The sequence below is a fragment of the Aeromonas sp. MaB10011B genome (assembly GCF_017939325.1).
Lineage (GTDB): Bacteria > Pseudomonadota > Gammaproteobacteria > Enterobacterales > Aeromonadaceae > Aeromonas > Aeromonas caviae.
Window position 1 is genome coordinate 170809 of the sequence record NZ_JAGKRK010000008.1, and the last position, 55339, is coordinate 226147.

The window sequence follows — 55339 nt, forward strand, 5'->3', positions numbered from 1 at the left end:
GCCATGCCCTTCTTCTCCATGGTGGCCAGTTCAGCTTCGGCTACCTTGGTGTTCTTGCACTCTTCGATGAAGGCGGCCAGCTCCGGATTGTCCTGGGCTGCCTGCAGCGCCAGCGGGTGACCGGCGGCGATGCCCACATAGGTCACACCCATGAAGGTGTCCGGACGGGTGGTGTAGACCTCGAGGTGCTCGGCCTGACCGTCGATATTGAAGCTGATGTTGACCCCTTCGGAGCGGCCAATCCAGTTGCGCTGCATGGTCTTGACCATCTCCGGCCAGCCTTCCAGATTGTCGATGTCGTTCAACAGCTCTTCGGCGTAGTCGGTGATCTTGATGAACCACTGGGGGATCTCTTTTTGTTCCACCGGGGTGTCACAGCGCCAGCAGCAGTTGTCCACTACCTGCTCGTTGGCCAGCACCGTCATGTCGTTCGGGCACCAGTTGACGGAGGAGGTCTTCTTGTAGACCAGACCCTTCTCGTAGAGCTTGGTGAAGAACCACTGCTCCCAGCGGTAGTAGTCCGGCTTGCAGGTGGCCAGCTCCCGATCCCAGTCATAACCCAGACCCAGCATCTTCAGCTGGTTCTTCATGTATTCGATGTTTTCGTAGGTCCAGGGGGCCGGCGCCGTGTTGTTCTTGATGGCGGCGTTTTCTGCCGGCAGGCCGAAGGCGTCCCAACCGATGGGTTGCAGCACGTTCTTGCCATTGAGCCGTTGATAACGGGAGATCACATCACCTATGGTGTAGTTGCGAACGTGCCCCATGTGTAGACGACCAGACGGATAGGGGAACATGGAGAGGCAGTAGAACTTTTCCTTGTCTACTTTCTCCACCGCCTTGAAGGTTTTCTTGGCATCCCAGTGCTTCTGCACTGCTGGTTCTATGGATTGGGGAACGTATTGCTCTTGCATTGGTGACATCCGGATCTGTGAAATGAATAGATAAAACGGCTGGGAAATCCCGATAGAATACCCATATCCTGCGGCGGCAACAACCGCCAGCATCCGCCCGGTCTCGGGCCAGGTCTGGTACCCGCGAGGATTTGCAGAGCCGCGAGAGTCGCAACGAAGTGAGAATGGCAACCGCCGCCCGTATCCGCCGAGCCCGAGGTCAGGGTCTGGCTCGATCGGGATTCAGCAGAGGAGTGATGGCCATGGACAAACGTCGACAAGGGTATGAAGCCTTTATCGCCCAGCTCAAGAAGCAGTGGGAAGAGACGGAAGCGTTTCAGGGAGAGCGCCTCAACCGGATGATCGCCAAGGTGCAGGCCTATCTGGAGGCGGCCGGGGATCTGACCCAGGACGAGCTGGCGCTGATCGCCGAGTATGTGAAGCGGGATCTGGGCAACTATGACGAGGGGCGCAAGGATGAGCAGGTGGAGGAGTCCGCCTTCATGCTGGCGCTCAAGGACACCGCCTGGTCCTGGCTGGCAGACGTGACCGACCGCACCCAGGTGGAGTGGCAGGAGTTGGCGGACGAGCTGGAACACAAGGGGGTCTACCGGGCGGGGGACTGGGTGGGACTCGGGGTGCTGGTGTGCGATCACTGCGAGTGGCGCCATACCGTGCTGCATCCAGAGCAGCTTGGCACCTGCCCGGAGTGCGGGGCCGATGAGTATCACCGTGAGCCGCTGTCTCCTTGAGCCACCAGACTGTGCCAAGCCATAAGCCAAACCATAAAAAGAGGCGCCCAAGGGCGCCTCTTTTGTTTATCGGGGTTGTGTGGTCTTAGCCCTTGCGCGCCCAGGGGTGGGCGCGGGGGCGCAGCCACAGGGCCAGCCCCAGCAGGGCGGCGGCCAGGCCATACATGGGCCAGCTGCCAAAACGCAGATAGGGGGTCTGGCCGTGGGCGGGGCGTACCTCGGCACGCAATACTCCAGCCTCGAACTGCGGGATCTGGGCGATGATGCTGCCGTCTATCTCGGTGACGATGGTGATGCCGGTGTTGGTGTCGCGCAGCAGTGGGCGGGCCAGCTCCAGGGCGCGCATGCGGGCGATCTCCATGTGCTGCCAGGGGCCGATGCTGGTGCCGAACCAGGCGTCGTTGGAGACGGTCAGCAGAAAGTCGGTATCCGGCTGCACATTGCGGCGCACCTCGTCCGGGAAGATGATCTCGTAACAGATGGCGGCGGCAAACTTGAGCCCCTTGGCGATCAGGTTCGGCTGCACCTCGTCACCCCGGCTGAAGGAGGACATGGGCAGGTTGAAGAAGGGGGCGATGGGACGCAGCAGATCTTCAAAGGGTACGAACTCGCCGATGGGCAGCAGATGGTACTTGTAGTAGCGGTTCTTGTGCTCGTAGTAGTAGGACTCCTTGCCTTCTGCATCCTGCACCCCCATGCCGAGCACGGTATTGAAGAAGCGCTGCTGTTTCAGATCGTAATGGATGATCCCCGCCAGCAGGCCGGTGTCGTTCACCTTCATCGCCTTGTCCAGGCTCTCCAGATAGGTACCCATCTCCTTCTCGATGGCAGGTATGGCGGACTCCGGCCAGACGATGATGTCGGCATCCTGGTTCTCGCGGCTGAGATCCTGATACTTGCGTACCGTCGGCACCAGGGCCTCCGGATCCCACTTGAGGGACTGCTCGATGTTGCCCTGCACCAGCGCGACCTTGACCGGCTCACCCCGGGTCACCCAGTTGAGCTGCATCAGCCCCTGGGCGGCGCCCACCAGGGCGACGGGGAGCAGCAGCCAGGCCGGCTTGCGGTGTTGCCATACCAGCCAGAGGGCGGAGGCGGTGAGCAGCAGGGCAAGGGTGATGCCCTGCACCCCGAGAAGGGGAGCGAAGCCCTTGAGGGGGCCGTCTATCTGGGTGTAGCCGAACCAGAGCCAGGGGTAGCCTGTCATCACCCAGCCCCGCAGCCAGTCGGCCATCAGCCAGAGCGCCGGGAAGGCGAGCAGCCAGCGGCTCCAGTGGCGGCCGGCAAAAAAGCGGGCGAAGAGCCAGCAGGCCAGGGTCGGGTAGAGGGAGAGATAGGCGCAGAGCCCGGCCAGCAGCACGAAGGCGGCCGGCAGCGGAATGCCGCCAAACTCCGTCATGCTGACGTGGATCCACCACTGCCCGGGCAGGAATAGACCCATGGCGTAGCCGAAGCCGCGCCAGGCTGCCTGTTTGGGGGTGGCCTTGTCTAGCAGGGCGTAAAGGCCGAGCAGGGAGGGGATCACCAGGGGCCAGTAGCCGAAAGGGGAGAAGGCCAGCACGGCGATGGCGCCGCTGGCAATGGCAAACAGGCTGGTCAGGAGTTTCGATTTCACGGGGGATCGGGGCTCGAATTGGACTGAATGGAAACACAATGGCCGACATCTTAACCGCAAACCGGGTCAACGGCGAGCCTCGCGGTCGGCGTGGGCCAAGTGGCGGTCGCGCGGCGGGAAGGAGGCAAAAAAAGCGCCCCTGACGAGAGGGGCGCGGGATGTGCGTGGTGCTGGGCGGGATCAGGACTCCGGCTGCGCCGCCGCATGATGCTCGGGGATCTTCACCTGCAACTGTTGCAGGCGACGGCGATCGGCGTGCATCACCTTGAACAGGTAGCCGTCGAGTTCGATCTCTTCACCCTTCTTGGGCAGGTGGCTGAAGGCGTGCATCACCAGACCGCCGACGGTGTCCACCTCTTCATCGCTGAACTGGGTGCCGAAGAAGTCGTTGAAGTCCTCGATCTCGGTCAGCGCGCTCACCGAGAAGACCCGCTTGCTGATGCGGCGGATCTCTTCCGGCTCGTCCTCAATGTCGTCGAACTCGTCGTCAATCTCGCCGACGATGAGCTCCAGAATGTCCTCGATGGTCACGAGACCAGAGACACCGCCAAATTCGTCCACCACGATGGCCATGTGGTAGCGCTCTTCCCGGAACTCCTTGAGCAGGCGATCGACCCGCTTGCTCTCCGGCACGATCACCGTGGGACGCAGGATCTTCTCCAGCTGGAGCGGTTCGCTGGCATGCTGGCCGCCAAAACCGAACGGCAGCAGATCCTTGGCGAGCAAGATGCCCTCCACGTGATCCTTGTCTTCGTTGATCACCGGGAAGCGGGAGTGGCCGGATTCGATGATGACCGGCAGGAACTCGTCCACCGGCTGGGACTTCTCGATGGTCACCATCTGGGAGCGGGGGATCATGATGTCACGCACGCGCAGCTCGGCAATTTCGAGCACGCCCTCGATCATGTCCTTGGTGTCCTGATCGATGAGGTCCCGCTCTTCGGCATCGGCGATGACCTCTACCAGATCGTTGCGGTCTTTTGGCTCGCCCTGGAAGAGTTGGCTGAGTTTGTCGAGCCAGGTTTTCTTCGGCGAGCCGGTACTAGGGTGATCGTCGGTCATTTTCTCTCTTGGTTACTCGTATGAACACACTTGAAATCGTTGTGGCTATATGAGGATGGGCATCGGCTGTTTCAAGACGATGACCATCCGGTTCGTTACTCTTCGTCGTTCAGATAAGGATCGGCGAAGCCCAGTTCCTGCATGATGTCGCGCTCGAGCTGCTCCATCTCCTCGGCTTCCTCGTCCTCGATATGGTCATAACCTAGCAGATGCAGACTGCCATGCACAACCATGTGAGCCCAGTGGGCCATCAGGGGCTTGCCCTGTTCGACGGCTTCGGCCTCGACCACCTGGCGGCAGATCACCAGATCCCCGAGCAGGGGCAGCTCGAGACCCGGTGGCGCTTCGAAGGGGAAGGAGAGCACGTTGGTGGGCTTGTCCTTGCCGCGATAGGTGTGGTTGAGCTCGCGGCTCTCCGCCTCGTCCACCAGGCGCACCGTCACCTCGGCCTCGGGCTGGAAGCCCAGAATGGTGCCGTCGAGCCAGCCTTGCAGCTGGGCCTCGGTCGGCAGGCCGTCCGGGCTGGCGCAGGCCAGTTGCAGATCCAGGGTCACGCTCATTGGGCACTCTCTTTGCTGGTGTTCTCGTTGCGGGGAGTGGCTGCGCTCTTCTCGGCCGCCTGCTGGGCATCGAATGCCTCGTAGGCCTGCACGATGCGGGCCACCACGGGATGGCGCACCACGTCCTTGGACTCGAAGAAGTTGAAGGAGAGGCCATCGACCCCCTGCAACACCTCCAGGGCGTGGCGCAGACCGGATTTGGTGCTGCGAGGCAAGTCCACCTGGGTGATGTCGCCGGTCACCACCGCCTTGGAGTTGAAGCCGATGCGGGTCAGGAACATCTTCATCTGTTCCGTGGTGGTGTTCTGGGCCTCGTCCAGGATGATGAAGGCGTCGTTGAGGGTGCGGCCGCGCATGTAGGCAAGCGGCGCCACCTCGATGACGTTGCGCTCCATCAGCTTCTCCACCCGCTCGAAGCCCAGCATCTCGAACAGGGCGTCGTAGAGGGGGCGCAGGTAGGGGTCCACCTTCTGGGAAAGATCGCCGGGCAGGAAGCCGAGCTTCTCACCGGCTTCCACCGCCGGGCGGGTCAGCAGGATGCGGCGGATCTCCTGGCGCTCCAGGGCATCCACGGCGGCGGCCACGGCGAGATAGGTCTTGCCGGTCCCGGCGGGCCCGATGCCGAAGCTGATGTCGTGGCGTACGATATTGGCGATGTACTGGGCCTGGTTCGGGCTGCGGGGCTTGATGAGACCGCGCTTGGTCTTGACCGTGACCTCCTTGCCATACGGCAGGGAAGGGGCGGGTTCGTCGTCCTGCTCCAGCACGCGGGACTCCTGCACCGCCAGGTGCACCATCTCGGGGGTGATGTCGCTCACCTTGCTCCCCTTGAGGGGCTGGGTTTCCACATAGAGGTGCTTGAGGATGACGGCAGCCGCCTCCACCTGGGCCTGCTTGCCGATCACTTGGAAGTGGTTGTCCCGGTAGCTTATCTCGATGCCGAGACGGCGCTCCAGCTGCTTGAGGTTGTCGTCAAAGGGTCCGCACAGGCTGGCGAGGCGCTGGTTGTCGGCGGGTTCCAGATGCAGATTCAGGGTGGAGATGTGTCGGCTCAAGGTGTCCTCTTATCGGTTGTTCCCCCGCCACTGGGCGGGGGAGAGAGTCATCAATGGGGTCTGAAGGCCGCAACGCCCAGATCATCGGGCACGTTGTCAGGACGACGGGCGAGGATCTCGCTCGGGGCCGTGGCGATGCGCAGGTTCATTTCGTCCTCGCCGCGGATGAAGCGGCCGCGCAGGGAGTAGGGGCGTACGTCGGTGATCTCCACGTCGGCGAAGCCGCCGATGAGGCGGTGCGGCCCCTCGAAGTTGACCACCCGGTTGTTCTCGGTGCGGCCACTGAGCTGCATGGGATCCATCTTGGAGGGCCCCTCCACCAGGATGCGCTGCACCGAGCCCAACATGGCGCGGCCGATGAGCATGGACTGGTGATTGATGCGGTTTTGCAGTCGGGTCAGGCGGGCCTTTTTCACTTCCATGTCAACGTCATCGGGCAGATCCGCGGCCGGGGTGCCGGGGCGCGGGCTGTAGATGAAGCTGAAGCTCATGTCGAAGTTGATCTCCTCGATGAGTTTCATGGTGGCCTCGAAGTCTTCGTCCGTCTCGTTCGGGAAGCCGACGATGAAGTCGGAGCTCATGGTGATGTCGGGACGCACGGCGCGCAGGCGGCGGATCTTGGACTTGTACTCCAGCACAGTGTGCGGGCGCTTCATCATGGTCAGGATGCGATCCGAGCCGCTCTGGATGGGCAAGTGCAGGAAGCTGACCACCTCGGGGGTATCACGATAGACCTCGATGATGTCGTCGGTGAACTCGACCGGGTGGCTGGTGGTGTAGCGAATGCGGTCGATGCCGTCGATGGCAGCCACCAGGCGCAGCAGTTCTGCGAAGGTGCAGACCTCCCCGTCGAAGGTCGGCCCCCGGTAGGCGTTGACGTTCTGGCCGAGCAGGTTCACTTCGCGCACCCCTTGCTGGGCGAGCTGGGCGATTTCATAGAGCACGTCATCCAGTGGCCGGCTCACCTCCTCGCCACGGGTGTAGGGCACCACGCAGAAGGAGCAGTACTTGGAGCAGCCTTCCATGATGGAAACGAAGGCGGTCGCCCCCTCGGCACGGGGTTCGGGCAGGTTGTCGAACTTCTCGATTTCGGGGAAGGCGATGTCCACCTGGGCACCGCGCCCCTCCTGCACCTGCTTGATCATGGTCGGCAGGCGGTGCAGGGTCTGGGGTCCGAAGACGATGTCCACATAGGGCGCCCGGCTGCGCAGGTTCTCCCCTTCCTGGGAGGCGACGCAGCCGCCCACCCCGATCACCAGCCCCGGTTTTTTCGCCTTGAGCTTCTTCCAGCGACCGAGCTGGTGGAACACCTTCTCCTGGGCCTTCTCGCGGATGGAACAGGTGTTGAGCAGCAGCACATCTGCCTCTTCCGGCTCCTCGGTAAGCGTGTAGCCATTGCTGGCATCCAGCAGGTCCGCCATCTTGGACGAGTCGTACTCGTTCATCTGGCAGCCCCAGGTCTTGATATGAAGTTTCTTGCTCATTGCTTCTCGTGACTGGTTTTGAAATCGGCAGGGTCAAAGGACCGACCATTTTACTCCGCAATCCCGGTGCTGACCAGTCTGGGGCCGCCCGTCGCCATCAGGGCCGGCTTGTCGTCGGCAATTGCGCATCCCTCTCACTGTTTCTGCCGCCTCCTTGCGTTATCATGCCCCATTCGGTTCGGCCCTTGCCCCTTATCGCGGGGACTCCTTGCAGGAATCAAGTTATGGAACAGTGTGATATTGCCATCGTCGGCGCCGGCATGGTGGGCGCCGCCACCGCCTGCCTGCTGGCGGCAGAGGGGCTCTCGGTGCGGGTCATCGAGACCCGGTTGCCCGAGCCCTATGCCCCCGAGCAGTCGCTGGATCTGCGGGTTTCCGCCATCAGTCAGGCCTCGGTGGCGCTGCTGACCCGGGCCGGTGCCTGGCAATATCTGCAGCAGATGCGGCTGTGCCCCTATCGCCGGCTGGAGACCTGGGAGCTGGACGGCTTCGCTACCCGCTTCGACGCGGTGGATCTCGGGCTGCCCCAGCTCGGCTACATCATCGAAAACCGGCTGATCCAGCTCGCCCTGCTGAAAAGGATGGAGGATTTCCCGACCATCCAGACCCATACCCCGGCAGCGGTGACGAGTCTGCGCCAGAGTGCGGATGACGCCGTGCTGACCCTGGATGACGGCACCGAGCTGCAGGCGCGCTGGGTGCTGGCCTGCGATGGTGCCGAATCCCACACCCGGCGATTGGCCGGCATCGGGGTGTCGCGTTTCGAGTACCGCCAGCACTGCATGCTGATCAACATCGACACCGATTTTGCCCAGGAAGACATCACCTGGCAGCAGTTCACCCCGAGCGGCCCGCGCGCCTTCCTGCCGCTGCCGGGCCGCCATGGCTCCCTGGTCTGGTATGACAGCCCGGCCCGCATCCGGGCGCTGGCCGCCATGAGCAACGAGGCCCTGGCCGTCGAGGTGCGCCGCCACTTCCCCAGCCGCCTTGGCGGTTTCACCGTGACGGCCAAGGGGAGCTTCCCCTTGGTGCGCCGCCACGCCAACGACTATCACGCCGGGCGAGTGGTGCTGCTCGGGGATGCGGCCCACACCATCAACCCGCTGGCGGGGCAGGGGGTCAACCTCGGTTTCAAGGACGTGGCCTGCTGGGCCGGGTTGCTCGGCAAGGCGGGGGCACAGTGGCATGAGCTGGCGCTGGCCGGGCGTTACGAGGGGCGACGCCGCCCTGACAACCTGCTGATGCAGTCGGGGATGGATCTCTTCTACGGGGTCTTCAGCAACGAGATAGGCCCCCTCAGGCTTGCCCGCAACCTGGCGCTGAATCTGGCGGACAAGGCGGGCCCCCTCAAGGAGATGGCGCTACGCTATGCGCTTGGGCTGGTATGAGGCAGTGCGTGGCACTGCCAGGTGCCAATCGGGTGGCATATCAATCCGTGTGATGGTGCCAGCCGGTTTTTTATATGGCCGCGAGGAGTGATCCAGGCGGTGCAGGGGCAAAACGGCCTCAGGCAAGGGGGGAGCACACCATGAACAAGGCATTGCTGGTGATCGATTTCATCAACGACATCGCCCACCCGGACGGGCGCATCGCCGCCTCGGCGGCCCAGGTGATCGAGCAGAACGCCATTGTGCACGCCAATCAGGCGCTGGCTCATGCCCGCGCTCACGGCTGGCTGGTGGTGCTCATCAAGGTGGGGTTTGACGAGGGCTATCTGCTGCAACCCAGGGGTTCCCCCATGTTTGGCCGTGCCCGGCAGTTCGGGGCCCTCTCCCTGGCGGACAGCGGCACCGACTTTCACCCGGATCTCGATGTACAACCCGGGGATCTGGTGCTGACCAAACCCAGGGTCAGCCCCTTCTACGGCACGGCGCTGGAGCCCGCGCTACGGGCCAATCGCATCGAGCATCTCTATGTGTGCGGCGTGAGCACCAGCTGGGCCATTCAGGGGGCGGTGCGAGATGGCCACGATCGGGACTACGCCATCACCATCCTGGAAGATGCCTGCGCGGCGGCGGATGCCGCAGAACACCAGGCTTCCCTGCGCATGCTCGGTCGCATTGCCGAGATCATCAAGGTCGCGGAGCTGCTCTGACCACTCGTATCTAATCCACTCATTTTTCATGCCAATGCTCTGTTGAAACCGAACCAATTTCGGGCAACATGAGTGGAACCGTACTGGCCACAAGGATGAGGACATGCGTTATCAGGGCAGGATCGCGAGCTGGAATTCACAACGCGGTTTCGGGTTCATCAAGCAGGAGCAGGGCGGTGCCGATCTTTTTGTTCACATCACCACCCTGCAATTCGATGGCAGGCCGCCGGAGGTGGGGGAAAAGGTTTCCTATCTGATCGGGAGCAGCAAGGATGGCAAGCCTTGTGCCGTACAAGTGTTCTTTCCCGACCGCCCGCTCTCGCTGGCTGGCGGACCTATGCCATCCATGCCGGATCGTGGGAGCAGGGAGGATTTGAGCCCTCGGGCACCACACGCCACCACATATAGAACCCGGGAGTATCATGCTCCTCGTCGCAAGGGGAGCTGGGGTGGCAAGTTAATCCCCCTATTGGTGCTGGCGGGGTTGTTCTCCCTCTATTCCCGCTTCTCGGCCGAGTTTGCCTCACTTCCATCCTTTCCCTCTTTTAGCCAGGAGGACAGTACTTCGAACAGTACGGTTCAGGTTCCGACTTTTGTTCGTCAGTGCGATGGCCGTCAGCATTGCTCCCAGATGACTTCCTGCGAGGAGGCGACCTGGTTTTTGCAAAATTGCCCCAATACCAAGATGGATGGGGAAGGAGACGGCATCCCCTGCGAGCGGCAGTGGTGTGGCCATTAGCCAGCCGTTATGTACTTCAGGATTCCGGTTTGGGCTGCGCTCCTCTCAGAGGCTGTGGCTCTGCGGATATGCCGCCCTGACCAGGGCCAGAAAGCGATCCCGGATGGGATCGGCAAATTCCGGGTTCCACACCAGGCTGATTTCCCATTCCGACCAGGGGCCGGAGAGAGGGTAGAGGGTCACCTCCTTGCCCGCGATGAACCCTACGCTGCGCGGCAGGATGGCGTTGCCGATACCGGCGGCCACCAGGGCCACCAGGGTCTGGATGTCTTCCGCCTCCTGGATGAGACCGGTCAGCCGGTTGGCGCCGAGAAAGCGGGCGATCTGCTGGCTGAGACCCGGGCAGCGATGGCCCACCATCTGCAGCAAGGGATCGCGGATCAGCGCCCGCTCCAGGTCGAAGTCCGGCCCTGCCACCTGGGTGGGGACGGCCAGCACCAGTCTGTCCGTCAGCAACCTGTGTTCCCTCAGCTGCGGCGCATCAGGCCGTCGCATGAAGCCCAGTTGCAGCCGACCCGCCAGCAAGTGTTCCTGCTGGATGGCGGAGGTGGTGTCCCGCAGGTGGACCAGCACGTCGGGGGCCTGCTGTTTGAAACGGGCCACCAGGGAGGGGGCCAGTGCGAAGCTGGAGAGCCCGAACCCGATGTTGAGGCGCCCGGCGGCACCGCTTGCCAGCGCCAGGGCATGCTGCTCGAATCCCTTGCCGTGATCCACCAGAGCCCTGGCTTGGGGCAGCAACTGGAGGCCGATGGCGGTCAGCTCGGCCCCGTGGCGGCCCCGGTTGAACAGGGTGCTGCCGAGGGCCTGCTCCAGCCCCTGGATCTGCTTGGTCAGGGCCGGTTGCGTCACAAAAAGCCGGCTGGCCGCTTCCCGGTAGTTGGCACTCTCGGCCAGCATGACGAAGGCCTGCAATTGTCTCAGGTCGAATCTCATTCCATTTGGTTATCCAATGTGGCGATTTATTGATTATAAATTATCTAATCTCCTTGTTCTAATGGTCTCGAAACGGGCCTGCTTGCCCGCTGTTCAGCCACAAGGAGTCATGTCATGTCGAGCGAACGCTATCTGTTTTTGATCAAGGGGAGCCTGGTGATGGCTCAGCCGCTGGCCGCACCGGAGACCGGGGAGCTGCTGACCAGCCTGTTGCAGCAGGGGTTCGTCGTCGCCCCCTTGCCGGTGTGGGCCAGCAATGCGGAGCAGGCGCTCGCCTGTTACGAGGCCGCTGCCCAGCGGCAGGTCTTTGCCGATGCGCTGGCGGGGAGAGCCCTGTGAGCGCGGTGCGCGTGAAGGCCGCGGCCCTGCTGCTGGACATGGACGGGACCCTGGTCCACTCCACCGGCGACGTGGAAGTCGTGTGGCGGCGCTGGTGTCAGCACCATGGGCTGGATCCCGCTCCCGTGCTCGCCATGTGTCACGGCGTGCGCTCACGGGAGGTGATAGGGGCCCTGGCTCCCCAGCTGGACATGGCAGTGGAGGTGGCCCTGCTCGACGATCTGGAGATGGCATACGCTGCGGCGCCGATGCCCCTGGACGGTGCCCGGCGACGGCTCGAACAGCTGCCGTCGACGCGCTGGGCGCTGGTGGCTTCCGCAAGCCGGAGAGTGGCAGAGCACCGGCTGCTGCACGCCGGATTGCCGCTGCCCCGACTCCTGGTGTGCGCCGGGGATGTGGTACGGGGCAAGCCGGATCCCGAGCCCTATTTGCTGGCTGCCAGCCGGTTGGGACTGGCTCCGGCCGATTGCCTGGTGTTCGAGGATGCACCAGCGGGCATCGCCAGCGCCCTGCAGGCGGGTTGCCAGGTGGTGCAGATGGGGGGAACAAGGCGGTATGACGACAGGCTCAAGGGCTGGCTGCGGGACTGGCGCGGGATCGAGATCGAGGTGGCACCAGACGGGCTCCATCTTCATCTGCCCGCCCCGCTGCCGGCAGAGGCCGGATGATGACGACAAGGGGCACGCCATTCAGGCGCCGCAAGATTGCCCGATGCTGGGGGAAGCCTGCTCGGCCGAATAGCGTTCCACCCGGTTGCGGCCATTGTGCTTGGCCAGATAGAGCGCCTGATCGGCGCGAGAGAGCAGCTCGTCCAGATTGAAGGGGCCCTCTTTCTGGGAGGCGATACCGATGCTGACTGTGATGCAGACGGCGGGCTCGGCTCCCTTTTCTTCCCCTGGCTGCGCGACGATTTTTCGCAGCCGCTCGGCAACTGCCATGGCCTGCTCCTCGCTGAGGCCGGGCCAGATGGCCACGAACTCCTCTCCCCCCAGGCGACAGAAGAGATCCCCCGGTCGAAGCTGGTCGCGCACACGGGCCGCGAAGCTGCTCAACTGGTTGTCACCCTCTTCGTGACCGTGACGATCATTGATGCGTTTAAATGATCGATGTCCAGCATGCAGATCGCCACAGGGTAGCGCTGCACCGTGAGGTACTGGAGCAGTTCGTTGGCGGCCGACCAGAAGCCGGCCCGGTTCAGCGCACCGGTCAGGTGATCGTGGTGGGCCAGGTGTCTCATCTCCCGCAGCAGGCTGTTGCGGGCCGCCATGATGCTGGCGGCGGTCAGGGGGGTGAGAGCGATCAACATGACCCCTATCCGGACGGAGAACATCCAGTACTGGGTCTGGACATCGTGATTGATGACGAGGTGGCCGTTTGAGAGGGCGATCAGGATCAGGGTGCTGTAACTCAGGGTCAGCAGGCTGGTGGCGAAGACGGAGTAGGTGACGGCGCACCAGAGCAGCGCCGGTACCGGGAAGGCGATGGATCCCGGCCCCTCGACGAGCAGGGTGAGCAGCAGGGAGGCCACCAGGCTCAGCAGCGGCATCAATCTGGCCCAGGAGAACTCGGTGCGGTAGAGGAGGGTGCGCCAGGGGGGCACGCTGTCATGGGGAGGCAGTGTCAGGAGCACCGGCAGTATGGTCATGTAGTTCACCAGCTCGCTGGCAAACCAGAAGCCCAGCCCGTAGAGCGGGGGGCCCAGAGACAGGATGGGATTGATGATGGCGCCGACCACGCCGGCGGCGAGGGAGGCGGCCAGGGTGTTTCGCAGCAGGAGCACGAGGGAGGTGGGGCGCCTGAGGAGCTTGTCGGCAGGCGCGAGCCGATGCATCAGCAGATACCCGACGCCGATGCCGGCCAGGTTGCCGCAGGTCAGCAGGATGGTTTTGAACAGGGGCTCGCCGGTGAAGAGGGCGGCGAGAAAAAAGCCCAGTATGCCGCCGGCCCAGCCCGCCGAGGTGGCCAGGCGTGGATAGCGCACCATGCAGCCGAGCAGGACCGCATTGGCAGGCCAGAAGGCCGCCAGCAGGTTGGGGGGGGCGGGTGAAGATGCCGATCAGCGAGAACAGCAGTACCAGGGCGGCGACACACAACAGAGCGGACAAGGGCGTCAATGTGCATGAGGTACGTTGGCGTGCGATGTCCCCCATGGGGACCTCCTGACAAGAGGGGGTTTGTTCAGAGTATGGCTGGCACGTGACAAGGGTGAACGAGGGGGAGAGAAGAAAACGCCCCCTGGTGGAGGGGGCGTGAAGGCTTACTTGAAGACCCGGAAACGCACGTCGTCGTCGATGAAGGTCTTGTCGCCGGCAGGTTGCTCTATGCTGCCAAAAGGCATCTGGGCACGAAGCAGCCAGCTGGCGGGCAGGTCCCACTCCTTGCGCACCGCATCGTCGATGAGCGGGTTGTAGTGTTGCAGGGAGGCGCCGATGCCCTCCTGGGCCAGGGTGGTCCAGACCGCGAACTGGGCGATCCCGGTGGCATGTTCGGACCAGATGGGGAAGTTGTCGGCATAGAGAGCGAATTTCTGCTGAAGATCCTCGATGACGGCGGTGTCTTCGAAGAAGAGCACGGTGCCAGCCCCGGCGCGGAAGCTGCCGTTGATCTTGGCTTCACTCTGAGGATAGGCCTCCGGCGGCACTATCTTCTTGAGCTCCGCCTTGACGATGTCCCACAGCTTGTGGTGCTGCTCGCCGAACAGGATGACGGCGCGGGAACTCTGGGAGTTGAACGAAGAGGGGCTGTGCTTGACGGCATCCTTGATGAGGGCGGTCAGCTGGGCCTCGGAGTGGGTCACCCGGTTGCCCAGGGCATAGATGGTACGACGTGCTTTGATCTGTTCGATAAACGGACTGCTCATAACATCTCCTTGGTTGATGAATCATCACCGCCAGCGTTGCCGACAAAGGTCATCTGGCTCCGATTTCTCGAGTCATCGACTATAGCACCTTGCGGGCAATAAACCGTCAACGACGAGTAATGACTGTTTCTACTTTTTATGGATATTCACATGACGGATGTGAATATGGCCGTGAGACACCTTGATATCTTTTTTATCATTAGCAGTGGATGTTAATGACTTCAATCAATATCTTTTTCAGATTTTTAATCTATAAAATTCATCCAATATGACATTTTATAGAGAGTGACATGACGGCGGCGCTGATCAAGGAACGCTATTACATACTGACTCCGCTGTCGTTTCTCCTGGGAGGGCTGGTGCTGATCGCCACCCTGTTGCTGGCGGCAGCCAGCTACCTGAGCAGCATCGACAAGACGGTGGCGGGTTACGGTCACATGCTGGCCGCCCTCGACGCCACCCTGTTTCAGGACATGGCGCAGGACAACCGCCGCCAGCTTGGTGTGCTGGAGGCGTCTCTGGACAAGCAGGTCATCGCTGCCGGGGCATCGGCCATCAATCCCATCTGGCCCATTGCCCATCAGTTCAAGTACGACGCCCACTTCCTCTATTTCTACAATGCGCGCACCCATCGGCTCGACGGCTATCCCGACTGGCAGCAACCGGAGGGCTACCGGGCACAGGCGCGGCCCTGGTTCCAGACCCTGTCCGGCGAGGGCGATGATCTCGTCTGGTTCGGTCCCTACCCGGCGTTCGATTTGGCCGGAGAGGTACTGACCCTCATCAAGCGGGTCAAGGATGATGAGGGGCAACTGCTTGGGCTGCTGATGGTGGACATGTCGTTCAGCGCCTTGCAGGGGGCGTTGCACCGGGCAGTGGGTGAGGATCCGGTGGCCCTCTACATCACCGAGCGCAAGGGGGGCAAGCTGGTGGTGGGGCACAATTTGTCGCTGTTGCCGCCCCGTCTCGAGCGGGAGACGCAGGCGGCCGGGCTGGACGGGTTCTGGGAAGGACGCCATCTGCAACACGCTCTGGAGGGGATGGAGTGGGATCTCAACGTCTATCTCCCCCCCTCCCATTTTCATGAAAACCTGCAAGACACCCTGCTGATGGTGGTGCTGCCCGCCCTGGCATTGCTCTGCATCTGGCTGTGCAGCCTGTGGTTTCTGGTGCGGATCTTTCGTCAGGAGCAGGCGCTGGTGCAGGGCTCGCTCAGCGGCCTCATCCGGGATGAGGCGCGAAAGGAGATCCAGCGGCGTCAGCGAACCTGGTTCGTGCACGGCAGCCTGGGAGAGATAGAACAGGTGCGAAACAGCCTGCTGCAAGGGCAGGATGCCCTGCTCCACGACCCTCTCACCGGCATCCTGAACCGGCGAGCCTTCGATCAGCAGCGGGCGGGGCTGGAGCAGGCGGGGAGGCCCTACTGGCTGGTGCTGTTCGATGTGGACAACTTCAAGCGCGTCAACGACAGCTGGGGACACGGTGTGGGGGATGCGGTGCTGTTTCGGGTGGCCACCATCATGGCGAGAACCCTGGGGGATGAGCAGGTCTACCGCATCGGGGGCGATGAATTTGCGGCCTTGCTGCCCTGGGAGCAGGCGGAGGTGGAATGCCGCCTGACCCACCTGCTCGGTCGGGTGAAGGCCCTGAAATGGCGGGAGTTCGCCGACGCCATCACCCTGAGCGCCGGCGGAGCGCGCTATCCGGATGATGCCCTGACGCTGCTCGAGCGGGCGGATGCCTGCCTGTACGAGAGCAAGCTCCAGGGGCGGGATTGCTGGCATCTGGCGGCGTCGTCGCCCGTTGACGGGGAGGTTGTGACAGTATCTGTCTGACGGTGATCGCTGCAAAAAAGGGCCTTTGGGCCTAGAAAAGGGTCATGACGGGGATGATTTCTCGTGTGACCTTTTTTTTTGATGTGGTTTCAGGTGGTTAGCCTGCTTTCTTGCGTCGTGTCGCGAACCGGAGACAGGGAGGGCTGGCCGTGAGGTGCCCCTTGCGGCAGTGGCGCAGGTCAGGGGGCTTTGTATAGTGCAGGGAAAAATAATCAATCATCAGGTTTGATAGGAGTACCCCATGAAAATGAAACCGTTTGGCATGAGCGCACTGGCGCTGCTGGGGGCGTTGCTGTTGGGCACAGGACAGGTGCAGGCATCCGAGACCCTCAATACCATTCTCGGCGGCGGAGCCGGCGGGGTGGCGGGCACCATGATCGGCAAGGAGCTGGGTGGCGACACCGGCGCCCTGGTGGGGGCCGCCCTGGGGGGCGCGGCCGGTGGTGCGGCCACGGCCAATAGGGGCAACAAGAACGAAGCTGCGCTCGGCGGCGCCGTTGGTGCCCTGGGCGGGGCTGCCATCGGCAAGAGCGTCGGTGGCAGCACGGGCCAGCTGATCGGCGCCGGTATCGGTGGTGCCGGTGGCTCCGCCATCGGAGCCAGGACCGGGGATGGTCACGAGAGCCGCGGCGATCGCTATTACGATGACAGGCGCTATCACAAGCACCACAAGAAACACAAAAAGCACCGCAAGCACAGATGGCATGACGACTGATGCCGCGGCAAGCTGACCGACAAAAAGGGGCCTTTGGCCCCTTTTTTTGATCCCGCTGCCGGCCCGTAAGGGGCGGCGAGCGGCCTCTTACACCAGCCGGTGCTGGCGCCTGCCAAGGGAGAAGGCGTTGATGTTGTCGATGAGCTGATCCGCGAGGCGCTGCATCGACTCTTCGCTGGCCCAGGCCACGTGGGGAGTCAGGATGAAATTGGGGTAACGCAGGGCCTGCATCAGGGGGTGATCCGGAGGCGGCGGCTCGACGCTCGCCACATCGAAACCGGCGCCCCCCAGACGGCCGTTGCCGAGGGCTTCTAGCAGCGCCTGCTCGTCCACCAGGCCGCCACGGCCCACGTTGATGAGCAGGGCGCCCGGTTTCATCAGGGCCAGCTCCCGCTCCCCGATGAGATGGCGGGTGTAGGGGGTGAGCGGGCAGTGCAGGCTGATCACATCCGAACTTTGCAGCAGGGCATCCAGGGGCAGCCTGTCGTCATCCCCCGGGGAGCCGACCTGGCTCTGGGCATAGTAAACCTCCATCCCGATGGCGCTGGCCCGCTGTCCCAGCGCCTGTCCCAGGGTTCCCTTGCCGATGATCCCGAGGCGCTTGCCATGCAGATCCGTGATGGGGTGGTCGAAGAAGCAGAACTGGCCGCTTTGCTGCCAGCGCCCCTCCAGCAGGGACTGGCGCCAGGCGAACAGGTTGCGCGACAGGGCGAGCATCAGGGCCATGGCGTGCTCGGGGACGGAAGGGCCCGAGTAGTTGCGGATATTGCACACGGCGACATTGGCGGCGCGGCACGCCTCCAGATCCAGGTTGTCGCTGCCGGTGGCGGCCAGGGCGATCAGGCGCAGTTCGGGCAGCTGGGCCAGTTCATCGGCCCCGATGCGCACCTTGTTGATGATGGCGATGCTGGCGCACTTGAGCCGCTCCACCACCTGATCCGGCGCCGTGGTCGGGTAGCTTTGCCAGTGATGGGGAAAATCGGGGCGGCGCAGATTGATGCCGGTGTCCAGGGTGTCGCTGTCGAGAAACACGATTTGCTGCATGAAGCCTCCTGCCATTGGTTCGGACATGATGCCAAACATGGAGGGCGGCTGACCAGCGCGGTGGCATCGGGCCAAGTCCGATGGGGAAGGCAAAGGCGGGGGCTGTGCCTCGGAGGGCCTCAGATCCAGCCCAGGTGCGTCAGCCAGCCCTGGATGCGGCCCGGCGTCTCCTCCAGATCCATCAGGGCATAGGGGCGGTAGTTGAGCTTGTGGCTGCGGCGGCTCTCGCTTCTGCGGGCTTCGGCCGCCAGCAGGGGCCAGCGTCCTCCCTCCTCCTGATAGAGATCCAGGGTAGGGATGCTGCCCTGGGCTATCTGCTTGGCGAGGGTCTGGTTGCTCAGCTGGTTGGGGAAGAAGCCGTCGAGCAGCACCAGGGCATCGGGGGCGGGCAACTGTTCGCTGGCGATGAGGTTGGCGGCCCAGGCGGCGCTGGTACCCTGGGCCAGCAGCAGCTTGAAGCCCCCCTCCTGCAGCTTGGCATCCCCCAGCTTGCTGATGCGGGAGGCAAACTGCTTGCGAAAATCGTCGATGACCTGCTGTTTCTTCTCGGCGGCGGGGTCGAGCTCGGTCTGCTGCGGCGAGGGGAGCAGCAGCAGGGTATCGAAACCGAGGCGCCCCAGCTCCCGGGTCAGTTGCCACAGCTGGCCGCTGCGCTGCCAGTCGGGCAGCAGGATGACCAGACCCACGTAGTTGTCGCTGTCGTGCTTGGCAAACAGTACCTGTTGTTTGTCCACCCTGGTGCTGTCGGGTATTCCCTGCCAGTCGCTGCTCTGCCAGTAGTCGGGGGGAACCAGGGGGGCTGGATCCGGGGCGGCGCCTGACGGTGCCTGCCCGGCGCCGTGGGCGGCAAAAGCAAGCAGGGTCAGCAGCAGATAGGGGCGAAATGTCATGGGGGATCCTCCAGCACTCCCTCATAGCGGCCTCGCCGGGGGTTTCTTTAGGGCAAGGGGGCGCATCGGCATCGGCGGTGGCGAAGAGGGTCTGACCGGCGGGCCGGACACGGGCCCGGGATTGTTCCAAATGGCAAAGCATTCCCGGTTTTGATTGTTCCATCCCGTGACCCATACATGGTTCAGTAAGGGCAGACAGACAGGGGGCCGGGGCATGTCGCCACTGGCCGCAGGCAGAGAATTCTCCCCCCTGTCTCGTCAGAACGAGAGATTCACCCTCACTTTCCATCGACAGGGAGCGTTATCGCCATGAGCACCTTGGTTCACTTGCCCATCCTCGACCTGAGGCAGCTGGATGCCTCGCCCGACGCCCGGGCCGATTTTCTGGCATCGTTGCGCGATGCCGCGAGAGAGACGGGATTTTTCTACCTGACCGGCCACGGCATCGATCCCGAGCTGCAGCAGGAGGTGCAGCAGCTGTCGCGGGCCTTCTTTGCGCTGCCTCTGGCGGCCAAGCAGCAGGTCGCCATGATCCACTCTCCCCATTTTCGTGGCTACAACCGACCGGGGGCGGAGCTGACCCGGGGTCAACCCGACTGGCGAGAGCAGTTTGATATCGGTGCCGATCGCCCTGCCTTGCCGCGCGCGGCGGGCGACCCGCCCTGGTGGCGGTTGCAGGGGCCGAATCAGTGGCCGGAGGCGCTGCCGACACTGCAACCCGTGCTGACGCGCTGGCGTGGGCAGATGACCCGGATGTCCCGTACCCTGCTCGGGGCTTTTGCCGAGGCGCTCGCACTGTCGCCAGATGCCTTCGATGCCCTGCACGGAGAGCGTCCCAACGAACATATCAAGCTGATCCGCTATCCCGGTGAGCGGGGCGCCACCCAGGGGGTCGGTCCCCACAAGGATTCGGGCTTCCTGAGCTTCCTGCTGCAGGATGACCAGCCCGGCCTGCAGGTGGAGGTGGTGCCGGATCACTGGATCGATGCGCTCCCGCTCCCCGGCACCTTCGTGGTCAACATCGGTGAGCTGCTGGAGCTCGCCAGCAACGGCTACCTGCGGGCGACCGTGCACCGGGTGGTGCCGTCGGCACCGGGGCAGGAGCGTCTCTCCATCGCCTTCTTCCTGGGGGCCCAGCTCGACGCCGTGGTGCCCGTCTATCCGCTGCCCGAGGCACTGGCCCGTGAAGCCAGGGGGCCTGCCACCGACCTGCACAATCCGCTGCTGCGGGAGGTGGGCTGGAACTACCTAAAGGGGCGGCTGCGTTCCCACCCTGATGTGGCATTGCGCCACCATGCCGATCTGTTGTCGGCGCCCCGGGCGCTGGCGGTCGGCGAAACCACCCATTGATTGCATGGCAAGGAGCACAAGATGAACAAGCACGGACTGTTTTCCCTGAGCGGCCTGGTATTGGCCCTCGGACTCTCTCTCTCCGCCCAGGCAGCCCAGGCGCTGCGGGTTGCCGCGGATCCACTGCCCCATGCGGATATCCTCGGCGAGGTGAAACGCCAGGACCCTTCGCTGGATCTGCAGGTGATCGAGCTCAGCGGCGGCATCAATGCCAATGCCCTGCTGGTGGCGGGTGATGTGGATGCCAACTACTTCCAGCACGTCCCTTACCTGCGGGATCAGGAGAAGGCGCTCGGCACCGAGCTGGTGGTGGCCGCGACCGTACACGTGGAGCCTCTTGGCATCTATTCGAAGAAGTTCAAGCATTTGAAGGAGGTACCGGAAAAGGCGGTGATAGCCCTGCCCAACAATGTTACCAACCTGAGCCGGGCCCTCTATCTGTTGCAGCACGAGGGGCTCATCACCCTTAAGGCCGGCCATGAAGATCCGGCGCGGGATCTGGCGACGGTGCACGACATCGCCACCAACCCCAAGGCGCTCAAGATCCTGGAGATCGAGGCGCCGCAGCTGCCGCGCTCCCTCGACGACGTGGATCTGGCGGTGATCAATGGCAACTATGCCTTGGAGGCGGGGTTGGAGCCTGCTCGCGATGCCCTGGGGCTGGAGAGCGCCCAGAACAATCCCTACGCCAACATCCTGGTGACCACCCCGGCGCTCAAGGATGATCCGCGGATCCGCCAGTTGGCGCGGGACCTGGAGTCCAGGGCGATCGCCGACTTCATTCGCAAGAGCTACAAGGGGTCGGTGATCCCGGTGGCCGGGCGGCAGTCATGATAGTGCTGGAGGGGCTCGGCAAGCAGTACCCGGGGCACGGGCAACCCGCTCTGGAGGGGGTGTCGCTCGAGATTCCGGATGGGGCCATCTACGGCATTCTCGGGCGCAGCGGCGCGGGCAAGAGCACGCTCATTCGTTGCCTCAATCTGCTGGAGCGGCCAAGCCGGGGCCGCATCCTGTTCGATGGCCGCGACATCACGGCCCTGGAGGGGGCGGCCTTGCGCCGCCACCGTCAGGGGACCGGCATGATTTTCCAGCACTTCAATCTGCTGCACGCCCGCAGCGTGGAGGAGAACGTGGCAGTCCCGCTGGAAATCGCCGGAGTGGCGCGCCGGGAGCGGGCTGCCCGGGTCAGCGAGCTGCTGGAACTGGTGGGGCTTGGCGAGCACCGTCGCGCCTTTCCCTCCCAGTTGTCGGGGGGACAGAAGCAACGAGTGGGCATCGCCCGCGCCCTGGCCGCCAATCCGCGCCACTTGCTCTGTGACGAGGCGACCAGTGCCCTGGATCCGGAGACCACGGAGTCGGTGCTGGCGCTGCTTGCCGACATCAACCGCCGCCTCGGGATCACCATAGTGCTCATCACCCACGAGCTGGAGGTGGTCAGGGCCATCTGCGATCACGCGGCATTGCTTGAACGGGGTCAGCTGGTGGAAAGCGGCGCTCTGGGCACCCTGCTGGCCAACCCCGACTCCCGCGTGCGGCAGGCCCTGTTGCCGGATCCCGAGATCCTGCGGCGTTTCATGGCGCGTCACGGAGTCACAGAGGAGGTGCGTTTATGCAGAGTCGCCTGAGTGTCGATGCCTTGCTCGAACTGATGTATCAGGGGTCGCTCGAAACGCTCTACATGGTGGGAGTGGCGGCCGTGTTCACCCTGTTGCTGGGGCTGCCGACCGGGGTGCTGCTGGTGGTGACCCGTCCCGGGGGCGTGCTGCCCTTGCCCCGTCTCAACATGGTGCTGGGGATCGGTATCAACATCGGGCGGTCGCTCCCCTTCGTGGTGCTCCTGATCGCCCTGATCCCCCTGACCCGGCTGGTGGTCGGCACCTCACTGGGCAGCACCGCCGCCATCGTCCCCATTACCCTGGGGGCCTTCCCCTTCTTTGCCCGGGTGGTGGAGAGCGCCCTTGATGAGGTGGACAAGGGGCGCGTCGAAGCCGTGCTCGCCATGGGGGGCAGCGGCTGGCACGTGGTCGTCAAGGCGCTGCTGCCCGAGGCCTTGCCGGCGCTGCTGGCCGGACTCACTCTGACGGTGGTGATGCTCATTGGCTTCTCCTCCATGGCGGGGGTGGTCGGTGGCGGCGGGCTCGGGGATCTGGCGATCCGCTACGGCTACCAGCGCTTTGACGACAAGGTGATGGCAGGGACAGTGGTCATGTTGCTGCTGCTGGTGCAACTGGTACAGGGGGTGGGGGACAGGCTGGTGCGGGCACTGGCCCATCGCCGCTAGGGGCACGGCTTCTCATCAGGTCGGCCGTGAGGTGCCAGCCAATAAAAAAGCGAGCCTTGGCTCGCTTTTTTTGCAATCACATCAAGGGGTCAACTTAGTTGACGCGACGCTTGAATTCACCGGTACGGGTGTCGATTTCGATCTTGTCACCGATCTCCACGAAGGCGGCAACGGCCAGCTCGTAGGAGGTGCCCTTCAGGCGGGCAGGCTTGGTCACTTTACCGGAGGTGTCGCCACGGGCGGCCGGCTCGGTGTACTCGACTTCACGCACGATGGTGGTCGGCAGCTCGACGGAGATGGCTTTCTCGTTGTAGAAAGTCACTTCGCAGAGGTCTTCCATGCCGTCTACCAGGTAGTTCAGGGCATCACCCAGGTTGTCTTTCTCGACGTCGTACTGGTTGTACTCGGTGTCCATGAAGACATACAGCGGGTCGGAGTAGTAGGAGTAGGTGCACTCTTTACGCTCCAGCTGAACGACTTCCAGCTTGTCGTCGGCCTTGAAGACGGTCTCGGTGGCGCTGCCGTTCAGCAGACCCTTCAGCTTCATCTTGACCACGGCGGAGTTACGGCCGGATTTGTTGAATTCAGCCTTCTGGACCACCATCGGCTCGGTGCCGATCATGACTACGTTACCAGCGCGGATTTCCTGTGCGGTTTTCATGTAAAAAATTCCTGTTCGTGAAACGGACGGATAAAAACTGCCAGATTATATACGGCTTTCTAAAAATTTCACCAACCTCGTGACGAGATCCCCGTCCGCCAGCAGCCTCTGTGGCCAGGTGCGCCCATGTTGCTGCCATATGGCCGCGTATTGCGGCCATTGTGCCCAGAGTTCACCGGTGTATTCCCCCCGGTTGAGGGCATGGTTGAAGCGGCGCAGCCACTGACCGGCCGACGCTGGCAAGGGGGAGAGGTAGTGGTCGAGAAAACCGTCCAGCTTGACCATGTGGGCATCCTCTTCCTGCTGGTAGATATGCCAGAGGAAGGGGCGCCCCGCCCACTGGGCCCGCACGAAGGAGTCCTCCCCGCGCACCAGGTTGAGATCGCAGCTCCACAGCAGGCGATCGTAGCCCCTCTGATCGGTCATCGGCAGCAGCTTGATGGTGAGGTTACCCGCCTGGAGCAGATCTCCGGCCCGTGCACCGGGAATGGCCTCTGCCAGCCCTGCGCCGATGAGCACGTCGTCGAGGGAGCGCCCCAGCGGCAGCAGCAGGGTGACGGGGGTGACGCTCTGGCGCCAGCCCTCGACTAGGCTCCTGAGCGCCTCGCTCTCGTAGGTAAAGAGGCTGACCCGTAGCTCGTCTTCTCGTTGGGGTGGCAGGCCGAGGCTGGCCCAGTAGGCGGTCAGTCCCGCTTCATCCTGCTGCCAGCGCTCGCGTTCGACGATGAGGCCGTGCTCGCACAGCAAGCCGCCCGTTTTCTGCGTGAAACCCGGGAAGAAGAAGTACTTGTCGAGGCGCTGGCTGCCGACCTGCTGGGGCGAGGCGAGGCCATGGCAATCCTCGACCCAGCTCTCGGCCGAGAGGTATTCGAGGTTGATCCAGCAGGGGGGCGTGGTCTGCTCGGCCATGCGTTCGATAAAGGGGGCGGGCAGCTCGCAGGCAAACGCCTCGATGACCACCCTGGCCGGGGTCATGTCGGCGGGGAGGCGCTCGTGCCAGTGCTGGACATAGATGCCATCGACCCACTGACCGTCCTGTGCGGGGTCGAGCGCCGGGCAGATGCGGGCGAAGCTAGCCAGATCGTCCACCCAGAGCCGCACCTGCACCTCACTCTTCTGCGCCGGGAGCGCGCCTTCCTGTTTGAGCTGGCGGGCGAGTCGCCAGGTGACGCCGATGTCACCGAAGTTGTCGACGACGCAGCAGAAGATGTCCCAGTCGAAGGGGGGGAGAGGGCTTGTCATGGCGCGGGATCCCAGATGCAAAAAAACCGGTGCGCAGGGTAGCACACCGGTTGGTCGGCTTCTAACCGTCAGCGCGTGACGGGGTCTGTGGCAGGTTACTCCTTGCCGTAGACGTTGTTCTCCTGCTCGCGCACCCGGATGAAGGTGGTGCGTTTGGTGAGCTCTTTCAGCTGGCTGGCCCCCACATAGGTGCAGGTGGATCGCACCCCGCCCAGGATGTCGCGCACCGTGTTCTCCACCGGGCCACGGTAGGGCAGCAGCACGGTTTTGCCTTCGGAGGCGCGATACTCGGCGACGCCGCCGGCGTGCTTGTCCATGGCGCTGGCCGAGCTCATGCCGTAGAACTTCATGAAGGGCTCGCCATCGACCTCGATGATTTCACCGCCGCACTCTTCGTGAGCGGCCAGCATGCCCCCCAGCATCACGAAGTCGGCGCCGCCGCCGAAGGCCTTGGCCACATCCCCCGGGCAGGTGCAGCCGCCGTCACCGACGATCTGGCCACCCAGGCCGTGGGCCGCATCGGCACACTCGATGATGGCGGAGAGCTGCGGGTAGCCGACCCCGGTCTTGACCCGGGTGGTGCAGACCGAGCCCGGGCCTATGCCCACCTTGACGATGTCGGCGCCGGAGAGGATCAGCTCCTCCACCATCTCGCCGGTCACCACGTTGCCCGCCAGGATGACGTGGTTCGGGCAGGCCTCGCGGATCTTGCGCAGAAACTCGACGAAGTGCTGGGAGTAGCCGTTGGCCACGTCCACGCAGATGAAGCGCAGGGCGCTGGACATCGCGAGGATCTGGCGGGTCTTGGTGAAGTCCTCCTCCGAAGTGCCGGTGGAGACCATTACGTGGCCCAGCAGGGCCGGGTCGGTCTCATTGACGAAGGTTTGCCACTGCGCAAGGCTGTAGTGCTTGTGCACCGCCGTCATCATCTCGAAGCTGGCCAGGGTACGCGCCATGGCGAAGCTGCCGACGGTATCCATGTTGGCGGCGATGACGGGCACGCCCTGCCATTGGGTCTGGGTGTGCTTGAAGGTGAACTGGCGGGTCAGGCTGACTTGGGAACGGCTCTTGAGAGTAGAGCGCTTGGGGCGAAACAGGACATCCTTGAAACCGAGCTTCAAGTCTTCTTCGATACGCATTGCGAATTCCTTATTGAGCCTTGTGTGAGAGCTCACTTTGCAGTGGCAACTTTTCGGCAGGCGCAAAAAAACCGGTGGTTTTCAGGCCCTCCGGTTTACAGCAGTGTAGGCAAAAATCCCGTCAGAACAAGACTGATAATTCACGCACCGCTGTGGTAGCCTTTGGCGTCACAACCTGAGGATGGCCGCCAGCGTCATCCAGCACCCTGTTCTCCCCTCGTTTTCTTGCTGCATTCCCCACTCACGCGCCGTGCCCGGCATGGATTGTCGCCTGTTGGCACCGCGTCCAGAGCCCGCTCCCCTGCACGCCAGAATCCGGTTGACCCGGCAGTTGGCTGTGATACATCTGGGCGCAAGACTGACAAGGCGAGAGAGCAAGATGGGCAAGAGAATGGTGGCGGCGGCCATGATGTGGGCGCTGTGCGGCAGCGCGATGGCGGCCCAGACCAGCTATGGCTGGATCGAGAAGGGGGTGCTGATGCCCTACGGGGTGGCGGTCAAGATGAAGCTCGATACCGGTGCTCTCACTTCGTCGCTGGATGCCCGCGACCTGAAGCATTTCAAGAAGGATGGCAAGCCCTGGGTGCGCTTCAACCTGGTGCTGACCGATGCCAATACCGACAAGGTGGTGCACCGGAGCGTGGAGCGACCTGTGGAGCGCAGCGTGACGGTGCGCGGGGCGGGCGGCATGGAGCAGCGCCCGACGGTGACCATGTCCGTCTGCGTCGGGGACCAGGTCTACAAGGAGTGGTTCACCCTGCGGGATCGCAGCAAGATGATCTACCCGGTGCTGCTGGGGCGCCGTCTGCTGGCGGAGCTGGGACCGGTGGATTCGAGCCGGACCTTCACGGTACAGCCCACCTGCGACTAGGGTGGTGCAGCCATGAAAAACGGGGGCCTGGCCCCCGTTTTTCATGGCGTGCGCAAAGGCTGACCCCTCATGCCTGGCGCGAGGCGGGCAGCAGCACGCTCACTTCGAGTCCCCCTTCAGGCCGGTTGTGGATGTCGAGATCCGCTCCGTGAAGTTGGGCGATGCGCGAGACGATAGCCATGCCAAGGCCCACGCCATCCCCCTGCTGGGGATTGACCCGGAAGAAGCGCTCGCACAGCCGGGAGAGGGCGGCGGTGGGGATGCCGGGGCCGTTGTCCCGCACATCCACCCGGATCCGGTTGCCCACCTGGCTCACCACCACGGCGACCTCGCCGCCCACCTGGGTGTAGCGCAGCGCATTGTCGATGAGGTTGCCGAACATCAGCTCCAGCAACATCGCCTGTCCCATTACCTGCACCTGTTCGGCGCCCTCCAGGGACAGCTGCTGATCCTTTTTCAGGGCGATGGGGGCCAGGGTCGCCAGGGTGCCCTGCAACAAGGGGAACAAGGGAAGGGCGGTGAGGGCCGGGCTCTGTTGGTTGTCGATGCGGGCCTGGGTCAGCAACTGGCGGATCAGCCGATCGCTGCGATCGAGGGCCAAGAGCATCTTGCGCAGGGCCTGCTCCCGGCTCTGATCATCCTCGGCCGTCATGGCGTTCTCGCTGTGGATGCGCAGCACCGCGAGGGGGGTGCGCAGCTCGTGGGCGGCCTCGTTGGTGAACTGTTTCTCCCGATCCAGGGTGTCAGCGAGGGCGTGCATCAGCCGGTTGATCTCCCCCACCAGCGGCGTCAGTTCCTCGGCCTTGATGGCGAGATTGAGGGGGCTCAGGTTGGCGGGATGACGCTCGCCGATGGCTTGCGCCAGTTGGTGCAGCGGTGACAGCCCCCGGGTGATCAGCCACCACAGCAGACCGAGCAGGAAGGGCAGGGTGATGAAGAGGGGTAGCATGGTGAGGGTGGCCATCTTGCTGGCCAGCTCGCTGCGTTCGTCATCCCGCTCCGCCACGATGAGCCAGGTCTGTTCACCTTCGTTGTAGAGGGTAAAGGTGCGCCACTCGTGATGATCCTTGGTCTCGCTGTTGAAGCCCCGCTCCAGGGTGGTCAACGGTTGGGCCGGGGCATTGGGCGAGCGCAGCAGCACGGCGCCCTGCTCGCTCAGCAACTGGAAGTAGAGGTTGTGCTCGAATTCATGGCCATAGGGGGTGAACTCGTTGTCCTGGCCGAACTGGAAGAAGCCGCCCTTCTCGATGTGGGGCGTCTCGGGGACGGCCTGCACCCACTCCTGGTACACGGTGCCGTTGCGCGGCAGCTCGCCGCTCTGCTTGAGATAGCGGCTGAGCAACTGGTTGGTGATGCGGGCGGACTGGGCGAGACGGGCATCAAACAGCTCTTCCATTTCGTGGTTGGCCTGCAGGTAGCCGATAAGGCCGCTGATGGCGAGGCTGAGGCTGACCAAGGCCAGGATGCCGGAGAGCAGGAAGCGGCGGATGGAACGGACACGGCTCATGGGGCGGAGGCTCCTCTTGCGCCCTGGACGTCGAGCTGGGGCACGATGTAACCGACGCCGCGAATGTTGCGGATGAGCTCGGGGAAGAATTTCTTGCGCAGGTGGTGAATGTGCACCTCCACCGCGTTGCTCTCTGCCCCCTCGTCCCAGCCGTAGAGGCTCTGTTGCAGTTGATCCCGGCTCAATACCCGGCCGCTCTGGGTGATGAGCTCCTGCAACAGCTTGTACTCGTGGGGGGTGAGCTTGACCGGCTCGCCCCGATAGGTGACCTGTTGTGACGCGGGGAAGAGCTGCAGCTCCCCGTACTCCAGCACCGCCTGGGCCTGCCCCTTGCTGCGCCGCACCAGGGCGCGCAGCCGGGCGTTGAGCTCCTGCAGGGCGAAGGGTTTGACCATGTAGTCGTCGGAGCCTGCATCCAGCCCCAGTACCCGGTCGTCCAGGGCATCACGGGCGGTCAGGATGAGCACGGGCAGGGTCAGCCCCTCCCGGCGCAACTTGCGCAGCAGGCTGATGCCGTCGATGTCCGGCAGGTTGAGATCCAGGACAAGGGCGGCAAACTCCTCGCTCTTGAGCGCCGAGAGGGCCGGCATCCCCTGCTGGAGCCAGTCCACCGTGTAGCCGCTGCTGCGCAGGGCATCCACCATGCCGTCTCCCAGCATCACATCATCTTCCACCAACAGGATCCGCATTGTTCTCTCCCTCAAACGACACTGCCCACCAGTATGCAAGCTGGTGGGCAGAGTTGAAATAGCGCACTGTGCTGCTTGTGTTTACAGCTTGGCGAGACGCTCGCGAATTTCCATTCTGCGGCCCTCGTCCGCCACCTCGCGGCCAGGGCGCGCCGGGGCGGCCAGGGCCTTGTCCAGATAGACCTTCGCCTGTGCCTTGTCACCCTGATCCAGCAGGAAGTCGCCGTAGAAGAAGTTGGGGTCGATGCCGGTGGGATTGATGGCCAGCGCCTGCTTGAGCAGCTTCTCCGCCTTCTCGTCGTCTCCAAAGCCCACCGGCCAGCCCGGTACCTGGTAGTAGAGGGAGCCCAGGCTGGTGTAGGCCGAGCCTTCCAGCGCCTTGGGATCCTGCTTGATGGCGATCTCGAGCTTGGCCTTGGCCTCCTTCACCAGACCAAGGGCGCCGAGGCCGCCCTTGGCCCCCGCCCAGGTGCTCTTGACGATGGCGGACCAGATCAGCAGATCGGTGCGAAATGCCTCCTTGGCGCTCGCCTCATCGGCCTTGGCACTCAGGCTCTCCAGGCAGCTCTCCTTGGCTTTTCCGGTCTGCTGGTACTGGCAGTGGGCCCACTCCTGCTGAATGGTGGGCAGGGCATCGGCGGCCTGGGCCAGACCGCTTGCCAGCAGGCCTCCCAGGGCGAGCAACAGGGGGCCGTGACCAAATCGGGGACGGAAAGTGGTGTGCTTCATCTCAATGTTCCTTCTCGTTTGTCGCACAGGCGGGATCGCTCCTGTGATCGGGGGCTGGGGAGGCGGTGCGGCGGGCGTGGCGCTCGATGATCGGGCGCTGCTTGGCCAGGGCCATGTCCACCAAGGCGGGCAGCAGGCCGTTGAGCCGCACAAAGAGCTTTTCCGGCCAGCCGAGCCAGCGGCGGCGTGTCTCGTTGCACAGGGCGATGACGGCCTCCTCGGCCACGTCCTGTGGGCTGTCGGTCCGGGTGCCGAGCTCGGCATTCATGGCATAGGCTGCCTCGGAGTTGAGGTGGGTGCGGGTGGCGCGGGGGGCAAAGTGCAGCACCTTGATGCCGGTTCCCTCCAGCTCCCTCCCCAGAGACTCGCTGAAGCCGCGCATGGCGAACTTGCTGGCGCAATAGACGCTGTAGCCGGCAAAACCGATGGCCCCGAGGCTGGAGCCGATGTTCATGATGATGGCGGGCTTGCGCAGCCGGGGCAGCAGGGCCCGGGTGAGCTGGATGGGCGCCTCGACGTTGAGCAGCAACTGGCGTGTCACCTGCTCGCTGCTCTGATCCTCCAGCCAGGCGAACTGGTTGCAGCCCGCACTGTTGATGAGCACGTCCAGCCCCTCGTCCAGGGCCGGATGTTGCAGCAGCTGCGCCCGCTCATGGGGAGAGCCAAGATCGGCCGTCACCGTCTGGTGGCGATCCGGATGAGGCAGCTCCCGGCGCAGGCGCTCCAGGGCGCTGGCCCGACGACCGTGCAGCAGCAGATGGGCACCCTGGGCCGCCAGTTCATGGGCCAGGGCTTCACCAATGCCGCCACTGGCGCCAGTCAGCAGTATGCGTTTGCCTTCAAGCTTCATTGGCAGGATCCCGTGAGCTGATAGAGCATGTCGCCATAGAGGCGGTAGACCACCTTGGCGGCGTGAATGATGGCGGCCTGATCGGCGGCATCTTCCACCCGGTTCATCAGGGATTCGAAGAACTTGAGGTGCTCCTGGTCCAGGGCCCCGTGGGAGCTCAGGTAGCTCATGGCCTGGGGCGGCAGACCCAGACCGCTCTTGAGCTGGTCGGCGACGGTCAGGGCGATGGCGACGCTGGTGCCTTCCAGCACCTGCACCATGCCGAAGAAGCCCATGGGGTTGCCGCGCTGGATCTGGTCGTAGAGGAAGGCCACCATCAGCTCGATGGGCAGGCCCGGCTGGCCGTGGCGCACCGCCTCGGCATCACCGCCGCAGGCACGGATGTCGCTTAAGATCCACTCCTGATGGCCGTACTCCTCGTCGATGTACTCCCTGATGGCGCCACGCACCCATTCGTACTCCTGCCCCAGCTTGCCGCCGGTGGCCATCAGGAGCGGCACCGTGTGGCGCACGTGGTAGTAGGCCTGTGCCAGGAAGGCGAGGTAGGTGTCACGGCTGATGTCGCCGCGGCGGCAGGCCTCGATGATGGGGGCGTTGAACAGGCGTTCGCGCTCGCAGGCGGTGGCTTGTTGCAGGGTCTGGTAGAAGCTCATGAGGTCTCTCCTGTGAGGCATTGGCTGATCTGCCGGGAAAAATGGTGATAAATCTCGTTGCGACGGGGGCGCCCGTTGGCCGTCAGGAGGCCAGGGAGCTGATCCAGGGCGACCGGCAACCAATGATGGATGCGGGCGTAATCGGGCAACTGCTGGTTGAGCCGGGCAATCTGCTCTGGCAATTGGGACTGGCTGCCCGGCAGCGGCTGGATAAGGGCCACGTTGGCGGGCTGACCGTCACCGAAGATGACGATGCGGGCGATGGCCGGGCAGAGCTGGGCCTGGGCTTCCACCCACTCCGGGGAGAAGTTGCGGCCAAAGGCGGTGATCTGCACGTTCTTCTTGCGCCCCGTGATATGGAGATAGCCCTCCTCGTCGATCCGACCCAGATCCCCTGTGGCGATCTGGCTGCCCGTCTCGCCCTCTTCCCCCAGGTAGCCCAGCATGGCGCTGCCGCTGACCATGACTTCGCCGTCTGCGGCGATCGTCACCTGGCAGTGGGGCAGAGGCAGGCCGACGCTGCCGGGACGATCCCCGTGGGGGCCGTTCAGGGCGACCACGGAGCCGCATTCGGAGAGACCGTATCCCTCATAGACCGGCAGCCCCGCCGCACGGGCGTGAGCGATGAGTTCGGGGGCGACCTTGCCGCCGCCCACGGCGACGAAGCGCAGGGTGCCGAGCTGTGTTGCCAGGGCAGGGGTATTGAGGCACAGGGCCAGAAGCAGGCGCAGCAACTCGGGTACCAGCACCAGGCTGTGGCTGGGCCAGCGCAGCAGTGCCAGGGCCAGGGCCGCAGGATCCAGCTTGCTGGAGCCCGAGAAGCCGAGTTCCCCCAGGGAGGGGATGCGGCTGCAGGCGCCGGTCAGCAGCGGTACATACAAGCCGGTCAGGTTCTCCAGCAAGGTGGTGAGGGGCAGCAGGGTCAGGTGTTTCTCAACCCGGGCAGGGGCCACCCGCAGGGCAAGGGATCCGCAGACCGCCGTCATCTGTTCCAGCGACAGGCAGACGCCCTTGGGTTGCCCCGTGGTGCCCGAGGTATAGGTGATCTTGGCGGTGCCTGCTGGCAGCTCGGGGAGGCGGGCCGGGATGCGGCGCCACAGGGGCACGGCCTGCTCATCGGGCCTGCCTGCCATGAGCACGAGGGGCGAGGCGGCTTGCCACCCCTGGTGCTCCGGGCCGACCAGGGCGTCTGCTCCGCTGCTTTCCAGCAGCCACGTCTGCTGCGCCGGACTGAAGAAGTGGGGAACCGGGATGACCACGATGCCGGCCCAGGTGCAGGCGAGATCGATCAGTGCCCAGGGCAGGCCGTTGTCGAGTTGCAGGGCCAGGCGGCGGATGCCGGCCCCTTGCAGCACTCCTGCCAGTTGCTGGATCTGCTGCCACAGGCTCTGGTAATCCAGCTCACCCTGGCTGCCTAGCAGCGCAGGCTGGTGCGGGGTCTGGCTGGCATGGTGGGCGATGGTGTCGAACAGCGTCATTGCGCGCACCTCCTGTCGATGTCGGCATGGTTAAAAAGGCGGGGCATGGGCCCCAGCAGGTTGAGCAGCAGGCTGCTCTGTGCGAGCACCTCGCGCCCCTGGTTGATGTCGCCTGCCATCACCTTGGGCTGGCAGCGGTAGTATTCGCCCCAGGCGCTGGCATCCTCTCCCACCTGATGGGCCTCTGCGAGTGCCAGCTCCACCGGGTTGAGACGCAGGCGGGTAAAGCTGTTGCGCAGCTTGGCGGTGCCGGTGAACACCACGTAGTCCAGGGCGTTGTCACACAGCAGACGGCACAGCGCGGCAAACATCAGGCGGGCGTGACCCGGTTCGCTGCAGGCAAGATTGCCCACTTCGATGATGCGGTGGCGGGCCGGACGGACCCCGAGACGGGTCTCGATGGCGGCCTCGACAGGCTGCTCCAGATATTGCTCCAGATAGAGCGGTTGCTCGTGCTCGCCATGGCAGGCCTGATTGAGGCCGCAGGCACCGACCAGCACGCCATCTGCCCGGTAGAGCCCGAGCAGGCAAGGCAGGAAATGGGGAATGCGGGCGTTGAACTCGAGGGTGTAGGCGGCCTGGATATAGGTTTGCAGCGCCATGACCTGCTGCGGGGATTCGGCCAGGATCAACCGGTAGGGGGCTTGGATCTCGATGGTCATGGTTGGCTCCTTCTCTTGCGATGGGATGAGAGTAAAAGGGCAAACTTAAGAAACCCTTAAGGCGCAAAAAAAGACGAAAAAAACTGGCGGGGGGTGAACGGGGGTCGATGGGGGCTCCAGACAAAACAGTTGCCAGCAGCGGGCGTGGCAGGCAATCTGCCCCGCTGTCGCCACCCGAGGAGCTGCCATGTCATCCCCTGTTCACTGTCCCCTGTGTCTCTCCCCTCGGCACCATGCCCTGCCGGTGGCGGGCAAGGGCTATTACCGCTGCCTGGCGTGCGAGCTGGTCTGGATGGACGAGGCGGACCACCTGGACGAGGGAGCCGAGAAGGCGGTCTATGACGGGCACGACAACCGGGTGGACGATCCCCGCTACCGGGCCTTTCTGATGCGTGCCTTTGGCGAGGTGCTGGCCCGGGTGTCGCCTCCTGCCAGCGGCCTCGATTTTGGCTGCGGCCCCGGGCCCGCCCTCATCGCCATGGGGCGGGAGGCGGGCTTCGAGATGGCGGGCTACGACAAGTTCTATGCCGACGACCCCGAGTGCCTGACAAGGCAATACGACTTCATCACCAGCACCGAGGTGATCGAGCACATCGCCACCCCCCGCGCCGTGCTGGACACGCTCTGGGGCTGTCTCAAGCCCGGCGGGGTACTGGTGTTGCAGACCCAGCGGGTGCTGGGGGACGAGCGCTTCAAGACCTGGCGCTATCGCCACGATCCCACCCACATCGTCTTCTTCGCCGAGGCCTCGTTCCGTGCCCTGGCGGTCCGCTGGCAGGCAGAGGTCGAGTTTCCTCATGCGGATGTGGCGGTGTTCACCAAACCCTGAGCCGGGCGTTTTCATTTGGCCATGAGTTGGGCATGCTGGTGGCCTGATACCCAGGAACGGATGCCCCTATCTCCATGTCGATCCCCCACCTCTCATTGCAAGACTCTCGCCACCTGCAACTGGCGGCCCAGGGGCTGCTGACCCCGCGCCGCGCCAGAGCAACCCCCGCCGACCTGCTCGCCTGCATTCGCCGCATGGCGTTGCTGCAGATAGACACCATCTCCGTGGTGGCCCGCAGCCCCTATCTGGTGCTGTTCAGCCGTCTCGGCCACTACGATCCGCGCTGGCTGGAACAACTGCTGGCCGATGGTGACCTCTTCGAATACTGGGCTCATGAGGCCTGTTTCGTCCCCCGGGAAGATTACCGGCTGCTGCGCCATCGCATGCTGGATCCCGCCGCCATGGGCTGGAAGTTCTCCGCCCAGTGGCTCAAGACCCACGGCGGCGAGATAGCGCAGATAGTCGAGCGCATACGCCAGGATGGCCCGGTGCGGGCGGCAGACTTCGAGCGCAAGGGGGACAAGGGCAACGGCTGGTGGGACTGGAAGCCGGAGAAGCGCCACCTGGAGGTGCTGTTTACCGCAGGCCAGCTGATGGTGCGCGAACGGCGCAATTTCCAGCGGGTCTACGATCTCGCCGAGCGGGTCATGCCGGAGTGGAATGACGAGCGGGATCTGCCGAGTCCTGATCTCGCCCGGCGGGACATGGTGCGAGCCAGTTGCCGGGCGCTGGGGCTGGTCAAGACCGGCTGGGTGGCGGATTACTATCGCCTTAAACGGGGGAAATACGACGCCCTGCTCCACCAGCTGGCGGATGAGGGGGAGCTGTTGCCGGTACGAGTGGAGGGGTGGCAGCACGGAGCCTTCGTTCACGCCTCCCTGGCCGATGAGCTGGTCCGGGCCCAGGCGGGCACCCTCAAGGCGAGCCACACCGCCGTGCTCTCGCCCTTTGACCCGCTGGTGTGGGATCGCAAGCGGGCCAGCGAGTTGTTTGGCTTTGACTATCGCATCGAGTGCTATACCCCGGCCCCCAAGCGCCAGTACGGTTATTTCGTGCTGCCGTTGCTGCATCGCGGCAAGCTGGTGGGCAGGATGGACGCCAAGGCCCATCGCAAGGAGGGGGTGTTTGAGGTCAAGAGCCTCTATCTGGAAGACGGGGTCAGGGTGACCCGGACCCTGGCCCAGGATCTGGGCAAGGCCATCCAGAAGCTGGCGCAGTGGCACCAGACCCCGCTGCTGCGTTATGGCAACGTTCCTGCTCCCTTGTTGGCTCAATGGCAGGAGGTGGCACGCTGAGGAAGGACGCCTACCCTCGCATCAAGCCGGGCAGCACCAGCGCAACGGCCGCGGTGATGCGCGCGCGGATGTCGCTGCCCGGCGCCAGCAAGCCGAGCGCCATCTGGCGCAGCGGCTCCGCCATGGTCATCGCCAGCAACAGATCGCTGGTCTGGGCAGCGTCCAGCTCGCGCAGCCAGCCCAGTTGCTGCTGGCGCTGTAGCCAGCTGGCCAGGGTCGCCCTGCCGCGGGCAATACCGTTCTCCTGATAGGCCACCAACAGGGCATCCCGCCCCGTGAACTCATGCTGCAGCAGCCGGAACATGCCCACCGCCGGTGCGCTCAGCACCTGATCTGCAATCGCCTGCAAGCCCTGCTCCAGCATCTCTCCCAGTGTCTCGGGGTGGGTTGCATCCTGCTCGAAGGCCGGCTGGAAGGCATCGGTCCAGCTGCGCACCGCCTGCGCTACCAGCTCGTCGCGATTGGCGGCGAAGCGGTAGAGGGTCTTCTTGGCAACCCCCGCCTCTTTGGCCACCGCATCCACGGTCGCAGCGCCGTAGCCTCCCTTGAGCAACAAAGTCAGCGTCGCCTCGGCGAGGGCGGCGCGAAGGTCGGCTTCCGGGGTGACCGGACGGCCTCGTGAGCGTGTTTCTTCATCGTTCGGGTGCGACATATGGGCTCCTGGAAAGCATTGACAGACCCAGTATACAGGCATAGCGTAATTTAAGAAACGAACTTCGTTTCCTAAATTTATGGGAGTCATATCATGCATCTTTCTGCCCTGTTTGCCCCCTGGGGCGTCAATGACATCAACGAGTTGCTCAGCCCGCAACCCCTTCGCCTGGAAATGGGTCTGACCCGCAGCACCGACGGCCTGCTGACGGTCGCCATCCGCACCGATCTGCACGGCTGCAAGGGGCGCATGCTGGATTGGTGGTTCACCTTCTTCGAGACGACTCAGCACATCAGGTGGTGGCACCCCCACGACCACGTCGAGCACCGGGGCTGGGATCATCACTGGAAAAAAGGGGAGCGCTATGTGGGAGCCAGCATAGAGGCGGTGGAGTGGCTTGCCGAGCTGCCGCCGGTGGCAGCTCGCCTCAAGTTCCACGGCGCCGAAGAGGTGTTCGCCCCGCAATCGCTACAGGAGGCGCGGGAGACGCAGGCTCTCTCTGCCGCCATCTGCGCCCGTATCGGCTTTGGCGACGAGGTGGCGCTGGATGAGCAGGGGGCGCCGCTGGATGGCGAGATGTTGCACCTGGCGCGCGATACCCCATACGGCTGTGTGCTGCGCAGCCGTTTTCTGCTGGGCAAGGCCTGCGCCAATCCGTTTGACGAGGTGCCGGATGAGGTAGGCTTCAACCTGATGCGCCACTGCTACAGCGAGTTCAGCTATCTGGCGCAGTTTCTGCCGTCGCTCTACTACGCGGAAAACGGTCGTGAACCGGCGCCGACGCTCTGGTGATGGGGCTGATAGTTGGCATTGAACGTTGCTGGGAGCAGGGAGCATGCCGGCTATCGGGCTGTGGCGTGAGCCGCCGAGGGGCCATAAAAAAACCGGGCACTGGGCCCGGTTTGTCATGCAGTCAGGATGTGCTTACTGGAGCACCAGTACCATCAGCAGGCCGACGGTGATGGCGGACACCAGGAAGGCGAAGCCATAGAACACATAGTGGTGCAGCTTGGTGGTGTGGATCCCCAGATCATGCAGGCCGTGGTAGATGCGGTGCATGCCGTGCCAGACGGGCAGGGCGATAATGACCAGCAGGATGCAGGCACCCCACCAGGAGCTGGCGAATGCCAGCACGCGCTCGTAGCTCATGGTCTCCACGTCCATGATGCCCATGGGCACCAGCAGACCAGTGATGAGGACAATGACCGGCAGCAGCATGGCAACCACCATGCCACCCGCACCAAACAGACCCCAGTAAATTGGCTCGTCAGAACGTCTCATATTTTTTCCTCAAATCATGATTGAGTGATCGTGGCCAACGTTTCTGAGTGAGAGCCCGGTACCAAACAGACACCAATAACCGGGTTCGTCAGAACGTCTCATGGTTTTCTCCTCAGGCCACGATGATCAGGACAAGCAGGGATACCGCCGCCAGCGCCACATACTGGGCGATGACGATCGGCTTCTCCGGCACCAGGTCTTCGCCACGGAAGATGCGCATGGCTTTCGGTGCCAGGGCGAACCAGGTCTTGGCGTGGAACAGGCAGGCTGCCAGGGCGATGACGTGGAACAGGATGGCAATGGGGCTTTGCAGGGATTCCAGCCAGCCGTTGAATGCCTCCTGACCCTGTACCAGGCGCAGCAGACCCCACATCAGCACGACGGCGTAGATGGAGACGAAGATGCTGGTGCCTTCGCGGATCATGTAACCGGTGTAGAAGGCATTCTTCAGCCACCAGTCTTTCTTCATCTCGCGCACGTAAGGCTTACGTTTGCTTTGGGTGTTGTTCATGGTCTCACTCCTGGTCTCAGTCCGGCTTGAACATGGCGATCATGTAGTCCTTGGCGCTCTCGACCTTGCCAAGCTGGATGGCGGCGGCCGGATCCACGCCCTTCGGGCACACTTCGGAGCAGTAGCCCACGAAGGTACAGCCCCAGACGCCCTCGTCCTGGCTGATGATCTTCATCCGCTCCCTGGACGCGCTGTCGCGGTTGTCGGCGTTGTAGCGATAGGCCAGCGCCAGGGCCGCCGGACCGGTGAACTTCTTGTTGATGCCATATTGCGGGCAGGCCGCGTAGCACAGACCGCAGTTGATGCACATGGAGAACTGGTGATACTTCGCCATGTCAGCCGGCGTCTGGGTGTACTCGCCATCGCACAGGCTGCGCGGCTCAGACGGGATGATGTAGGGCTTGATGCTCTCCAGCTTCTCGATGAAGTCGGACATGTCGACCACCAGATCGCGCTCGATGGGGAAGTTGTTGAGCGGCTCGATAGTCATCTTGCCCGGCAGGTAATCCCGCAGGAAGGTCTTGCAACCGAGTTTCGGAATGCCGTTGACCATCATGCCGCAGGAGCCGCAGATCGCCATCCGGCAGGACCAGCGGAAGCTCAAGGTGGAGTCCAGATGATCCTTGATGTATTGCAGCGCATCCAGCAGGGACATCTCTTTGAGGTAGGGCACCTGGAAGGTCTGCATCCAGGGCTCGTTATCCTGCTCGGGACGGTAGCGCAGGATTTCAATTTCGATCATCTCAGCCATTCTTCTTAGCCTCGTCTTGTTTCTCACCCTCGGAACCGTATACGCGTTTCGCCGGTTGGGATTTAGTGATCTTCACATCGGAGTAATCGATGGTCGGGGCCCCTTCACCGTTGTAGAAGGAGAGAGTGTGCTTGAGGAAGTTGACGTCATCGCGCTCCTCGTAACCGTCCAGACGCTGGTGGGAACCGCGGGACTCTTTGCGGTTGATGGCGGAGTGCGCCATGGCTTCCGCCACGTCCAGCATGTAGCCCAGCTCGATGGCGTACAGCAGGTCGGTGTTGAAGACCGAGGACTTGTCGTTGATCTTGATCTTCTTGTAACGGGCTTTCAGCTCGTTGATCTTGTCGATGGTGCCCTGCATCAGCTCTTCGGTACGGTAGATACCGACACCGGCTTCCATGGACATGCCCAGTTCGTTGCGGATATCCGCCGGGTTTTCGGTGCCGTCGATGTCCAGCAGGGAGAGGTGCTGCTTGATGAGCGCCTCGGCCTTGGCGACCAGCGCCTGGGTGTTGCCGTGTTGCTGAGTGGCGGCAAACTCGGCTGCCTGCTCACCGGCCACCTTGCCGAAGACCACGATCTCGGACAGGGAGTTGGAACCCAGACGGTTGGCGCCGTGCAGACCGACGGAGGCACATTCGCCAGCGGCATAGAGACCGGCCAGACGAGTGGCGCACTTGCCGTCGGTTTCGATGCCACCCATGGTGTAGTGGGCGGTCGGACGTACCGGAATCGGCTCTTTTACCGGATCCACACCCACGTAGGCCTTGGCCAGTTCGCAGATGAAGGGCAGACGCTCTTTCAGGTACTTCTCGCCAAGATGGCGCAGGTCAAGGTGAACCACGTCGCCCATGGGGCCCTGGATCACGCGGCCTTTTTGCTGCTCCTGCCAGAAGGCCTGGGAGAGACGGTCGCGCGGACCCAGCTCCATGTGCTTGTTCTTTGGCTGGCCGACCGGGGTTTCCGGGCCCAGACCGTAATCTTGCAGGTAGCGATAGCCATCCTTGTTCAGCAGGATGCCACCCTCACCACGACAACCTTCGGTCATCAGGATGCCGGTGCCCGGCAGACCGGTCGGGTGATACTGGACGAACTCCATGTCCCGCAGCGGTACGCCGTGGCGGTAGGCCAGGGCCATGCCGTCACCGGTGACGATGCCACCGTTGGTGTTGTAGCGATAGACACGACCTGCGCCGCCGGTGGCCAGCACCACGGACTTGGCCTGGATGAAGCGGGTGATGCCGTTCTGGATGTCAAAGGTGACGACACCCTGGACACGGCCATCTTCCACGATGAGATCCAGACAGAAGTGCTCGTCGAAGCGCTTGATGGTCGGGTACTTGATGGAGGTCTGGAACAGGGTGTGCAGGATGTGGAAGCCGGACTTGTCGGCGGCGAACCAGGTGCGGGGGATCTTCATCCCGCCGAAACGGCGCACGTTGGCCTTGCCGTCCGGTTTGCGGCTCCAGGGGCAACCCCAGTGCTCCAGCTGGATCATCTCGTTGGTGGCGTTGTTGACGAAGTACTCGACTACGTCCTGCTCACACAACCAGTCACCACCGGAGACGGTGTCGTTGAAGTGGTTTTCCAGGGAGTCGTCATCACGGACGACGCCTGCGGCGCCACCTTCGGCGGCCACTGTGTGGCTGCGCATCGGATAGACCTTGGAAATCAGGGCGATTTCCAGCTCCGGGTGGGCTTCTGCAATGGCGATTGCGGCACGCAGGCCACCGCCACCGGCACCGATGATGGCAACATCGGTCTTGATAATATCCACATCTGCCTCCTTAGGGATAGATTTGCTGGGCACGATTTTGCTCTATGAAAAAAATTCAGGCTTGATGCAAGTCAAACTGCTTTGTTTTAGTGCTTGGCAACGGTGATTTTTATTACAACCACCCCATTCCTTGGATGAAAATGCCGTCATTATCGCCATCCATCAGTGATCTGGATCAGCCGTACTCGCTACTCTGGTGATTTTAACTCCAAGATTATACGTAGTTTTCTTTCAAAAAAATGAGAAATGCCTCTCTTTTTGGGTATTACCCATAAAGTTTTTAAGTTTTTTATCAAAACAGTTTAATGATAACTATTATCACGATGACATATCGAGGTTAGGCATCAAAAAAGTAATGCGAATATAGCCATGGCAGACTGGGCCCGTCTCCCACACATGGGCAAAAGGAGATGTCGATCACAGGGTTGAGAGTCTCGAAAGGGGATTATAACCGTTGAAACAAAAAGGGTTTATAAAAAAGGGGCCTGAACGGCCCCTTTCTTCCCATGGTCGATCAGATGCGGAACATGCCGACCTGATTATTCAATTCACCTGAAATATTTTTAAGCTGGGCCGACAGATTGCGGGAGCTGTCCGCATCCACTGCCAGCTCGTCCGAGACATCCTTGACCGCCTGGATGTTGCGGCTCACTTCGTCGGTGACGGCACGCTGTTCCTCGGCGGCGCTGGAGATCTGGGTCGCCATGTCGGAGATCTGGTTGATGGAGGTGGTGATCTGCTCCAGGGCCTGGGTTGCATCGTTGGCATCTTCCACGCTGTTCTGGGCCAGCAGCTGACCCTCGTGCATGGTACTGACGGCGCCCTGGGTGTTGCGCTGCAGGGTCTCGATCATGCTGCGGATCTCGACGGTGGAGCTGTGGGTGCGCTGGGAAAGCACCCGCACCTCGTCGGCCACCACGGCAAAGCCGCGTCCCTGCTCGCCAGCCCGGGCGGCCTCGATGGCGGCGTTGAGCGCCAGCAGGTTGGTCTGCTCGGCGATGCCCTGGATGGTGGAGAGGATGGTGTTGATCTCCTGGGCGTTCTTCTCCAGTTCCTGAATGATGCCGGAGGCCTGCTTGACCTGGGTGGCGAGATCCGTGATGGAGCGCTGGTTGCGGGCAATCACCTGCTTGCCGTGCTCGCAACTGCTGGAGGAGCTGCGGGCCGCTTCCGCGGTCTGCTCGGCGTTGCTGGCCACTTCGACGGCGGTGGCGGACATCTCGTGCACTGCGGTCGCAATCTGGGAGATCTCGTTTTGCTGGCGGGCCAGCCCCTGGTTGGATTTCTCCGCCATGTCGTGGGAAGACCTGGCCTGCTGGTTGAGCTGGGTGGAGGAGTTGGAGATGTCCTGCACCATGACGTGGATGCGCTCGATGAAGGTGTTGACGTGCTTGGCGACGGTACCGACCTCGTCTTCACGCTCGATCTTGATGCGACGGGTGAGATCGCCGTTGCCGCGGGAGAGATCGGCAATGGCCTCGCCCAGGGTTTTCAGCGGTGCCAGGGAGCCGTTGATGGCGACATAGGAGAAGCCCGCCACGATGAGGATGGTCAGCAATCCCTGGATGAGGGCGGAGGTGACCATGCGGGAGACGGACTGGTAGGCGACCGCTTCGTCCACCACGATGCCGAAATACCAGTTGGTGTTGGGGATCTCGGTGAGGTCGAACACGCTCGCCTTGCCGCTGATATCCATCTCGGAGATGGTGTTGTCATGGGCCAGCTCGTTGACCTTGGCTGCCGTCAGCTCCGGGGAGATGGCGGTGGCGGGTTTGAGGGTCAGATCCTTGTCCGGGTGGGCGATGATGGTGCCGTTGCTGTCCACCAGAATGGCATAGGTGCCTTCCGAGTTCATGGCGAGTACGTCTTTCACCAGACCGTCGATGGAGACGTCACCGGCGATGACGCCGTCGGTGTTGCCGCGACTGAAGGGCTCGGCGATGGTGATGATGAGCTGGCCGGTGGTGATGTCGGCATAGGGAGCCGTGATGGCGAGCTTGCCGGCGGCCATGGCGTCCTTGTACCAGGGGCGCTGGCGCGGATCATAGCCGGCCGGCAGATCGGTCGGCTTGCTCTGGATCATCCGGCCATCCTTGGTGCCCACGTAGACGAGATCGAAGTTGCCCGCATTCATGGACTGGGCCAGGTGGCTGAGGGGCTCGTCTTCCTTGGCGAAGGCTTCCTTGGTGGCGGTGACGAGATTGATGCGGGCGTCGAGCCAGCGGGAGATCCCCTTGACGTTGGCGACCGAGCTGTCGTCGATGAAGCTCCAGATCAGCCGCTGGGTTTCACTGCGCAACTGGGAGGTGTTGTACCAGACCTGCAGGCCGGTGATGACCAGAATGATGGCCCCGATGGAGAGGACCAGCTTGTTCTTGATGGATAGGTTCATGTTTACATCCTTGTGAGCGTCAGTCAGAGATCCATGGTGTTTGTTATTGTTATGAGCCAACTCTGTATCGGCTGGCTATGGACTTTATGTATCCCGGTGCACCGCATTTTTTCAATTCTTTTCACCTCCTTGTGGCCTGCCAGGGCGCGCCGATACTCAGCTGAATCGATCTGGCCGGTTGGTGAAGATGCCATCGACACCCATGCTGGCGAGGGCGCTCCCATCACTCACTTCGTCGACTGTATAGACCAGGATCTTGAGCCCCCGGCGATGGGCATCCGCCACCAGGGTCTCGTCGACGAAATCCACGTCGCAGTTCAGTGACCAGGCCCCCAGCGTCTCGGCGAAGGCCGCGCCGTCGAGGGGCAGGCTGGCCGTGAGGGCGCCTATCCTGATTTCCGGTCGCAGTCCCTTGAAGCGTAACAGCTCGGGATGATGAAAGGAGGAAACGATCCAGTGCGCCTGGGTAAAGCCAAGCTCGGCCTCGGCCCGCCTGGTCAGGGCGGCCACCGGCTTGGCGGTGTGGGCGCCCTTTAGCTCGATGTGCAGTTCGCAGCGCCCCGCCACCAGTGCCATCACCTGCCACAGGGTCGGGATCCGCTCCCCGTCCCCCGCATCCAGGCTCGCCAGGTACTCCCGGGATTGTCCGGTCAGCACACCCTGGCCGTTGGTGCAGCGCTCCAGCCGCCGGTCGTGGAAGACCCAGAGCTCTCCGTCGGCCCACTGCACGTCCAGCTCGATGGCTTTGGCACCCAGATCCAGCGCCAGGCTCATCGCCTTGAGGGTATTCTCCGGGGCCAGGCCGCTGGCACCGCGATGGGCAATGATCTGCATGATGGCTCCTGTTGTCGTCTTTGGGGGCTTCATCCCCGGCTCATCCGGATGTCGATCTGCTGATGTGGCAGATGCATGCCGACCTGGCCGAGTTTCTCCAGGATCAGAGAATGTACCTCGTGCGTAATGGGCATCCGGTGATCCATGTTGTTGACGTAGAGCCGGATCTCGTAGATGAGGGCCGAGTCGGTGAACTCGATGAGGAACACCTCCGGGGCGGGCGTATCCAGCACCAGGGTGGACTCGCGCACGCTCTGCTCCAGCAGTTGCTGTACCTGCTTGGGATTCTGGGTCAGGCCGATGCGAATGCGCAAGCGGACCCGGGTGATGGCATCGGACAGGGACCAGTTGATGAACTGCTCGGTGATGAAGGCCTTGTTGGGGACGATGATCTCTTTCCTGTCCCAGTCCACTATGGTGGTGGCGCGGGTCTTGATCTTGGTGACGGTGCCGGTGAGATCCCGGATGGTGACGGTGTCACCCAGGCGGATCGGTTTTTCGAACAGGATGATGAGGCCGGAGACGAAGTTGGCGAAGATCTCCTGCAACCCGAAGCCCAGCCCCACGGAGAGTGCTGCCACCAGCCACTGGGTCTTGGACCAGTCGATGCCGAGCATGGAGAAGCCGGTGAGGGCGCCAATCAGCAGTACCAGGTACTTGCTCACCGTGGTGAGGGCGAAGCCGGTGCCTGGGGAGAGGCTCAGGTGCTGGAGCAGGGTGAGCTCCATCAACCCTGGCAGGTTGCGGGCGGTGACCACCGTCAGGATGAAGGCGAAGACGGTCAGCATCAGATCCTGCAGGGTGATGGCGGAGAGCTGCTCGATGCCGGCCACCTTGCTGCTCACCTGCCACACCTCGATGCTGCTGAGGAAGCTGAATGCCGAGTTGAGATCCGACCATTGCACCACCACCAGCATGGTGAAGCCCAGCATCAGCAGAGTGCGCACCAGGCCGAGGGACTGAGCGCTGATGGTATCCAGATCCAGCTCGGGCTCCTCCACCACATCGGGGATCTCGGAGCTGAGATCGTCCTCTTCCCGCTCCCGCTGCGCCAGGATCTCGGCCCGCTTCTGCTTGGCGCGATCGAAGGCGAGTCGGCGGCGCTGGATCAGCATCCAGCGGTGGGCCAGATAGTAGACGAGCAGGCAGCCGAGCCCCGCCAGCAGGCTCAGCTCCAGCTGGCGCAGCAGGGTGCGGGAGGTGTAGAAGTAGCCGAACAGGGCGCCCAGCACCGCCAGCAGCGGGGCCAGCATCAGGCTGTTCCAGATGAAGTGGTGCAGCAGATGGGGCTTGGTCATGTCTGCCTGACCCCAGGTGAGGGGCAGTTTTTCCCGGTTGAGGCGGGCAAAGAAGAGCAGCAGCCAGAGGGCCCCGATGATGAAGGCGAGGCGTCCCAGTGAGTCGTAGAAGGCGTGCTCCTGATAGCTGCTCGCCATGCCCTGCACGAAGAAGCTCGGGATCAGCACCAGCAGCAGGGTACGAAATTGTCCCCATACTCGCTGCACCCGCTCCTTCTGCCAGCGGAAGTGGAGGATGAGGATCCCCTTCTCCAGAGTGAGGTGGCGCGCCACCAGCAGGGCCAGCAGCAGGAACCAGATTTCACCCAGGCCCCGGGCTACCGCCACCGCGAAGGGATATTGCCAGGCGCCGTCCAGCAGGCCGTGCACCATGAGCACCATGGCGGGCAGCGGCAGGGCGGCGAGCACGGAGCGCACCAGCAACCGGCTGGTGAGGCTGAACTTGTCCTGGGTTACCTTGCCGATGCGCGGGGCAATGTACTGGCTGTATTGAATGAGGTGGCGGGCCAGTTTCAGCCAGCACCAGGCCAGCCCCAGCAGCCCGAGACCAGCCAGGGTCAGGCTCAGGGGGTTGTTCTCGGCGATGGCCCTGGGCAGTTGCAGCCAGTTGGCCGGGTTGAAGGCAAGGCCGAGGGCGGCCGGGACGCCGAGCAGCACCGCCGGGCTCAGGGGGCGCACGTCCGGCATCCAGAACAGATGGCTAGCGCTGAGTTCGCGGATCTCGTCGATCTTGCTGTTCTGACGGCTGTAGAGCAGCTTGAGGCGGGTCTGCTCCTGAATGAGGGTGTCGGAGGCATCGTTGAGCCGGGTCAGCAGTTGCCGCCTTGCCTTGAGCAGGTTGTCCAGCACGGCGCGCTGGGCCCTGTCCAGGGTGATGCCGTCTCCACTGAGCAGGCTGTTGCGCAGCTGGACCGGATCCTTCAGGGCATCCTGCTCGGTCTCGTACTGGTATTTGGCCATACGCGCCTTGACGATGGCGGACTCCAGCCGCTCCAGCGGGAAGTAGGCGGGCAGATCGGCCAGCTTGCTGCGCAGGTTCTCGCCGTAGGCGTTGCTTATCTGCAACCACTCCAGCTGTTCGCGCACCGAATTGACCAGCTCGTTGAGCCCGGAGAGGGAGGTGTCCACCCCCCGTTGCTCGTCCTGCACCCGTTCAATCTGGTCCTCGAGAGCCCCCAGTTGGAGGGAGAGGGCCTGGTTTTGCTGCTGTTGCTCCTGCAAGAGGGGGAGGTCAGAGGTGAGCTGGCGGCGCAGGCGTTCGCTCTCGGCCAGGGCCTGCTCGGTCTTGTCCCGGCGCAGCTGGTTCTGCTGGGCAAGCAGACTGGTCTGCCACTCATCCTCGTCGGTGATGGCGAGGTTGAGCTCCTGCAGCTTGAGCTTGCCCAGATCGTTGCGCTGCTGGGCGGAGAGCTGCTCCAGCTCCAGCATCTGGATCCGGTCGGAGAGGCTCTGCTCTTTGAGTCGGGTGGCCAGTTGCTGGGCCTCCTGCAACCTGTCCGACTCGTTGCTGAAGCTCAGGCGATCGAGCAGGGAGCGGGTCTGGAGCAACTGCTTGCGCAACTCGTCGACCCGCAGGTGATACTCCTGGCCCGTGCTCTCAAGCTGGTTGAGGCTGTCGGTCACCGCCTGACGCTCCTTGCGCAGGTTGAGCTGGCGGTTGCTGCTCAGGCTGATGGCCTGGCGCAGGGCATCCTCCTTGAGGGAGGAGAGGGACGGGCGGGACTGGGGCTGATAGTTGTGCAGCCCCTCCTTGAGACGGGCGGACTCCTTGGGGTAGTCGATGAGGATCTGCTGGTAGGCCTTGCCCTGTTCCCGGTAGCGCTGGGCATCCCGGGCATATTGCAGCGCCTGCTGGTAGCTCTCCCGCAGTTGCTGGTTTTCCGGGGTATCCGTCTTGGGGATGCTTTGCAGCAGCTCCTCTACCTGAGTGATGGCATCATCAGCCTGGACAGCGGAGAAGGGGAACAGGCTGAGACAGAGCATCAGACAGAGCAGGCGTTGCAACATGGCGCACGTTTCCGTTCAGGAGAAGTCGCCCTAGCCTAAAGCAGGGGCCGGGGCGGGTAAAGCCCTCAAGATGAATGATCCACGGCACAAATAACGGGTGATCTGGGTCTTGTTTGGCTATTATTCTGGCCGTTCCCCTTCATTGAGCAATTTATGTCCTCCGTCGATCTGGGCACGGCCCCCCTTTCCCGCCTCTTCTTGCGTTACGTCACCCCCACGGTGGCCGCCATGCTGGTCACCGGCATCTATGTCACCATAGACGGCATCTTCGTCGGCCATATCCTGGGCCAGGACGGGCTGGCCGGCATGATTCTGGCGTACCCCATCTGCGCCGTGCTCTACGCGGTGGGTGCCCTGATCGGCATGGGATCCTCGTCGCTGACCTCCTTCTATCTGGGCAAGGGGGAGCAGGCTAGGGCGCGCCACATCGTCGGCAATGCCCTGGTGATGGTGCTCATCGCCTCCGCGCTGCTCGCCTTCATTGGCATTCGTTACGGCAAGGCCATGCTTGTCTGGATGGGGGCGCAGGGGGTCATCTTCGACGCAGGCTTCGCCTATCTGCAGTGGTACGCCTGGCTCGGGGTGTTCGCGGTGCTCTCCATGGCCTTTACCGCCCTGCTGCGCAACGACGGGCGACCCGGCCTCACCACCTGGATCCTGGTGGGGGGCGGCGTGCTCAACGTGCTGCTCGACTACCTGCTGATGGCGGTGATCCCCTGGGGGCTGGCGGGGGCCGCCATCGCGACCATGCTCTCCCAGGCGGTCACCGGGGGCCTGTGCCTGTGGCACTTCTTCACCCCCCGCAGCCAGTTGCGCATTCGCTGGGATACCCTGGTGCCCGACTGGCGGCTGATGGGGGAGACATTGCGACTCGGGGTGTCGAGTTTTCTGATGTACCTCTACCTCTCGGTGGTGCTGGCGCTGCACAACAAGGCGCTGCTCTCGGTGGGCACTTCGCTGCACGTGGCCGCCTATGGGGTCATCAGCTACAGCGAGGCCTTCTTCTATCTCATCTTCGAGGGGATCGCCATGGGCATCCAGCCTATCGCCAGCTTCAATGCCGGGGCGGGCAACTGGTCGCGAGTGCTGCGGGTACGCAACCTGGCATTGGGAGTGACCATGGCGGTGGCACTGTGCGGGATGATCCCGCTGTATCTGTGGCCGGAGGCAGTGGTTTATCTGTTTGCGGGGGACAATGCTGCCCTGTTGCCGGTAGCCAGCCTCGGTATCTGGCTCTACTTCTGGGGGCTGCCCATGGAAGGCTTGCTGCTGGTGGGGGCCACCTATTTCCAGGCCATCAACCGGGCCCGCATCGCTTCCCTGCTCACCGGCGGCAAGTTGGTGCTGATCGGCGGTTTCCTGTGGGGCTTCTCCTCCCTGTGGGGAGTGGCCGGTGTCTGGCTGGCGCTGCCTACTTGCAGCACTCTGCTGGTCCTGGTGATGTGGCGGGCGATGAACAGGGAGGGGCGCCAGCACAGCGCTGCCTGAGATGTGGTCATGCGTCCATGAAAAAGGCAGCCTCGGCTGCCTTTTTCATTCCCTGCCTGTGGGCGGCAGGTCGCCGGCCTCAGGGCTTGAAGGCGCCGATAAAGATGGCGGGGTCGACGCGGGCGTCGTTGAGGCTGACGTTCCAGTGCATGTGGGGACCGGTGGCGCGGCCGGTGGCGCCGACCCGGCCGACGATGCCGCCGCGGGGCAGGCTCTGGCCCAGTTTCACGTCCACCTTCGACATGTGACAGAACATGCTGATGAGGCCCTGGCCGTGGTCGACGAACACCGTATTGCCGTTGAAGAAGTAGTTGCCGATGAGGATGACCTTGCCAGCGGCTGGTGCCTTGATGGGAGTGCCGGCTCCGACCGCGAAGTCGAGTCCGGAGTGGGGGTTGCGCTCCTCGCCGTTGAAGAAGCGGCGCAGCCCGAAGGGACTGGAGAGCGGGCTCTGGACCGGCTTGTCAAACAGCAGGTTGCTCGGCTGAGCCGGGCTGAAGGTCTGGTAGGCGCGGGTCTGTTCGGCAAGCTCCCGGTTGATGCGGGTCATGTCTTCGGCCAGCGGATTGACCTGGCGGCTGTTCTTGAGCTTGATGTGCTGCTCACGGTAGTGCTTGGTGCCGACTGTGAAACTCAAGGTGCGGCCATCGCTGGTGGTTACCTGATGGGGGCCGGGCGCGCTCTTGAGCGGGATGCCGACGATGGCGATCCACGTCTTCCCTTCTTCCTGTACCACCAGCACAGGCTTGTCCTGATAGCGCACTGCGGGTGCCTTGGCCCCGCTTCCCAGTGGTACCACGGCCACGCCCCCCGGCACCGGGTGGTTGAGCAGGCGGCTGATAAACCCCGGTTCGGCGTGAAGCGCAGGGCTGCCGAGCAGTAGGAGAAGAAAGAAGAGGCGGCGCATGATGGCTCCATCGGATCAGGGGGAAAGCAAGAGGGGGGAGATGATGCCACATTCTGGCGGTGCTGTCCGTCAACCGTGGCCGATAAACTCATCGGCTGCGGCCCAGAAGGACGCAACGGACACGCCATTGCAGCGAGGTGAATGCTCTGGTTGCGGGTGCCTGCTTTCCCTTCGACCTTGCCAGCCTGATCAGGGGGCTGCTGCGCTACCGCATCTTGGGGGCGCTCACGAGCGACAACTGCTTCATCACCATCAGCCTGGCCGGTGTCGGGGTGGGCATGGTCGAGCAGGGGGCCCTGACCCCTATTCCATTCGATACCGCCATCGCGGTACCCTACTCGGCGGCGACCCAGGCCACCGACCACAAGGTGAGGCTCTACCCGACCCGGCTGCCGGGCCAGGTAGCACGCACCGGCCCCATCATGGTCACGGTGAGCGTGCCCTGAGGAGACGCCGCTTCGCCCCTATTTTTCGACGAGGTCAATGATGAACAGTGACAGGGCCCTGCGCCACGAACCCAAACGCCATGGCATAGGACAGGGCTGGATCTGGATCCGCACCGGATTCGACATCTTCAACAAGGGGATGGGTGCCAGCGTGGCGATGATAGTGCTCTGGTTTGTGGTGGGCATCGTGCTGGATCAACTGCCGGCGGGGGGCTTGATCTCCCAGTTGCTCTACATGGTGTGGGGGGCTGGCTGGGTGGCGGTGGCGCGGCGGGGTCACCAAGGCGAGGCGCTGCAGTTTGGCGACTTCTTTGCTGGTTTCCGCCATCGGTTGACCCCCTTGATGCTGGGGGGCCTGATGGTGCTCGGCCTCATCATGGGGATCCTGATGATCTGCGTGTTCCTGCTGCACCAGTGGGGACTCACCGGCCTGTTGTCCGCGGATTCGGGCTCCCTGGCGCTGACCCCGGAGCAGGCACGGGGCTTCCTCGTCTGCGCCCTGGTGGGATTGGCACTGTTCGTTCCCGTGCTGATGGCCATCACCTTCGCCCCCGCCCTTATCCTCTTCCATCAGGTCGGGGTCTGGCAGGCAGCCAGGCTCAGCTTCAAGGGATGTCTGCGCAACATGTGGCCCTTCCTCTGGTGGGGGCTGCTCGGGGCCGTGCTGATCTTCTTTGGCGCACTCCTGATGCTGGTGGGCCTGCTGGTGGTGCTGCCTGCCATCAACTACTCCATCTATGCCGCCTATCACGACATCTATCTGGAGGATCAGGAGGCCGAGGAGGGAGAGACCCCGGTCAAGGCATTCGGTTTCGAAGCCTGACCGGCACAGGATGGAGCAAAGAGGGGCCGCGAGGCCCCTTTTTTGTGCGGCTCGCAGGGATCAGAGAGAGGGAGGGGCTTCCTGCCACAGGGGATCGTCCGCCATCCGCTCCACGAGAAAGTCGAGGAAGCTGCGCAGCAGGGGGGACATCTGTTTGCGGGTGCCATAAACGGCATAGACGCCGAGGCGCTTGGGCTGCCACGGGGTGAGCAGGGGGACCAGGGCGCCGCTTGCCAGATGGGGGTGAACCGAGTAGGCGGGTTGCAGGCTGATCCCCGCCCCTTCCAGGGTGGCGGCCAGCAGCAGGTTGGAGATGTTGGCGCTGAGGTTGCCGCTCACCGGGACGGATTCGGGACCATCGGGCCCCAGAAACTCCCACAGGCTCTTGCCGAAATAGGTGTAGGTGAGGCAGTTGTGCAGTGCCAGATCCTGCACCTGCTGCGGCGGAGCATGGCGGGCCAGGTAGGCGGGACTGGCGCACACCACCGAGTGGCAGGTGCCGAGCCTGCGGGCCACCAGGTTGGGATCGAGGTCGTTGGTGATGCGCAGGGCGAGATCGATTCGCTCCTCCACCAGATTGACTGTCCGGTCCAGCAGCAGGATGTCGATCGCCGTGCCGGGGTAACGGGCCAGGTAGTCGTTCGCCGCCCCGACCAGCAGGGCTTCGGAGAGAGAGTAGCTGCAGGTGATGCGCAGTTGCCCCTTGGGGGCCTCGTCATGGCGGATGGCCAGGTGTTCCATCTCTTCCCCCAGGGCCAGCATGGCTCTGGCCCGGTTCAGCGCCTCTTCTCCTGGCCCGGTCAGGCTCAGCCGGCGGGTGGTGCGGTGCAGCAATCTGGCCCCCATCCAGCGTTCCAGCTCGGCCAGGTAGCGCGACACCATGGCACGGGACATCTCCAGTTTCTCCCCGGCGCCGCTTAGGCTGCCCTGTTCCACTACGCAGACAAAGACCCGCAATGCGGTCAGCCTATCCATCTTGTGCCCCTATATGCTCGATTTGTGCAACAGTGATGCGCCTATTATGCGGTATTTGTATCGATGGTGATGCAATAAACTGCGCTCATTCCATTAATCCACACCGATGAGCGTTATCTGATGAACAACACACTGCGTACCCTGACCCTGACCAGCCTCCTGATGACGGGTTCCGCCCTGGCGGCCCCCCTGACCGTGACCGTCTACAACCCCGGCGAGAAGGCCATCTTCCCCGTCTCCTCCTCACTGGTAACCGGTGACAAAGAGGCCATCCTGATCGATGCCCAGTTCGATGTGCAACATGGTCAGGCGCTGGTGGACATGATCAAGAAGAGCGGCAAGAAGCTGACCACTGTCTATATCAGTGCCGGTGACCCCGACTTCTACTTCGGTCTGGAACCCGTCATGGCTGCGTTCCCGGATGTCAAGGTGCTGGCCGACCAGCATGTGGTCGACCATATCAAGCAGACCAAGGATGCCAAGCTGAGCTACTGGGGCCCGATCCTGGGCAAGGATGCACCCAAGAGCCTGACCGTGCCGCAAGTGATGACGGCCAGCCACCTGACGCTGGATGGCGAGAAGATTGACATCAAAGAGATGAACACCCCGAATGCTTACCTCTGGGCCCCTTCCATCAAGACGGCCTTTGGTGGTGTGCCGGTCTACAGCGGTGTACACGTCTGGATGGCGGACAGCCAGTCCAAGGCCGCTCGCAGCCACTGGGTCAAGGCGCTGAACAATCTGCTGGCGCTGAAACCTGAGCGCGTGGTGCCGGGTCACTTCCTGGGGACTGCGCCCAAGGGTACCGAAGCCGTGACCTTCACCCGTGACTACGTGCAGCGCTTTGAGCAAGAGCTGGCCAAGACCAAGCACTCCGGCCAGCTGATTGAAGCGCTGAAGAAGGCTTACCCCTCCCTGCCGGTCGATGATGGCCTGGCCATCGGTGCCAAGGTCAATACCGGCGAGATGAAGTGGTAACTCCCTGACGCCTACATCCCTGTGTTTTTTTCCGGGCCCGAGGGCCCGGTTTTTTATCCAGCATTGAAGCGAGAATGATGATGAACGAAGCGCAAACAACCCTCCATTATGTCTATGACCCCCTCTGTGGTTGGTGCTATGGCGCCGCCCCCCTGCTGAAAGCCGCTGCCGAGATCCCGGGCCTTCGCATCGAACTGCATGGGGGGGGCCTCTGGATGGGCGCCAGGCGCCAGGCCATGGGACAGCCCCTGCGGGACTATGTGCGCCCCCATGACGAGCGCATCCATGCCCTCACCGGACAGCGCTTTGGTGAGCGCTACTTCAACGAGCTTCTGCTCAACGAGTCACTGCTCCTCGACTCCGAGCCGCCCATACGCGCCGTTCTGGCGGTGAGCGAGCTTGGCGGCGACGGCCTTGCCTTGTTGCACCGCATCCAGGAAACCCACTACCGGGATGGGGAATGGGTCGGTTCCCCGACACGGCTGGCGGCGCTCGCGCGGGAGCAGGGGCTGACACCGGAGGCATTCGCCCTGGCCTTTGGTCGGGTCGATCTTGTGGGCCATCTGGCCACAAGCCAGGCGTGGCTGCGCCGGCTCGGCGGGCAGGGGTTCCCGACCCTGGGATTGATGCAAGGGGAGCGCGTCGTTGCGCTGCCTGTCTCCTCCTATCTGGGAGAGCCAGCGGCGTTCGCGGATCACATCGCCTCCCTGATGGGGTGAGTCTCTCGCCCATCGCCTGCGGCTTGTCAAAGGAGAGGGAGAGGGCAGACCCGTCTGCGCGCCTCCCTTGTCCCCCGCACCGTTCTTGTGCATGCTATCGGCCTCATTGAACGGCAGGATGCAGTACCTATGAACCTTCGCGATCTCGAATATCTGGTAGCGCTGGAAGAGGAGAAACACTTTCGCAAGGCAGCGGAGCGCTGCTTTGTCAGCCAGCCGACCCTGAGTGGCCAGCTGCGCAAGCTGGAAGATGAACTGGGAGTGATCCTCATCGAGCGCACCTCCCGCAAGGTGCTGTTCACGCCCGCCGGCGATGCCATGGCCCGTCAGGCGCGCAAGGTGCTCAAAGAGGCGCGAGAGCTCAAGAGCATAGGCCAGCACTTCGCCGAGCCCATGTCCGGCGAGATCCACATCGGTTTTATTCCCACCGTGGGCCCCTACCTGCTGCCCCACATCATCCAGGATCTGCGTGAACACTTCCCCAAGCTGGAGTTCTACCTCTACGAAGATCAGACCCAAGTGCTGCTCAAACGGCTGGAGGAGGGGGAGCTGGATTGCCTCGTGCTGGCGGAGCTGGAAGGGATGGAGGGGTTTGGCGCCATCCCCCTCTATCAGGAGCCCATGTGGCTGGCCGTGCCTCAGCATCACCCGGAGGCGAGCGCCAAGGCGGTGCCCCTGCACAATCTCAAGGGCAAGAAATTGCTGATGCTGGCCGACGGTCACTGCCTGCGGGATCAGGCGATGGGTTTCTGTTTTGCCGCGGGCATCGGTGAGGATCAGCGCTTCAAGGGCACCAGTCTGGAGACCTTGCGCAACATGGTCGCCGCCGGCAGCGGCATGACGCTGGTGCCCAGGCTCGCCGTGCCCGCCAACCCGGAGGAGGGGGGCGTCAGCTATCGTCCGGTAATCAACCCCGTGCCGGGGCGCACCATCTCCCTGCTCTATCGTCACTACTCGGTTCGCCGCCCCTGCTTCAATGAGCTGGCGGCCCGCATCTCGAGTCTGATGAAAGCCCTGCTGGGCTGACGCAGCCCGCTCGTCATCCCGAAACAAAAACCGGCGCCTGGGCGCCGGTTTTTGTTGTTTCCAGGGGGACCTAGAAGATGTCGTCGGTGGAGACGGGACCGTCTGTGGTCGCATCGTCACCGTCATACACCTGGTTGCCATCGGAGATCTGGCTCGCGTAGCGGGTGGGCTCTGTGCCCTCTTTGAAGAACTCCTCCGTGGTACTGCCATCGGCGCGATTGGTCAGCAGACCGGTTTCACGATCGATGCGGACCTGCATGATCCCTTCGGGGACCGGCATCTTGCGCTCGGGCACCTGTTGCAGAGCCGTCTTCATGAAGTCAATCCAGATGGGCTGGGCGGCACCACCGCCAAACTCGGCCCGGCCCAGACCGCGCTGGTGGTTGTCAAAACCGATCCAGGAGGTGGCCACCAGATTTGGGGTATAGCCGGAGAACCAGGCATCCCGGGATTCGTTGGTGGTCCCCGTCTTGCCCGAGATGTCGTGACGCTTGAGGTCACGGGCTGCCCGCCAGCCGGTACCACGCCAGCCATTGCCACCCCAGATGGCGGTGGTCAGGGTGTCGGTGATGAGGAAGGCGCTCTGGGCACTGATGGTCTGCGGTGCCATGTTGTTGGGCACGACAGGATCGATGGGGCACTGGGCCTTCCAGTCTGCCGTGGTATTGGCATAGGCATCCGCGCTGTCGAGACCGGCGGCGGCCAGCACGCCGCAGTCGCGGCAGGCGGCGGCCGGGTTGGCCTCAAACAGGGGGGTGCCGAAGCTGTCGGTCACCTCGGTGATGAAGTAGGGGGTGACCTGGAAGCCGCCATTGGCCAGCACCGAGTAGCCGCGCACCACTTCCAGCGGGGTAAACTCCGCCGCACCCAGCGCCAGGGATTCGTTGGCGGAAATGTGATCACGGGCGAAGCCGAAGCGGGTCAGGCCGTCGATATAGGTATCCAGCCCGATGGCGCGCATCAGCCGGACCGACATCACGTTCTTGGACTTGGCAAGGCCGAGGCGCAAGGTGGTCGGCCCTTCATAGATGGCGGGCGAGTTCTTGGGCTGCCACATGGGGCCCTTGGCAGGATCCCACTGGTTGATCGGTGCATCGTTGATGAGGGACGCCAGGGTATAGCCCTGCTCCAGCGCGGTGGCATAGAGGAACGGTTTGATGTTGGAGCCGACCTGACGACGGGCCTGATCGACCCGGTTGAACTTGGAGAGCTCGAAGCTGAAGCCGCCGACCAGGGCCTCGATGGCGCCGTCTTGCGGGTTCATGGCCACCAGGGCGGCGTTGACGTCGGGGATCTGGGAGAGCAGTAACTCTTCCCCTTTCTCCCTGACCCAGATCTGGGCGCCGACTTTGAGTACATCCCGCGCCGAT

The 55339-nt window shown here is 63.3% G+C and carries 55 protein-coding genes (2 of these 55 running past the window's edge); 22 read left to right on the forward strand and 33 right to left on the reverse strand.

Features of this window, described 5'->3' with window-relative positions:
- A protein-coding gene (gene leuS, locus J9893_RS03655) for a leucine--tRNA ligase (protein WP_113977485.1) crosses the window boundary here: on the reverse strand, positions 1-911 show its 5' end (the start). 1666 nt of this gene lie to the left of the window's left edge; only the first 911 of its 2577 coding nucleotides appear in the window; its start codon is at positions 909-911; its stop codon lies beyond the left edge, outside the window.
- Positions 912-1153: 242 nt separating this feature from the next.
- On the opposite strand from leuS, the gene J9893_RS03660 reads away from it, so the two are divergent.
- Positions 1154-1642, forward strand: a complete 489-nt coding sequence (locus tag J9893_RS03660) for a zinc ribbon-containing protein (protein WP_041215952.1) — start codon at positions 1154-1156, stop codon at positions 1640-1642.
- Positions 1643-1727: 85 nt separating this feature from the next.
- On the opposite strand, the gene lnt is transcribed toward J9893_RS03660, so the two are convergent.
- From lnt to miaB, 5 genes are all read right to left on the reverse strand, one after another.
- Positions 1728-3257, reverse strand: a complete 1530-nt coding sequence (gene lnt, locus J9893_RS03665; protein WP_042014505.1) for an apolipoprotein N-acyltransferase — start codon at positions 3255-3257, stop codon at positions 1728-1730.
- Positions 3258-3437: 180 nt separating this feature from the next.
- Positions 3438-4319 carry a CNNM family magnesium/cobalt transport protein CorC gene (gene corC, locus J9893_RS03670; RefSeq protein ID WP_010673769.1) on the reverse strand — a complete coding sequence of 294 codons (882 nt, stop codon included), beginning with the start codon at positions 4317-4319 and terminating at the stop codon, positions 3438-3440.
- A gap of 95 nt (positions 4320-4414) precedes the next feature.
- Positions 4415-4879, reverse strand: coding sequence for an rRNA maturation RNase YbeY (gene ybeY / locus J9893_RS03675; protein WP_039041101.1), 465 nt, complete (start codon positions 4877-4879; stop codon positions 4415-4417).
- A complete protein-coding gene (locus J9893_RS03680; protein WP_010673771.1) occupies positions 4876-5934 on the reverse strand; it encodes a PhoH family protein in 1059 nt (352 codons plus the stop codon). Before J9893_RS03680 ends, ybeY begins: the two co-directional genes overlap by 4 nt.
- A 50-nt stretch (positions 5935-5984) precedes the next feature.
- Positions 5985-7418 carry a tRNA (N6-isopentenyl adenosine(37)-C2)-methylthiotransferase MiaB gene (miaB, locus tag J9893_RS03685; RefSeq protein WP_010673772.1) on the reverse strand — a complete coding sequence of 478 codons (1434 nt, stop codon included), beginning with the start codon at positions 7416-7418 and terminating at the stop codon, positions 5985-5987.
- A 224-nt stretch (positions 7419-7642) separates the two neighbouring features.
- On the opposite strand from miaB, the gene J9893_RS03690 reads away from it, so the two are divergent.
- The 3 genes from J9893_RS03690 to J9893_RS03700 all read left to right on the forward strand — a co-directional run bounded on the left by J9893_RS03690 (position 7643) and on the right by J9893_RS03700 (position 10252).
- Positions 7643-8806: an FAD-dependent monooxygenase gene (locus J9893_RS03690; protein WP_010673773.1), complete on the forward strand. Its 1164-nt coding sequence runs from the start codon at positions 7643-7645 to the stop codon at positions 8804-8806.
- Positions 8807-8946: 140 nt separating this feature from the next.
- Positions 8947-9513, forward strand: a complete 567-nt coding sequence (locus J9893_RS03695; protein ID WP_043153192.1) for an isochorismatase family cysteine hydrolase — start codon at positions 8947-8949, stop codon at positions 9511-9513.
- Between the two features lie 103 nt (positions 9514-9616).
- The gene (locus tag J9893_RS03700; protein ID WP_069652118.1) at positions 9617-10252 is read left to right on the forward strand and encodes a cold shock domain-containing protein; all 636 of its coding nucleotides are present in this window, start codon (positions 9617-9619) and stop codon (positions 10250-10252) included.
- Positions 10253-10297: 45 nt separating this feature from the next.
- Here the strand turns inward: J9893_RS03700 and J9893_RS03705 are convergent, their stop codons facing one another.
- Positions 10298-11185, reverse strand: a complete 888-nt coding sequence (locus tag J9893_RS03705; RefSeq protein WP_103243593.1) for a LysR family transcriptional regulator — start codon at positions 11183-11185, stop codon at positions 10298-10300.
- 114 nt (positions 11186-11299) lie between these two features.
- Between J9893_RS03705 and J9893_RS03710 the strand changes: the two genes are divergently transcribed.
- Both J9893_RS03710 and J9893_RS03715 read left to right on the forward strand, forming a co-directional pair.
- Positions 11300-11524: a hypothetical protein gene (locus tag J9893_RS03710; protein WP_010673776.1), complete on the forward strand. Its 225-nt coding sequence runs from the start codon at positions 11300-11302 to the stop codon at positions 11522-11524.
- Positions 11521-12192, forward strand: coding sequence for an HAD-IA family hydrolase (locus tag J9893_RS03715; RefSeq protein WP_113977489.1), 672 nt, complete (start codon positions 11521-11523; stop codon positions 12190-12192). Before J9893_RS03710 ends, J9893_RS03715 begins: the two co-directional genes overlap by 4 nt.
- 21 nt (positions 12193-12213) lie before the next feature.
- On the opposite strand, the gene J9893_RS21575 is transcribed toward J9893_RS03715, so the two are convergent.
- The 3 genes from J9893_RS21575 to J9893_RS03725 all read right to left on the reverse strand — a co-directional run bounded on the left by J9893_RS21575 (position 12214) and on the right by J9893_RS03725 (position 14384).
- Positions 12214-12576 carry a GGDEF domain-containing protein gene (locus J9893_RS21575; protein ID WP_234823589.1) on the reverse strand — a complete coding sequence of 121 codons (363 nt, stop codon included), beginning with the start codon at positions 12574-12576 and terminating at the stop codon, positions 12214-12216.
- On the reverse strand, positions 12573-13508 hold the full coding sequence (locus J9893_RS03720) for a GGDEF domain-containing protein (RefSeq protein ID WP_234823590.1): 936 nt from the start codon (positions 13506-13508) through the stop codon (positions 12573-12575). The genes J9893_RS21575 and J9893_RS03720 overlap by 4 nt, the downstream gene beginning before the upstream one ends.
- 273 nt (positions 13509-13781) lie before the next feature.
- Positions 13782-14384, reverse strand: coding sequence for a nitroreductase family protein (locus J9893_RS03725; protein WP_010673779.1), 603 nt, complete (start codon positions 14382-14384; stop codon positions 13782-13784).
- A 290-nt stretch (positions 14385-14674) separates the two neighbouring features.
- Between J9893_RS03725 and J9893_RS03730 the strand changes: the two genes are divergently transcribed.
- Both J9893_RS03730 and J9893_RS03735 read left to right on the forward strand, forming a co-directional pair.
- Positions 14675-16219, forward strand: a complete 1545-nt coding sequence (locus J9893_RS03730; RefSeq protein ID WP_210600884.1) for a sensor domain-containing diguanylate cyclase — start codon at positions 14675-14677, stop codon at positions 16217-16219.
- 241 nt (positions 16220-16460) lie between these two features.
- Positions 16461-16934, forward strand: a complete 474-nt coding sequence (locus J9893_RS03735) for a YMGG-like glycine zipper-containing protein (RefSeq protein WP_039041096.1) — start codon at positions 16461-16463, stop codon at positions 16932-16934.
- Positions 16935-17021: 87 nt separating this feature from the next.
- Here J9893_RS03735 and J9893_RS03740 read toward each other — a convergent pair whose 3' ends face one another.
- Positions 17022-17978 (reverse strand): D-2-hydroxyacid dehydrogenase, encoded by a 957-nt coding sequence (locus J9893_RS03740; RefSeq protein ID WP_039041095.1) that lies wholly within the window; start codon positions 17976-17978, stop codon positions 17022-17024.
- A 119-nt stretch (positions 17979-18097) separates the two neighbouring features.
- Positions 18098-18868, reverse strand: a complete 771-nt coding sequence (locus tag J9893_RS03745; RefSeq protein ID WP_039041094.1) for a DUF3530 family protein — start codon at positions 18866-18868, stop codon at positions 18098-18100.
- 309 nt (positions 18869-19177) lie between these two features.
- Here J9893_RS03745 and J9893_RS03750 point away from each other — a divergent pair, with 309 nt between their 5' ends.
- Genes J9893_RS03750 through J9893_RS03765 form a run of 4 tightly spaced genes read left to right on the forward strand, consistent with a single transcriptional unit; the run spans position 19178 to position 22499 of the window.
- On the forward strand, positions 19178-20218 hold the full coding sequence (locus tag J9893_RS03750) for an isopenicillin N synthase family oxygenase (RefSeq protein ID WP_210600885.1): 1041 nt from the start codon (positions 19178-19180) through the stop codon (positions 20216-20218).
- Between the two features lie 21 nt (positions 20219-20239).
- Entirely contained in the window at positions 20240-21052 is an 813-nt protein-coding gene (locus J9893_RS03755; protein ID WP_143237191.1) for a MetQ/NlpA family ABC transporter substrate-binding protein, read from the forward strand.
- Positions 21049-21843: an ATP-binding cassette domain-containing protein gene (locus J9893_RS03760; protein ID WP_010673786.1), complete on the forward strand. Its 795-nt coding sequence runs from the start codon at positions 21049-21051 to the stop codon at positions 21841-21843. Before J9893_RS03755 ends, J9893_RS03760 begins: the two co-directional genes overlap by 4 nt.
- Positions 21828-22499: a methionine ABC transporter permease gene (locus J9893_RS03765; protein WP_010673787.1), complete on the forward strand. Its 672-nt coding sequence runs from the start codon at positions 21828-21830 to the stop codon at positions 22497-22499. The genes J9893_RS03760 and J9893_RS03765 overlap by 16 nt, the downstream gene beginning before the upstream one ends.
- A gap of 94 nt (positions 22500-22593) precedes the next feature.
- On the opposite strand, the gene efp is transcribed toward J9893_RS03765, so the two are convergent.
- The 3 genes from efp to J9893_RS03780 form a co-directional block, all read right to left on the reverse strand.
- The gene (gene efp / locus J9893_RS03770; protein WP_010673788.1) at positions 22594-23160 is read right to left on the reverse strand and encodes an elongation factor P; all 567 of its coding nucleotides are present in this window, start codon (positions 23158-23160) and stop codon (positions 22594-22596) included.
- 45 nt (positions 23161-23205) lie between these two features.
- Positions 23206-24402, reverse strand: a complete 1197-nt coding sequence (earP, locus tag J9893_RS03775; RefSeq protein ID WP_210600886.1) for an elongation factor P maturation arginine rhamnosyltransferase EarP — start codon at positions 24400-24402, stop codon at positions 23206-23208.
- Between the two features lie 95 nt (positions 24403-24497).
- Entirely contained in the window at positions 24498-25541 is a 1044-nt protein-coding gene (locus J9893_RS03780; protein ID WP_210600887.1) for a GMP reductase, read from the reverse strand.
- A gap of 391 nt (positions 25542-25932) precedes the next feature.
- Between J9893_RS03780 and J9893_RS03785 the strand changes: the two genes are divergently transcribed.
- Positions 25933-26412 (forward strand): ATP-dependent zinc protease, encoded by a 480-nt coding sequence (locus tag J9893_RS03785; RefSeq protein ID WP_223919489.1) that lies wholly within the window; start codon positions 25933-25935, stop codon positions 26410-26412.
- A gap of 67 nt (positions 26413-26479) precedes the next feature.
- Here the strand turns inward: J9893_RS03785 and J9893_RS03790 are convergent, their stop codons facing one another.
- The 7 genes from J9893_RS03790 to J9893_RS03820 all read right to left on the reverse strand — a co-directional run bounded on the left by J9893_RS03790 (position 26480) and on the right by J9893_RS03820 (position 32980).
- Positions 26480-27919: an ATP-binding protein gene (locus J9893_RS03790; protein ID WP_045525604.1), complete on the reverse strand. Its 1440-nt coding sequence runs from the start codon at positions 27917-27919 to the stop codon at positions 26480-26482.
- Complete coding sequence (locus tag J9893_RS03795) at positions 27916-28608, reverse strand: response regulator (protein WP_201894349.1); 693 nt, start codon at positions 28606-28608, stop codon at positions 27916-27918. The genes J9893_RS03790 and J9893_RS03795 overlap by 4 nt, the downstream gene beginning before the upstream one ends.
- Positions 28609-28689: 81 nt before the next feature.
- Complete coding sequence (locus J9893_RS03800; RefSeq protein WP_113068846.1) at positions 28690-29337, reverse strand: tetratricopeptide repeat protein; 648 nt, start codon at positions 29335-29337, stop codon at positions 28690-28692.
- 1 nt (position 29338) lies between these two features.
- Positions 29339-30187, reverse strand: a complete 849-nt coding sequence (locus J9893_RS03805; RefSeq protein ID WP_039039562.1) for an SDR family oxidoreductase — start codon at positions 30185-30187, stop codon at positions 29339-29341.
- Positions 30184-30840, reverse strand: a complete 657-nt coding sequence (locus J9893_RS03810) for an iron-containing redox enzyme family protein (RefSeq protein ID WP_201889881.1) — start codon at positions 30838-30840, stop codon at positions 30184-30186. Before J9893_RS03810 ends, J9893_RS03805 begins: the two co-directional genes overlap by 4 nt.
- Positions 30837-32318: an AMP-binding protein gene (locus J9893_RS03815; RefSeq protein WP_210600888.1), complete on the reverse strand. Its 1482-nt coding sequence runs from the start codon at positions 32316-32318 to the stop codon at positions 30837-30839. The genes J9893_RS03810 and J9893_RS03815 overlap by 4 nt, the downstream gene beginning before the upstream one ends.
- Positions 32315-32980 (reverse strand): thermostable hemolysin, encoded by a 666-nt coding sequence (locus J9893_RS03820; protein WP_041215639.1) that lies wholly within the window; start codon positions 32978-32980, stop codon positions 32315-32317. The genes J9893_RS03815 and J9893_RS03820 overlap by 4 nt, the downstream gene beginning before the upstream one ends.
- A 187-nt stretch (positions 32981-33167) precedes the next feature.
- Between J9893_RS03820 and J9893_RS03825 the strand changes: the two genes are divergently transcribed.
- Positions 33168-33809, forward strand: coding sequence for a class I SAM-dependent methyltransferase (locus J9893_RS03825; RefSeq protein ID WP_043153164.1), 642 nt, complete (start codon positions 33168-33170; stop codon positions 33807-33809).
- A gap of 74 nt (positions 33810-33883) precedes the next feature.
- The gene (locus J9893_RS03830) at positions 33884-35104 is read left to right on the forward strand and encodes a winged helix-turn-helix domain-containing protein (protein WP_210600889.1); all 1221 of its coding nucleotides are present in this window, start codon (positions 33884-33886) and stop codon (positions 35102-35104) included.
- Between the two features lie 10 nt (positions 35105-35114).
- On the opposite strand, the gene J9893_RS03835 is transcribed toward J9893_RS03830, so the two are convergent.
- Positions 35115-35756 carry a TetR/AcrR family transcriptional regulator gene (locus tag J9893_RS03835; RefSeq protein ID WP_210600890.1) on the reverse strand — a complete coding sequence of 214 codons (642 nt, stop codon included), beginning with the start codon at positions 35754-35756 and terminating at the stop codon, positions 35115-35117.
- Between the two features lie 93 nt (positions 35757-35849).
- Here J9893_RS03835 and J9893_RS03840 point away from each other — a divergent pair, with 93 nt between their 5' ends.
- Positions 35850-36548, forward strand: coding sequence for a hydrolase (locus J9893_RS03840; protein ID WP_210600891.1), 699 nt, complete (start codon positions 35850-35852; stop codon positions 36546-36548).
- A gap of 132 nt (positions 36549-36680) precedes the next feature.
- Here J9893_RS03840 and frdD read toward each other — a convergent pair whose 3' ends face one another.
- The 7 genes from frdD to mscM all read right to left on the reverse strand — a co-directional run bounded on the left by frdD (position 36681) and on the right by mscM (position 46607).
- Positions 36681-37037 carry a fumarate reductase subunit FrdD gene (gene frdD / locus J9893_RS03845; protein ID WP_010673803.1) on the reverse strand — a complete coding sequence of 119 codons (357 nt, stop codon included), beginning with the start codon at positions 37035-37037 and terminating at the stop codon, positions 36681-36683.
- Between the two features lie 112 nt (positions 37038-37149).
- Complete coding sequence (locus J9893_RS03850) at positions 37150-37548, reverse strand: fumarate reductase (protein ID WP_049636550.1); 399 nt, start codon at positions 37546-37548, stop codon at positions 37150-37152.
- Positions 37549-37564: 16 nt separating this feature from the next.
- Entirely contained in the window at positions 37565-38299 is a 735-nt protein-coding gene (locus tag J9893_RS03855; RefSeq protein ID WP_042065016.1) for a succinate dehydrogenase/fumarate reductase iron-sulfur subunit, read from the reverse strand.
- A complete protein-coding gene (frdA, locus tag J9893_RS03860; RefSeq protein ID WP_010673806.1) occupies positions 38292-40076 on the reverse strand; it encodes a fumarate reductase (quinol) flavoprotein subunit in 1785 nt (594 codons plus the stop codon). The genes J9893_RS03855 and frdA overlap by 8 nt, the downstream gene beginning before the upstream one ends.
- A gap of 514 nt (positions 40077-40590) precedes the next feature.
- Positions 40591-42468, reverse strand: coding sequence for a methyl-accepting chemotaxis protein (locus J9893_RS03865; RefSeq protein ID WP_010673807.1), 1878 nt, complete (start codon positions 42466-42468; stop codon positions 40591-40593).
- Positions 42469-42624: 156 nt separating this feature from the next.
- Entirely contained in the window at positions 42625-43302 is a 678-nt protein-coding gene (locus J9893_RS03870) for a glycerophosphodiester phosphodiesterase (RefSeq protein ID WP_103255228.1), read from the reverse strand.
- A 29-nt stretch (positions 43303-43331) separates the two neighbouring features.
- Complete coding sequence (gene mscM / locus J9893_RS03875; protein WP_045525588.1) at positions 43332-46607, reverse strand: miniconductance mechanosensitive channel MscM; 3276 nt, start codon at positions 46605-46607, stop codon at positions 43332-43334.
- Between the two features lie 153 nt (positions 46608-46760).
- On the opposite strand from mscM, the gene J9893_RS03880 reads away from it, so the two are divergent.
- Positions 46761-48095 (forward strand): MATE family efflux transporter, encoded by a 1335-nt coding sequence (locus tag J9893_RS03880; RefSeq protein ID WP_210600892.1) that lies wholly within the window; start codon positions 46761-46763, stop codon positions 48093-48095.
- A gap of 79 nt (positions 48096-48174) precedes the next feature.
- Here J9893_RS03880 and J9893_RS03885 read toward each other — a convergent pair whose 3' ends face one another.
- The gene (locus J9893_RS03885; protein WP_104455478.1) at positions 48175-49002 is read right to left on the reverse strand and encodes a M23 family metallopeptidase; all 828 of its coding nucleotides are present in this window, start codon (positions 49000-49002) and stop codon (positions 48175-48177) included.
- A 137-nt stretch (positions 49003-49139) separates the two neighbouring features.
- On the opposite strand from J9893_RS03885, the gene J9893_RS03890 reads away from it, so the two are divergent.
- Both J9893_RS03890 and J9893_RS03895 read left to right on the forward strand, forming a co-directional pair.
- Positions 49140-49448 (forward strand): hypothetical protein, encoded by a 309-nt coding sequence (locus tag J9893_RS03890; protein ID WP_210600893.1) that lies wholly within the window; start codon positions 49140-49142, stop codon positions 49446-49448.
- A gap of 40 nt (positions 49449-49488) precedes the next feature.
- Positions 49489-50271 (forward strand): BPSS1780 family membrane protein, encoded by a 783-nt coding sequence (locus J9893_RS03895; protein ID WP_210600894.1) that lies wholly within the window; start codon positions 49489-49491, stop codon positions 50269-50271.
- Between the two features lie 60 nt (positions 50272-50331).
- On the opposite strand, the gene J9893_RS03900 is transcribed toward J9893_RS03895, so the two are convergent.
- Entirely contained in the window at positions 50332-51246 is a 915-nt protein-coding gene (locus tag J9893_RS03900; RefSeq protein ID WP_069652134.1) for a LysR family transcriptional regulator, read from the reverse strand.
- 120 nt (positions 51247-51366) lie between these two features.
- Here J9893_RS03900 and J9893_RS03905 point away from each other — a divergent pair, with 120 nt between their 5' ends.
- The 3 genes from J9893_RS03905 (at position 51367) to oxyR (ending at position 53969) form a co-directional block, all read left to right on the forward strand.
- Positions 51367-52224, forward strand: coding sequence for a Vmh family MBL fold metallo-hydrolase (locus tag J9893_RS03905; RefSeq protein WP_104452469.1), 858 nt, complete (start codon positions 51367-51369; stop codon positions 52222-52224).
- Positions 52225-52298: 74 nt separating this feature from the next.
- Positions 52299-52943 carry a protein-disulfide isomerase gene (locus J9893_RS03910; RefSeq protein ID WP_069652136.1) on the forward strand — a complete coding sequence of 215 codons (645 nt, stop codon included), beginning with the start codon at positions 52299-52301 and terminating at the stop codon, positions 52941-52943.
- Positions 52944-53072: 129 nt separating this feature from the next.
- On the forward strand, positions 53073-53969 hold the full coding sequence (oxyR, locus tag J9893_RS03915) for a DNA-binding transcriptional regulator OxyR (protein ID WP_010673817.1): 897 nt from the start codon (positions 53073-53075) through the stop codon (positions 53967-53969).
- A 70-nt stretch (positions 53970-54039) separates the two neighbouring features.
- On the opposite strand, the gene J9893_RS03920 is transcribed toward oxyR, so the two are convergent.
- On the reverse strand, positions 54040-55339 hold the 3' portion of the coding sequence (locus J9893_RS03920) for a PBP1A family penicillin-binding protein (protein ID WP_210600895.1). The gene runs 1190 nt beyond the window's last position; only the last 1300 of its 2490 coding nucleotides appear in the window; its start codon lies off the right edge, out of view; it ends in the stop codon at positions 54040-54042.

Coding starts and splice junctions, on each gene's coding strand:
- J9893_RS03660 (WP_041215952.1), top strand. CDS start 1,154: ATGGACAAACGTCGACAAGGGTATGAAGCCTTTATCGCCCAGCTCAAG.
- corC (WP_010673769.1), bottom strand. CDS start 4,319: ATGACCGACGATCACCCTAGTACCGGCTCGCCGAAGAAAACCTGGCTC.
- ybeY (WP_039041101.1), bottom strand. CDS start 4,879: ATGAGCGTGACCCTGGATCTGCAACTGGCCTGCGCCAGCCCGGACGGC.
- miaB (WP_010673772.1), bottom strand. CDS start 7,418: ATGAGCAAGAAACTTCATATCAAGACCTGGGGCTGCCAGATGAACGAG.
- J9893_RS03690 (WP_010673773.1), top strand. CDS start 7,643: ATGGAACAGTGTGATATTGCCATCGTCGGCGCCGGCATGGTGGGCGCC.
- J9893_RS03695 (WP_043153192.1), top strand. CDS start 8,947: ATGAACAAGGCATTGCTGGTGATCGATTTCATCAACGACATCGCCCAC.
- J9893_RS03700 (WP_069652118.1), top strand. CDS start 9,617: ATGCGTTATCAGGGCAGGATCGCGAGCTGGAATTCACAACGCGGTTTC.
- J9893_RS03705 (WP_103243593.1), bottom strand. CDS start 11,185: ATGAGATTCGACCTGAGACAATTGCAGGCCTTCGTCATGCTGGCCGAG.
- J9893_RS03710 (WP_010673776.1), top strand. CDS start 11,300: ATGTCGAGCGAACGCTATCTGTTTTTGATCAAGGGGAGCCTGGTGATG.
- J9893_RS03720 (WP_234823590.1), bottom strand. CDS start 13,508: ATGGTGCGCTATCCACGCCTGGCCACCTCGGCGGGCTGGGCCGGCGGC.
- J9893_RS03725 (WP_010673779.1), bottom strand. CDS start 14,384: ATGAGCAGTCCGTTTATCGAACAGATCAAAGCACGTCGTACCATCTAT.
- J9893_RS03730 (WP_210600884.1), top strand. CDS start 14,675: ATGACGGCGGCGCTGATCAAGGAACGCTATTACATACTGACTCCGCTG.
- J9893_RS03735 (WP_039041096.1), top strand. CDS start 16,461: ATGAAAATGAAACCGTTTGGCATGAGCGCACTGGCGCTGCTGGGGGCG.
- J9893_RS03740 (WP_039041095.1), bottom strand. CDS start 17,978: ATGCAGCAAATCGTGTTTCTCGACAGCGACACCCTGGACACCGGCATC.
- J9893_RS03745 (WP_039041094.1), bottom strand. CDS start 18,868: ATGACATTTCGCCCCTATCTGCTGCTGACCCTGCTTGCTTTTGCCGCC.
- J9893_RS03750 (WP_210600885.1), top strand. CDS start 19,178: ATGAGCACCTTGGTTCACTTGCCCATCCTCGACCTGAGGCAGCTGGAT.
- J9893_RS03755 (WP_143237191.1), top strand. CDS start 20,240: ATGAACAAGCACGGACTGTTTTCCCTGAGCGGCCTGGTATTGGCCCTC.
- J9893_RS03760 (WP_010673786.1), top strand. CDS start 21,049: ATGATAGTGCTGGAGGGGCTCGGCAAGCAGTACCCGGGGCACGGGCAA.
- J9893_RS03765 (WP_010673787.1), top strand. CDS start 21,828: ATGCAGAGTCGCCTGAGTGTCGATGCCTTGCTCGAACTGATGTATCAG.
- efp (WP_010673788.1), bottom strand. CDS start 23,160: ATGAAAACCGCACAGGAAATCCGCGCTGGTAACGTAGTCATGATCGGC.
- earP (WP_210600886.1), bottom strand. CDS start 24,402: ATGACAAGCCCTCTCCCCCCCTTCGACTGGGACATCTTCTGCTGCGTC.
- J9893_RS03780 (WP_210600887.1), bottom strand. CDS start 25,541: ATGCGTATCGAAGAAGACTTGAAGCTCGGTTTCAAGGATGTCCTGTTT.
- J9893_RS03785 (WP_223919489.1), top strand. CDS start 25,933: ATGGTGGCGGCGGCCATGATGTGGGCGCTGTGCGGCAGCGCGATGGCG.
- J9893_RS03790 (WP_045525604.1), bottom strand. CDS start 27,919: ATGAGCCGTGTCCGTTCCATCCGCCGCTTCCTGCTCTCCGGCATCCTG.
- J9893_RS03795 (WP_201894349.1), bottom strand. CDS start 28,608: ATGCGGATCCTGTTGGTGGAAGATGATGTGATGCTGGGAGACGGCATG.
- J9893_RS03800 (WP_113068846.1), bottom strand. CDS start 29,337: ATGAAGCACACCACTTTCCGTCCCCGATTTGGTCACGGCCCCCTGTTG.
- J9893_RS03805 (WP_039039562.1), bottom strand. CDS start 30,187: ATGAAGCTTGAAGGCAAACGCATACTGCTGACTGGCGCCAGTGGCGGC.
- J9893_RS03810 (WP_201889881.1), bottom strand. CDS start 30,840: ATGAGCTTCTACCAGACCCTGCAACAAGCCACCGCCTGCGAGCGCGAA.
- J9893_RS03815 (WP_210600888.1), bottom strand. CDS start 32,318: ATGACGCTGTTCGACACCATCGCCCACCATGCCAGCCAGACCCCGCAC.
- J9893_RS03820 (WP_041215639.1), bottom strand. CDS start 32,980: ATGACCATCGAGATCCAAGCCCCCTACCGGTTGATCCTGGCCGAATCC.
- J9893_RS03825 (WP_043153164.1), top strand. CDS start 33,168: ATGTCATCCCCTGTTCACTGTCCCCTGTGTCTCTCCCCTCGGCACCAT.
- J9893_RS03830 (WP_210600889.1), top strand. CDS start 33,884: ATGTCGATCCCCCACCTCTCATTGCAAGACTCTCGCCACCTGCAACTG.
- J9893_RS03835 (WP_210600890.1), bottom strand. CDS start 35,756: ATGTCGCACCCGAACGATGAAGAAACACGCTCACGAGGCCGTCCGGTC.
- J9893_RS03840 (WP_210600891.1), top strand. CDS start 35,850: ATGCATCTTTCTGCCCTGTTTGCCCCCTGGGGCGTCAATGACATCAAC.
- frdD (WP_010673803.1), bottom strand. CDS start 37,037: ATGAGACGTTCTGACGAGCCAATTTACTGGGGTCTGTTTGGTGCGGGT.
- J9893_RS03850 (WP_049636550.1), bottom strand. CDS start 37,548: ATGAACAACACCCAAAGCAAACGTAAGCCTTACGTGCGCGAGATGAAG.
- J9893_RS03855 (WP_042065016.1), bottom strand. CDS start 38,299: ATGGCTGAGATGATCGAAATTGAAATCCTGCGCTACCGTCCCGAGCAG.
- J9893_RS03865 (WP_010673807.1), bottom strand. CDS start 42,468: ATGAACCTATCCATCAAGAACAAGCTGGTCCTCTCCATCGGGGCCATC.
- J9893_RS03870 (WP_103255228.1), bottom strand. CDS start 43,302: ATGCAGATCATTGCCCATCGCGGTGCCAGCGGCCTGGCCCCGGAGAAT.
- mscM (WP_045525588.1), bottom strand. CDS start 46,607: ATGTTGCAACGCCTGCTCTGTCTGATGCTCTGTCTCAGCCTGTTCCCC.
- J9893_RS03880 (WP_210600892.1), top strand. CDS start 46,761: ATGTCCTCCGTCGATCTGGGCACGGCCCCCCTTTCCCGCCTCTTCTTG.
- J9893_RS03885 (WP_104455478.1), bottom strand. CDS start 49,002: ATGCGCCGCCTCTTCTTTCTTCTCCTACTGCTCGGCAGCCCTGCGCTT.
- J9893_RS03895 (WP_210600894.1), top strand. CDS start 49,489: ATGAACAGTGACAGGGCCCTGCGCCACGAACCCAAACGCCATGGCATA.
- J9893_RS03900 (WP_069652134.1), bottom strand. CDS start 51,246: ATGGATAGGCTGACCGCATTGCGGGTCTTTGTCTGCGTAGTGGAACAG.
- J9893_RS03905 (WP_104452469.1), top strand. CDS start 51,367: ATGAACAACACACTGCGTACCCTGACCCTGACCAGCCTCCTGATGACG.
- J9893_RS03910 (WP_069652136.1), top strand. CDS start 52,299: ATGATGATGAACGAAGCGCAAACAACCCTCCATTATGTCTATGACCCC.
- oxyR (WP_010673817.1), top strand. CDS start 53,073: ATGAACCTTCGCGATCTCGAATATCTGGTAGCGCTGGAAGAGGAGAAA.